The 57,671-nt window shown below is 67.3% G+C and carries 36 protein-coding genes (1 of these 36 running past the window's edge); 22 read left to right on the top strand and 14 right to left on the bottom strand.

Going from position 1 to position 57,671, the window contains the following annotated elements:
- Positions 1-156 carry the end of a hypothetical protein gene (locus tag RN901_RS06865; RefSeq protein WP_310757302.1) on the top strand. The gene continues 870 nt to the left of window position 1, outside the view, so only the last 156 of its 1,026 coding nucleotides appear in the window; its start codon lies beyond the left edge, outside the window; it ends in the stop codon at positions 154-156.
- A gap of 36 nt (positions 157-192) precedes the next feature.
- Here RN901_RS06865 and RN901_RS06860 read toward each other — a convergent pair whose 3' ends face one another.
- The 5 genes from RN901_RS06860 to RN901_RS06840 all read right to left on the bottom strand — a co-directional run bounded on the left by RN901_RS06860 (position 193) and on the right by RN901_RS06840 (position 4,911).
- Positions 193-444: a hypothetical protein gene (locus tag RN901_RS06860; protein ID WP_310757300.1), complete on the bottom strand. Its 252-nt coding sequence runs from the start codon at positions 442-444 to the stop codon at positions 193-195.
- A 279-nt stretch (positions 445-723) separates the two neighbouring features.
- The gene (gene dapB / locus RN901_RS06855) at positions 724-1,527 is read right to left on the bottom strand and encodes a 4-hydroxy-tetrahydrodipicolinate reductase (RefSeq protein ID WP_310757298.1); all 804 of its coding nucleotides are present in this window, start codon (positions 1,525-1,527) and stop codon (positions 724-726) included.
- A 165-nt stretch (positions 1,528-1,692) separates the two neighbouring features.
- Positions 1,693-2,856, bottom strand: coding sequence for a tyrosine-type recombinase/integrase (locus RN901_RS06850; RefSeq protein ID WP_310757295.1), 1,164 nt, complete (start codon positions 2,854-2,856; stop codon positions 1,693-1,695).
- Between the two features lie 244 nt (positions 2,857-3,100).
- Positions 3,101-3,715 (bottom strand): DUF4276 family protein, encoded by a 615-nt coding sequence (locus RN901_RS06845; RefSeq protein ID WP_310757293.1) that lies wholly within the window; start codon positions 3,713-3,715, stop codon positions 3,101-3,103.
- On the bottom strand, positions 3,712-4,911 hold the full coding sequence (locus RN901_RS06840) for an AAA family ATPase (protein WP_310757291.1): 1,200 nt from the start codon (positions 4,909-4,911) through the stop codon (positions 3,712-3,714). The genes RN901_RS06845 and RN901_RS06840 overlap by 4 nt, the downstream gene beginning before the upstream one ends.
- A 591-nt stretch (positions 4,912-5,502) precedes the next feature.
- Between RN901_RS06840 and mobC the strand changes: the two genes are divergently transcribed.
- From mobC to RN901_RS06810, 6 genes are all read left to right on the top strand, one after another.
- Positions 5,503-5,847, top strand: a complete 345-nt coding sequence (mobC, locus tag RN901_RS06835; RefSeq protein ID WP_310757289.1) for a plasmid mobilization relaxosome protein MobC — start codon at positions 5,503-5,505, stop codon at positions 5,845-5,847.
- The gene (locus RN901_RS06830; RefSeq protein ID WP_310757287.1) at positions 5,844-7,034 is read left to right on the top strand and encodes a relaxase/mobilization nuclease domain-containing protein; all 1,191 of its coding nucleotides are present in this window, start codon (positions 5,844-5,846) and stop codon (positions 7,032-7,034) included. The genes mobC and RN901_RS06830 overlap by 4 nt, the downstream gene beginning before the upstream one ends.
- A 105-nt stretch (positions 7,035-7,139) precedes the next feature.
- Positions 7,140-8,009: a hypothetical protein gene (locus RN901_RS06825; protein ID WP_310757286.1), complete on the top strand. Its 870-nt coding sequence runs from the start codon at positions 7,140-7,142 to the stop codon at positions 8,007-8,009.
- A 505-nt stretch (positions 8,010-8,514) separates the two neighbouring features.
- Positions 8,515-10,029, top strand: coding sequence for an FAD-binding protein (locus RN901_RS06820; protein ID WP_310757284.1), 1,515 nt, complete (start codon positions 8,515-8,517; stop codon positions 10,027-10,029).
- 258 nt (positions 10,030-10,287) lie between these two features.
- On the top strand, positions 10,288-14,448 hold the full coding sequence (locus tag RN901_RS06815; protein WP_310757282.1) for an Ig-like domain-containing protein: 4,161 nt from the start codon (positions 10,288-10,290) through the stop codon (positions 14,446-14,448).
- Positions 14,449-15,210: 762 nt separating this feature from the next.
- Positions 15,211-16,356 carry a N(4)-(beta-N-acetylglucosaminyl)-L-asparaginase gene (locus RN901_RS06810; RefSeq protein ID WP_310757280.1) on the top strand — a complete coding sequence of 382 codons (1,146 nt, stop codon included), beginning with the start codon at positions 15,211-15,213 and terminating at the stop codon, positions 16,354-16,356.
- A gap of 36 nt (positions 16,357-16,392) precedes the next feature.
- On the opposite strand, the gene RN901_RS06805 is transcribed toward RN901_RS06810, so the two are convergent.
- The gene (locus tag RN901_RS06805) at positions 16,393-17,361 is read right to left on the bottom strand and encodes an aldo/keto reductase (RefSeq protein ID WP_310757278.1); all 969 of its coding nucleotides are present in this window, start codon (positions 17,359-17,361) and stop codon (positions 16,393-16,395) included.
- Between the two features lie 109 nt (positions 17,362-17,470).
- Here RN901_RS06805 and RN901_RS06800 point away from each other — a divergent pair, with 109 nt between their 5' ends.
- On the top strand, positions 17,471-18,796 hold the full coding sequence (locus tag RN901_RS06800; RefSeq protein ID WP_310757276.1) for an aminotransferase class III-fold pyridoxal phosphate-dependent enzyme: 1,326 nt from the start codon (positions 17,471-17,473) through the stop codon (positions 18,794-18,796).
- A gap of 28 nt (positions 18,797-18,824) precedes the next feature.
- Positions 18,825-19,898 carry a carboxypeptidase-like regulatory domain-containing protein gene (locus RN901_RS06795; RefSeq protein WP_310757273.1) on the top strand — a complete coding sequence of 358 codons (1,074 nt, stop codon included), beginning with the start codon at positions 18,825-18,827 and terminating at the stop codon, positions 19,896-19,898.
- Between the two features lie 24 nt (positions 19,899-19,922).
- Here RN901_RS06795 and RN901_RS06790 read toward each other — a convergent pair whose 3' ends face one another.
- The 3 genes from RN901_RS06790 to RN901_RS06780 are packed head-to-tail and all read right to left on the bottom strand — an operon-like array spanning position 19,923 to position 23,661.
- Positions 19,923-20,972, bottom strand: a complete 1,050-nt coding sequence (locus RN901_RS06790) for a peptidyl-alpha-hydroxyglycine alpha-amidating lyase family protein (RefSeq protein WP_310757271.1) — start codon at positions 20,970-20,972, stop codon at positions 19,923-19,925.
- On the bottom strand, positions 20,969-21,898 hold the full coding sequence (gene tesB, locus RN901_RS06785; RefSeq protein ID WP_310757269.1) for an acyl-CoA thioesterase II: 930 nt from the start codon (positions 21,896-21,898) through the stop codon (positions 20,969-20,971). Before tesB ends, RN901_RS06790 begins: the two co-directional genes overlap by 4 nt.
- The gene (locus tag RN901_RS06780; protein WP_310757267.1) at positions 21,895-23,661 is read right to left on the bottom strand and encodes an amidase family protein; all 1,767 of its coding nucleotides are present in this window, start codon (positions 23,659-23,661) and stop codon (positions 21,895-21,897) included. Before RN901_RS06780 ends, tesB begins: the two co-directional genes overlap by 4 nt.
- 113 nt (positions 23,662-23,774) lie before the next feature.
- On the opposite strand from RN901_RS06780, the gene RN901_RS06775 reads away from it, so the two are divergent.
- Complete coding sequence (locus RN901_RS06775; RefSeq protein ID WP_310757265.1) at positions 23,775-24,674, top strand: creatininase family protein; 900 nt, start codon at positions 23,775-23,777, stop codon at positions 24,672-24,674.
- Positions 24,675-24,692: 18 nt separating this feature from the next.
- Here the strand turns inward: RN901_RS06775 and RN901_RS06770 are convergent, their stop codons facing one another.
- From RN901_RS06770 to RN901_RS06760, 3 genes are all read right to left on the bottom strand, one after another.
- A complete protein-coding gene (locus tag RN901_RS06770) occupies positions 24,693-25,004 on the bottom strand; it encodes a hypothetical protein (RefSeq protein ID WP_310757263.1) in 312 nt (103 codons plus the stop codon).
- A 129-nt stretch (positions 25,005-25,133) separates the two neighbouring features.
- Entirely contained in the window at positions 25,134-28,550 is a 3,417-nt protein-coding gene (locus RN901_RS06765; protein ID WP_310757261.1) for an amidohydrolase family protein, read from the bottom strand.
- 12 nt (positions 28,551-28,562) lie between these two features.
- Positions 28,563-29,399 (bottom strand): pyruvate, water dikinase regulatory protein, encoded by an 837-nt coding sequence (locus RN901_RS06760; RefSeq protein ID WP_310757259.1) that lies wholly within the window; start codon positions 29,397-29,399, stop codon positions 28,563-28,565.
- A gap of 53 nt (positions 29,400-29,452) precedes the next feature.
- Between RN901_RS06760 and ppsA the strand changes: the two genes are divergently transcribed.
- The 10 genes from ppsA to RN901_RS06710 all read left to right on the top strand — a co-directional run bounded on the left by ppsA (position 29,453) and on the right by RN901_RS06710 (position 47,200).
- Complete coding sequence (gene ppsA / locus RN901_RS06755) at positions 29,453-31,876, top strand: phosphoenolpyruvate synthase (protein ID WP_310757257.1); 2,424 nt, start codon at positions 29,453-29,455, stop codon at positions 31,874-31,876.
- Complete coding sequence (locus RN901_RS06750; RefSeq protein WP_310757255.1) at positions 31,846-33,396, top strand: APC family permease; 1,551 nt, start codon at positions 31,846-31,848, stop codon at positions 33,394-33,396. The genes ppsA and RN901_RS06750 overlap by 31 nt, the downstream gene beginning before the upstream one ends.
- Positions 33,397-33,439: 43 nt before the next feature.
- On the top strand, positions 33,440-34,852 hold the full coding sequence (locus RN901_RS06745; RefSeq protein ID WP_345782360.1) for an aldo/keto reductase: 1,413 nt from the start codon (positions 33,440-33,442) through the stop codon (positions 34,850-34,852).
- A 10-nt stretch (positions 34,853-34,862) separates the two neighbouring features.
- Positions 34,863-36,308 carry an alpha-hydroxy acid oxidase gene (locus RN901_RS06740; protein ID WP_310757251.1) on the top strand — a complete coding sequence of 482 codons (1,446 nt, stop codon included), beginning with the start codon at positions 34,863-34,865 and terminating at the stop codon, positions 36,306-36,308.
- Between the two features lie 103 nt (positions 36,309-36,411).
- Positions 36,412-38,952, top strand: a complete 2,541-nt coding sequence (locus RN901_RS06735) for a DUF1592 domain-containing protein (RefSeq protein WP_310757249.1) — start codon at positions 36,412-36,414, stop codon at positions 38,950-38,952.
- A 47-nt stretch (positions 38,953-38,999) separates the two neighbouring features.
- Complete coding sequence (locus RN901_RS06730; protein ID WP_310757247.1) at positions 39,000-40,436, top strand: DUF1552 domain-containing protein; 1,437 nt, start codon at positions 39,000-39,002, stop codon at positions 40,434-40,436.
- A 2-nt stretch (positions 40,437-40,438) separates the two neighbouring features.
- Entirely contained in the window at positions 40,439-42,448 is a 2,010-nt protein-coding gene (locus tag RN901_RS06725) for an ankyrin repeat domain-containing protein (RefSeq protein WP_310757245.1), read from the top strand.
- 46 nt (positions 42,449-42,494) lie between these two features.
- Positions 42,495-42,815, top strand: coding sequence for a GYD domain-containing protein (locus RN901_RS06720; RefSeq protein ID WP_310757243.1), 321 nt, complete (start codon positions 42,495-42,497; stop codon positions 42,813-42,815).
- Between the two features lie 129 nt (positions 42,816-42,944).
- On the top strand, positions 42,945-45,581 hold the full coding sequence (locus RN901_RS06715; RefSeq protein ID WP_310757241.1) for a CehA/McbA family metallohydrolase: 2,637 nt from the start codon (positions 42,945-42,947) through the stop codon (positions 45,579-45,581).
- Complete coding sequence (locus tag RN901_RS06710) at positions 45,578-47,200, top strand: acyl--CoA ligase family protein (RefSeq protein WP_310757239.1); 1,623 nt, start codon at positions 45,578-45,580, stop codon at positions 47,198-47,200. The genes RN901_RS06715 and RN901_RS06710 overlap by 4 nt, the downstream gene beginning before the upstream one ends.
- A 771-nt stretch (positions 47,201-47,971) precedes the next feature.
- Here the strand turns inward: RN901_RS06710 and RN901_RS06705 are convergent.
- Positions 47,972-48,673: a hypothetical protein gene (locus RN901_RS06705; protein ID WP_310757238.1), complete on the bottom strand. Its 702-nt coding sequence runs from the start codon at positions 48,671-48,673 to the stop codon at positions 47,972-47,974.
- Between the two features lie 233 nt (positions 48,674-48,906).
- Positions 48,907-51,927 (bottom strand): CARDB domain-containing protein, encoded by a 3,021-nt coding sequence (locus tag RN901_RS06700; protein WP_310757236.1) that lies wholly within the window; start codon positions 51,925-51,927, stop codon positions 48,907-48,909.
- 1,158 nt (positions 51,928-53,085) lie between these two features.
- Between RN901_RS06700 and RN901_RS06695 the strand changes: the two genes are divergently transcribed.
- A complete protein-coding gene (locus tag RN901_RS06695) occupies positions 53,086-53,367 on the top strand; it encodes a hypothetical protein (protein ID WP_310757234.1) in 282 nt (93 codons plus the stop codon).
- A gap of 319 nt (positions 53,368-53,686) precedes the next feature.
- Positions 53,687-56,818: an Ig-like domain-containing protein gene (locus RN901_RS06690; protein WP_310757232.1), complete on the top strand. Its 3,132-nt coding sequence runs from the start codon at positions 53,687-53,689 to the stop codon at positions 56,816-56,818.
- Positions 56,819-57,671 lie beyond the last annotated feature (853 nt).

Here is a 57,671-nt window from a genome sequence, read left to right as displayed (position 1 = left end):
ATGGGTGACGACTCGCGCCTGTTCGCCTGGTCGGAGGGTTCGGACTGGACGGAGGTCGCCGACTTCTCGGACCTCGGCGTCGAGGGCATCTCCCGTCTCGCCGTGAGCCCCGACGGCTCCCGAATCGCGATCGTCGCCAACCGCCCGGCGGGCTGACGACAGTCACGAGCCGACGCCGGGTCGCCGGCGGGACTATCCGATATCGTCGTGGACGGCCACCTCGCGTGACAGAGTGCGGAGATAGTCGGCGATGGCCTCCTCGCTCATCGACTGGCGAGCCCGGCATTCGCTCGTCCACTTGAACCCCCGGTACGAGGACAAGCCGAGCGCACCACCCAGAACCAGCGACGCCCCTACCGCGTACGGACGGGCATCCTGGGCATCCTCGTCCTCGAAATCCGTCAGGGCGATATCGAGAGCGCTGACCCCGAACAGGACAGCCATGGTCCCATCCACGAAAGGCGCAAAGGCCGACGTTGTGCAGGTTCCGGTTGGTAACGGCCCATCGCCCAGCGGTGGCTTGCTCACAAAAAGAGTGGAACAACCGCTCAGGAGAAGCACGGAGCCGAGCACGAGACAAGTACGCCTCATCGAACCTCCATTGCCGGGATCGCGTCTTCGACAGGACTCGGGCAGATGTCCCGCTACGACTACTGAGACGACCCGTACACGGCAACGGTCACACGACTCCGGCGGTCCGTTGTGGAACTTTCGCCGGGGCGCCTACTCGAACAGCAGGCGGTCGAGTCCCTGCGTGAGGCCCACGCGCTCCGGCGCCAGGCTCGCGGCGAGCAGGGTGCCGCCCACGTAGGGTTCGGCGCTGGACCCCGCGTCGTGCCGGATCGAGAGCCGTTCTCCGGGAAGGCCGAAGATGGATTCCACGGAGATGACATAGCTCGGGAGCCGCAGCGAATGGACCTGCGCGCCCCCGATCGTGGCCCCGCGCGCCTCCCGTGAGCCCAGCGTGTCCTCGACCGGCCGGGCGTATTCGTTCGTCGCGACCGTCCCCAGGAACTCGGCCAGTTCCTGGGCGGTGCCGCTCGGCGCGTCGGGCTTTCCGGCCGACGCCATGTCGACGATCTCCCAGTGCGGTACGTGGCGCGCCGCGATCCCGGAGAAGTGCTTCAGCAGCGCGGCCGTGATGGAGAAGTTGCCCGCGGCGATCACTCCGACGCCCGCCGCGCGCGCCGCCTCGTCGATCTCCCCGTATTCCCGGCCCGTGAGCCCCGAGGTCCCGACCACCGCGGCGACCCCCGCTTCGATCGCGCACATGATGTTCGCGTAGACGGCGCTCGGGTGCGTGTAGTCGATGTAGACGTCGGCCGGCTCGCCGAGCGCCTCCGCCACGTCGGCGGACATCCGCACGCGGGAACCATCCGCCTCTCCCCGCACGTCCCCTACTGTCTGTCCCGCGGCCCGCCGCGCCACGGCGCCCGTCAGTTCGAACTCGTCCGATTCGAGGATGGCGGCCACGACGCTCTCGCCCGTCCACCCCGTCGCCCCTCCCACGCAGACCCGAATGCTCATCTTCGCTCCGTCCAATTGCGAGTCCATGGCCGCCGCATAGCGGCTCCACGGCGGTTGTCCCGACGTTCCCGCGGGAGCGCTGGGTTCCGGATGTGGTTGTGGCCGCTTCGTTTAGGGGTTCGACGGGCCCAGATTCCCGCCGATTGACTCCCGCTAATCGGGATCTCAGGTGCGAACCCTCCGCCGACTCTCCAGCGCCTTCCTGAGCTGTCCCTCATCGGCCCTCTGATAGCACCTGAGCACCGTTTGCGCGTTCTTCCAGCCTCCGAGTTCGCACAAGACCTTGAGCGGCAGGTCCATGAGGTCGGTTGCGAACTTGCGCCTGAGCGAGTGCCAACCACGACCCCGCTTGGGCTCCAGTCCGGCGGCCACCTCGGCCCGCTCCCACCAGATGCGCGCCATAGAGCGGCTTACGCTCACCGACGGGTCCCTCGACGCGGGGATCAGCGGGGCGTCCCCGATCCCCCGGCTCATCCGCCGTGCCTCTTCCAAGGCAGCCAGCGCCTCGGCGGTCAGCGGCGTGGTGTGTTCGTAGCCCGTCTTCTCGTGCCTCGCGCGCCACCGCACCACCCCGGCTTCGATGTCGATATCCGACCACCTGAGCTGGCGGATCGCGCCGATCCGGTGTCCGGTCTCGTGCGCGAGCACGAGCGCGACGCGGAACCGCCAGTTGACTCCTCGGGCCACGCCCAGCAGCGCCTGGTACTCGGCCTCGGAGAGAACGACCCGGGTGGGGTTCTTCTCCCTGGGCTTCCTGAGGCCCTTGAGCGGGTTCCTGTCCAGCAGCAGGTCGCCTCGCTCGTCCCTGGACCTTTCGGCCCAGTTGAGGACCGCGATCAGGAACGTGAGGTCCCATTCGATCGTCCGGTCGCCCACGGGCTTCCCGCTCGGTCCGATCCTGCCGGCCCGCCGCTCCCGAATGAACCGGTCCCAGTCGCGCTGCGATAGCGTGGCCGGGTCGCGGTCCCCGCCGAAGAACTGGAAGAACATCCTCGTCGCGACCTTGTCGCTCCGGCGGGCCCGTTCGCCCTTGGTGGGCGTCACCTCCTCACCGTAGATGTCAAAGAGCGTCCCCAGCGTGAGCGGCTCGGGTTCGGTTGTTACCCTGTTCCCGATCTCCGGGCCGACAAACCCGCCGGCGAACTGGTCCGCCTGCCTCTTCGCCCGTACCCATTCGCGGTGCCCCAGCGACCGGGTGAGCCTGCGCCCGTTCTCGCGCCACTCGATCTGGAGGATGCCGGTCTTTGGATCGGGGAAAACCCTAACCCGGTTCCGGCCCCATTCGCCGGCGCCGTAGCTCCGGCGGCTTCGTTTCGTGCGTGCCATCATTCGATTCCTCTCGTGATGGACTGCACGATCTGCGCGTTTGAAACTTCATGCCAACGGGCGTCGCCGCCAGCCGGAGGTATGGGGACGCATGGCATCCTCCCCGAAACCGGATCGGAAACACACCGTCTACCGGCTGCGTCCGAGCTTCACGGCCCTTTGGGCGGGATGCGGTGACCCTTGACGCGGTTTCGTGGCAGCCTCGCTGCCGATCAAGAGGCGCACATGTGAGGGGGGTCGTCTCGTCTCACGCAGCCTCGATCAGTCGGGCAAGCTCGTTGAAGAGTCGATCACAATGCCGACAGCGGTGGCGGACCGCGTCGGGATCGATTGCCTCCAATAGATCGCTTGCGTGTCGAATCTTGTGATAGACCCCCTTCGTCGTATGCGCGGTCGCCTCCCTCAAGCTCGCCGCAACTTGTCTCTTAGGTTCCGCCTCAAGATCAGTCCGTTGCGGCAAGCTGTTCGGTCGGAACCCTTGGCCGTAGTACGCTGCCAGGCACGCTGGGTCCGCGATGATCCAAGTCTCCATCGTCTGAACCATGAGATGCAGCCGGGACTCCGGCGTGCCACTCACATCCCACCTATCGCGTGCCCGCAAGTGTTGGCGCGGTCCATTCGCGACGGGTTGCTCGGAATCGACTAGGAGCAGGTTTACCGATTGGGGGTCGGTCTCAACAGCATTTCTAAAGCCACGATAAGCATCGTCGCGCGAACCGCAGGCGACAAGCTTCCATTTCAGACTCTTGTCCCTCGCCGCCTGTTTGAGTGTCGCGAGAAACGTGTCCATCCCTCGCCGAATGGCGTCCCGGCCTCGTGAGCGATCGCCGCCGCCTTCCATGTAGATGGCGATGCGCGTCATGGGTTCGCTCCGAGTTCGCCCATTCGCCACAAATCCCCAAGGAGATAGTCGTCAAGCCAAATCGCCAACTTCTCGGGGTCAAGGCGGTGAAGTTCCGTGCCTGCGCCGGGGCGTTCGCAGGCTACTACGGCATCGGGCTGGCCGCTGAGCGCTGACACCAAGGCGTCGGAGTGCGTGGTAACGATGAGTTGCGTTCGCTGTGACGCCTCCGCCAGCACATCCGCCAGCAGCGCCACCGAGTCGGGATGGAGACCGAGTTCGGGCTCCTCGATGCACAGCAACGGTGGTGGCGAGGCCGAATAGAGGGCGGCCAGCAGTGCCACGAATCGAAGCGTACCATCGGAGAGCCGCGTAGCTGGAATCGGAGTATCGAAGTCCGCTTCGTGCAGGTAAAACTGCACCGTGCCCCCTGATACGCGCGTGGATAACCGCCTGAAGCGAGGAAAGAACCGCTTGAGAAGATCGTTCACGCGGGCATCACCGGCGTGTTCGATCTGGTTCAGAACTAGAGCGAGATTGCTGCTGTCCGGCAGAAGTTGGTCCTCCGGAAGGTCGGCCGGCTGTGGCTGCCGAAGCGGCGTATGGCGGCCGAAGGTCCAGGAGCGGAACGTTCGGAACGCGCCAAAAGTTTGCCCGGTCTTCGTGACCTCGGGGTAGAGATCCGGATCTTTGCGTTGCGCGAGGACAGATTGGTCCGAAAGCAAGCTCTCGCGCTGGAGATAACGCTTACTTCCTTCGCCGTTCTCCGTGCGAACATTGATGGCAGGGGAGCCGCCTTGGAACCGATAAAAGAAGAACACATCGTCATGTCCTGCGGTCGGCTCCAGCTCCTCAATCGCTTCGTCGACCAGTTCCAGTCGATTGCGAGCGTGGGAAAAACTCAAGCGGTATCGCAACGGATGGCCCCACGGGGTCCCGTTACCGAGCACGGCCTCGATCTCGGCAGCCTTGGCCGCCGGCTGGCCTTTCCAAAGCCACGCCTCCGCGCCTCCTCCCCTTCTCACGACGGATGCCAAGTCGCTTGGTGTCGCCGAGAGCAGCGATAACGCCTCAAGGAGATTGGACTTGCCCGATCCGTTGGGGCCAATGAGGACGTTCAGCCTCTCTAGCCGAAAGGGATCCGATCCCGGCGCGAACGACAGCAATCCAGCAAGCCGGAGTTCACGTATCGCAAGATCCATCATGTCTCGGATCACCTTTCTTCGCTGTGCGATCACCGGTCCGTTGCGAACCGCGTCCGTGAGCTTGCGTTCGTGTTCCTCGACCCACTTCTGGACCGCGGCTTCATCATCGAGTGTGCCGCGACGCAGGGTGACGAGGGGCAGGAGCGCCGGCTTCGTTCCGTGCGTGCCATCATTCGATTCCTCTCGTGATGGACCGCACGATCTGCGCGAACGAAAGATCGCCGTGGAGAGGGTGATTCCGCCAGCCGCCTGCGCCGCCGGCGGAGGCCGATTTGGCCTTGGGACGGCTCTGGAACCCGGCGGACACCGCCGTTTCGGCGGTTGTTGACACCGCCCGAAACGGTCGCCTGACTCTACGTCACGGCGATTCCGACGACCCGGGATTCCACGCGTCGGCTCGCGCGCCGAGGGCGCGATCATGGCTCCCGGGGCAGCTGGCGTCACCGCCCCGGTTGGTGAGCGACGGGTCGCCGCTCGTTGGCCCGCAGTTTGCGGGTCTCCGGGGAGCGAGATGTGTTTTCGCTTCACGAAAACCTCTGGCCGGGGGACACCCCCCGAACCCCCGCAACGACATCTTCGCGCGCCGCAAGGAGGCCGCCCGATTTGGTCCGTCCCCGGAAGCCCGAGGCCGAACTTCGCAGCCGCACGATCGGCGTGCGCGTCAACACCGCGGAGGCCGCGGAGATCGCCGAGCGGGCCGGAGCGGCCCGCATGACGACGGGCGGCTACATGCGCCGCAGGGCGCTGGGGCAGCCGGTCCGCGAGGCGGTCGTTCTCCGTCTCGGCGCGGCGGAGCGGGTCGAACTCCACCGGATCGGCGTCAATCTAAACCAGATCGCCCGCGCCCTGAACTCCGGGGCTTCCGCTCCTTCCGGTACGCTGGAGGCGGTCGAGCGGGTGGGCGAGCTCGCGGCGGGTCTCCTGAGCGGGGAGGCGCTGGACCGGTGATCCCGAAGATCAACGGATTGGGACGCTCGTTCGCCGGGGTCGCGGCGTACTGCCTCCACGACGCGCCGGAGCCGGACGACCGCCGCCCGAGGACATCGGAGCGGGTCGGGTGGGCCGACACCCGGAACCTCGCGACGTTCCGGCCGGAGCGGGCCGCGCGGCTGATGGCCGCGACCGCCAGGGCGGCCCCCGACCTCAAGCGGCTGGCGGGCGGATCGCCGGGAGGCCGGAAGCTGGCGAAGCCGGTCCTGCACTACTCGCTCAGCTGGGCTCGGGACGAGACGCCCGGCAAGGGGGAGATGAGCCGGGCGGTGGACGAGAGTCTGGAGGCGCTGGGGCTGGAGGGCCACGAGGCGCTGATCGTCGCGCACGAGGACACGCGGCACCCGCATGTCCACGTGATCGCCAACCGCGTCGATCCTGAGACCGGGAAGGCGGCGAAGCTGGGCAACAGCAAGCTCCGACTGTCGCGCTGGGCCGAAGGCTACGAGCGGGAACAGGGCCGAATCCGGGTCGAGAGGCGGGTCAAGAACAACGAGCGGCGGCGGGCGGGCCAAGAGGTGCTTCGCCCCATATGGGACCGGCCGCTTCACTGGGCGCGCTTTCGGAGGGAGGGAATGCTGCCCGTAAGGGCGAGGCGGTCGAGGGGGCCGGCCGACGAGGAGCGGGTCGACATGGAGGCTTGGCGGCGTGCCGAGGCGCAGGCTTGGGAGAAGGTCGAGGACGGGCGCTGGCTGGGGTTCTGGCGGCTCGAGAGCCGGGCGCGGAGGGAGTGGGCCGACCTGCACAAGCGGCAGGAGGAGATGCGGCTGAGGCTCGACCGGGAGAGCCGCACCCTGCGCGGTCGGCTCCGGATTTGGCGGATCGAGCGCTCGTTGCGGGAGCTGGTCGGGGCGGTCCGGGGCCGGGAGGACCTGGTCGAGGGATGGCGCGAGGACTTGGACCGATACCACAAGGGCGAGCGGGCCGCGCTGGGCAAGGCACACGGCGAGAGCGCACGGGAGATCGAGCGTAAGGTGCGAGAGAACTACCGAAGGGGGCTGCGGGACGCGGAGCGGTGGGCGCGGGAGACCAAGGAGCGCGAAGGGACGTGGGGGCGGGCCCGCAGCCCGAGCATCACCCGCATTGTGCCGCATCCGTCCTGGCCCCGAGGCCCGGACCGGGGCGGGAGAGCGGTCGAGCGGTAACCCCCGGATGTTGGCGTCACCACGCAACCTGTGCTTGACACGCCAGTGCGTCGGCGACTCATGTTGGAGGTAGTCCGGCCCGCCGTCCCCTTGCGGAGGCGAGCGTTGACCCTGACGGAGGAATGGAACGTGGACCACGAAACGAGGATCCTCATAGGTATGATCGTGGTTTTCACCGCGGGCGCGGCCGTGACGGTGGCGCTCAATCAGCCGCCGGTGATCACGGCGGTTTGCGTGTGTCTGGTTGTCACGGCCTGTCTTTATCGCTTCCTGGGTGGCGTCGAGGGCAGCCGCTTCGTCGTCGCGTCGTTCCGGGCCGGGGGGAGCGTCGCCGTGTTCGCGGCTGGGATGTGGTACATCAACGGCCAGCTTGTCGCCCGTAATCCACCGATACAGCCGGCGCTCGGGGAGTGGATCGCGATCGACCGGAGCGGTGTTCCGGTGGACCTCAGAATCGGCGGTGAGCCGGGGCGAAGCCCGGACCCGTCGATGTTCCTGCGGGATGCGGTGTGGGGGATACGACACGACGCCGGCACGGTTCGAGTCACGGCGGGAGGGCGCGATTTGGCAAGGATCGGTTTCCCGTCCTTCGGCTCGCTGGGGTTCTTTGACGGGATCGGAATGTTGGAGGGGCGAGGGCTGCGGTATACTGACGACCTACAAACAGGCATGGAGGCCGAACTGTATCCTCCGTACCCGTACCGGATTCGCGCTGACAATTTCGGCGACAGCTACAACGCCTTCTCCGTCCTGAGCGCCGATGGCGCTGCCGTCGTCAACGAGGGCTCGCTTCGGAGCAAGAGCTTCCAAGTCTTCGAGCATGAGGGCGACCACTTCCTCGTCTTCGTGTCCCGGGCGGTCCACAACGAGCCGGACAGCCCACCGCAAGCGGCTTTCGGGTTCGCGCAGGTGTATCTGACGCTGGACGGAGCGGGCCTGTGGACATCGAACTCCAGAGGTGACGGGCCAAGGTGAGCGTCGCAGGCACACCCCTACCTCGAAAGGACGGTGGGAAGATGAACACGAACGAGTACTTCTCCGGCAATTCGGTCGCACCATCTACCGCCCGGGCCCTCTTGAGAGGATCCGCCTTTCGTCGCTTCGCCGTGATCGTTTTGGTTCTGCTTACCGGGGCTTGCTACAACTATCGATCGACCGCAGCTCAACCCTCCGGTCCGGAGGCTGTGGGCGGCAGCCGTGGCGCTGCGACGGATCCGCAACGCGAGGTGGTGTGGGCAAAGTGGTGGGGGATCGTGCAGGAATCGCCACAGATAGACAACTGCAACGGACAGCCCCTTCACGAGGTGACGGTGCGGCGAAACTTCGTTCACGCGTTGGTTACCGTGATCTCGCTCGGGAGCTTCTCGCCCGCTGTAGTCGAATGGACGTGCGCCAAACCCGGAGGTTCAGGTGTGATCCCCGGAGGAAACGACCGGATGCATACGCTTGACGCAGGCTCGCCGTGGTTGGAGCCCTCGTCATGAGAGCGCCCCGCGCCCACGACACCGGTCTAAACAAGTTCCGGAACTGGCACGGTAACGTTAGCCAGGAAGTCCGACGGATCGTTGATGTCTGGAACGCCCAGCCTGATCGTCACACGCTGCCGGGGTACAATCGCACGACGCGGACGCTTCAATTGCTGATCGGCGAGTCCGTCGACGCGGGCGAAGAGATCCGAGCCCTCGGCGGTGCGTGGTCGTTTTCGCCTGTTGCCGCGACCAATGGCACGTTGCTTAACACCAAACCGCTCAACTACAAGTTCTCGATCCCTGAGAGCGCGGTGATGGCCGGCTATGAGGGGAAGCGGGACAACCTCTACTTCGTGCAGGCGGGCAACTCGATCGCCGAACTTAACTGGTATCTGTTTGACCGGGGGAAGTCACTCCCGACCAGTGGGGCCAGCAACGGTCAGACGATCGCGGGGGCGCTCTCGACCGGCACGCACGGATCGGCCATCGATTTTGGTGCGATCCCCGAGTTCGTGAAGGCGATCCACCTCGTCGTGAGTCCAGCGCGACACGTGTGGCTGGAGCCGGCTTCGAACCCTGTGGTGCGCAACAGCCGACTCCCGAACCGACTCGAAGCGGAGGTGATCCGCGACGACGACCTCTTCCACGCCGCGCTGGTGAGCTTCGGGAGTTGCGGCATCATTCACGGCGTTGTCATCCAGGCCGACGACCGGTTTTTTCTGAATATGTTCCGCACGAAGCTCAAGCGAACGCCCGGTCTTCGGCGGTTCATGGAGGATCTCGATTTCACCGCCTTCAAAGCGCCGGGGGCCGAGCCGGGCGTTCGGCCCCATCACCTGAGCGCGGTCATCAACCCGTTCGACCCCGATCAGGTATACATGACGGCGATGTATCGCCACCGAACGATGCCACCGGGCTCCCGTCTCCCGGATCCGCCGTCCGGAGTCACGCCGGGTGACGACGCGCTCGGCTTGATCGCCGTCCTTACGGATCGCTTCGATGTCGCACCCTTCCTCATGCGGCGCATCCTCGACTCGGAGCTGCACAACATCGAGAACGTGGCGGGCACTCCCGGTCAGATCTTCCGCGACACGACGACGCGAGGGCGCGCCGCCTCAAGCGCAGTCGGGATTCCCCTGTCAGAGGTCAATAAGGTGATCGATCTGTTTCTCGAAACCCACGGAGCCACCGAGGCGCCGGCGCTCATCGGGATCCGATATGTCAAATCCACCCTCGCGACTCTTGGATTCACCAGCTTCGACGACCGCACAGCAATCGTGGAGATTGATGGACCCGATAGCGAGCGCGTGCGCGACATGCACAAACAAGCATGGAATGCCCTGAGATCGAAGGAGATCCCGCACAGGTTCCACTGGGGAAAACAGCACGAGCTCACCGCCGATCAATTCCGGATCGCTTACGGCGACGCCCGTGTGGAATCCTGGATCTCGTCCCGGCAGGAGCTGCTTGAAAGCGAGGGGCGCAACGCATTCCTAAACGACACAGTTCGGCACATTTTGGTGTAACGCAGGCCACGGAAGGGCCGTGTCCTCCCATCCGGCCCCTGACGGAGGCTAGTCCGTACCGGAGACTGACATCCCTGAAGCAGAATAGACATGCGAATCATGGCGGCCTCTTCTCCCCGTAGCGGCGGCTCACGGCCGGCGTGGCTCGGCCGTTTGGGTGTTCTGGCCTTCGCCGCGACGCTGTCCTGCGGGGACGGCTCCACCGAGCCGGCCCGCCCACCTCCCCGGCCTGATCCACCCCGAGCGACCACACTCACGGTGACGCCCGCGACCGCCTCGCTGGTAGCGTTTGGGGACACGCTGCGGCTCACCGCCGCGGTGCTGGACCAGAACGGCCGGCCGATGGCGGGCGCGGCGGTCGCATGGTCGAGCGGGAACGGGGCGGTCGCGACGGTGGACGCGTCGGGGCTGGTCACCGGAGTGGCGGCCGGGGAGGTCGAGATCACCGCCACGTCGTCCGGGGTGACTGGGAGCGCGGCGCTCACGGTCGTGGATCCGGCCCCGACGACCGTCGCGGTCGCCCCCGACACGGCGGCGCTGACCGCGCTGGGACAGACCGCGCAACTTTCAGCGGAGGTGCGCGATCAGGCCGGTCGTGCAATGGACGGCGTGCCGGTCTCCTGGTCGAGCGCGGACACGGTCGTCGCGGCGGTGGATTCGGTCGGATTGGTGACGGCGGTGGGCGGAGGGACGACGACGGTCGCCGCGACGGCTGGCGACGCATCGGGCGAAGCGGCGGTGACGGTGATGCAGTCGGCGAGCTCGGTGGCGGTTACGCCGTCCGCGGCCACGGTCGGGCCCGGCGACACGCTGCGGCTGGTGGCGGAAGCGTTCGACGAGAACGGGCATGCGGTTGCCGGTGCAGTGTTCGACTGGATGTCGAGCGACGGTTCCGTGGCGACGGTGACGGACTGGGGGCTTGTGCGCGGCGTCTCGGAGGGCACGGCCACGATCAACGCGACCTCGGGCGATGCCTTGGGAACCGCCGAAGTCACCGTGGAGAACCCCGACCGGGCGGCACTAGTGGCGCTCTACGACGCGACGGGGGGCGAGGGCTGGACGCACGACGACAACTGGCTGACCGGGCGGCCGCTCGACACGTGGTACGGCGTGGGCGTGGATGCGGAGGGGCGGGTGACGGACCTCCGCCTCGACTTCAACGGGCTCCGGGGACCGTTGCCCCCGGAACTCGGCGATCTCGACCGGCTCCAGTCGCTCGTGCTGTCGCTAAACGAACTTACCGGGGCCGTCCCACCGGAACTGGGCCGGCTGCCGATCGTTGTGCACCTGGATCTTAGCAACAATCGCTTCGAGGGTGAAATCCCGCCGCTGATCGGCGACTTCGGCTATCTGGACGTGCTGGATCTCGCCCGCAACGAATTCGAGGGGCCGATCCCGGTCGCGCTGGGCAAACTCGGCGCGCTGCGGTGGCTGGACCTGAGCGACAACCATCTGACGGGACCGGTCCCGTCCGAACTCGGCGGCTTGGTCAACCTTTGGCATCTTAGTCTGAGTTGGAACAAGTTGGAAGGTGCGATCCCGCAGAGCTTTCTGCAACTCGACAATCTTCAGCACTTCTACAATCGTGAGAACGAAGGTCTTTGCGTGCCCGGCACTTCCGCATTTGTCGCATGGCTGGAGGGCATCGAAAACCAGGATGGGTCGGGCACTCTCTGCAACGAGTCCGATTGGAGGGTGCTGGAGTCATTGTTCGAGCGAGCGGGCGGTTCCGGCTGGACGAATGCCGATCGGTGGGTCAGCGGCCCGGCCTTGGACGAGTGGCACGGGGTCCGGGCCGATTCGCTCGGTCGGGTGATGATACTCGACCTGACCGGCAACGGGCTGGCTGGGCAGCTGCCACTAACTCTGGGCAACTTGGCCCACATGACTGAACTGCGGATCTCCGACAACCCCGACCTTTCTGGGCGGCTACCGCTGTCCCTAGCTGGCCTTTCGCTCACAACGCTTCACTACGCGGCAACGGGTCTCTGTTCCCCGGCGGGGACATCCTTCCGCGACTGGCTGAACACCGTTTCCTCCCACGAAGGCACGGGCACGGAGTGCGGGTTGTTATCCGACCGTGAAGTCCTCGAGGCATTGTACGAGGCGACCGGCGGACCGGACTGGGCCAATAGGCGAAACTGGCTATCGGACGCACCGCTCGGAGAATGGCACGGCGTCGAAGTTGACGGCCAAGACAGGGTTGTCTACGTGAGCCTCTCTGCGAACGGCTTGAGAGGTCGGATCCCGGCGGAACTGGGCGAACTCGCCAGTCTGGAGACGCTGGATCTCTACCGGAACGGCCTGACGGGTCCGATCCCTCCGACAGTCGCCGACCTCGCGGAACTTCACACGCTGGATCTCGGGGAGAACGACCTGACGGGGGCCATTCCCCCCGAACTCGGCAGCCTCGCCAATCTGCGGTGGTTGTGGCTCAACGAAAACGGCTTGACGGGACGCATTCCGTCGGAGCTCGGCAACCTCGCCGACCTTCGGATTCTGGACCTTGGCGCGAACAGCCTTACGGGCGTCATTCCGCCCGAACTGGCCGAGCTCGCCAGTTTGCTCTCGCTGGATTTCTCTCGGAACGGCCTGTCGGGTCCGGTGCCGCCTGAACTAGGCAACCTCGCGAACCTCCGGTATCTGACCCTCGCGGCGAATCGTCTGACGGATTCCATCCCGTCCCGCCTCGGCGAGCTCGGCAACCTTATGGGTTTGTACCTCGGCGACAATGACCTGACGGGCCCTGTGCCCGCAACGTTCGGCGGCCTGACGGACCTTCGGGATCTTGCCGTGCAGACCAATGCCGGAATGGTCGGACCCCTTCCGGCCAGCCTGACGAACCTCGCGACCCTCGAGACGTTGCAGACCGGAGGCACCGATCTGTGCGCCCCGCCCGACGCGGACTTCCGTCAATGGCTGGAAGGTGTGCCGAATCGGCGGGTAGCTCTCTGCGATGGCGAACCTGGGGTGGCGTACCTCGTCCAAGCCGTCCAGTCGCGGGAGTTCCCCGTGCCGCTGATCGCCGGCGAGGAGGCGCTTCTGCGCGTATTCCCGACGGCCAACCAGGCCAGCGGCGAGGGCATTCCGGCAGTGCGCGCCCGCTTCTTCGTCGATGGTGAGGAGACGCATGTGGAGAGCATCCCCAGCAAGTCCGATCCGATCCCGACCGGAATCGACGAAAGCAGTCTCTCGGCGTCGGTGAACGCGGTGATCCCCGCGACGGTGATTCGCCCGGGGCTCGAGATGGTGATCGACGTGGATCCGGAAGGGACGGTCGATCCAGATTTGGGTGTCGCGAAACGCATTCCCGATACGGGCCGCCTAGCTGTAGATGTCCGCGATATGCCCCTTTTCGACGTGACGGTGATTCCGTTTCTGTGGACCGAAGAACCGGATTCGTCAATCATCGAAATCGCAGCCGACCTTGAGGCGGACCCGGAGGGCCACGAGTCGCTCGCGCCGACCCGCAGGTTGCTCCCCGTGGGCGGGCTGGCAGTGAGGGCGCACGAGCCCGTGTGGACCTCGAGCAACCACGCGTACGAACTCTTCGCGCAGACTTCCGTGATCCAGGTCATGGAGGGCGGGACCGGATACTACTGGGGCACATTGTCAGGTGGTTGGAACGGCCCCGCTATTGGGGGGAATCATCAAATTGTTTCGCCCGCTGATCCGCGCTACGCCTACGTTATCGCGCACGAATTCGGTCACGCGATGAGCCTGCCGCACGCGCCGTGCGGCGGGGCGGGCAACCCGGACCCCGCGTATCCCACGCCCGACGGCACCATCGGGGTCTGGGGGTACGACTTCGCGACAGGCCGATTGGTGCCGCCCACCGCCGAAGACATCATGGGCTACTGCGACAACGAAGGGATTGCGGACTATTTCTTCGCCAAGGCGCTCCACTTCCGTCTCGCCAACAACGGCGCGGCGGCGATGGGCGCGCGCCCGTCCCGTGCGCTCCTGCTGTGGGGCGGCAGCAACACCGATGGCGAACCTCACCTGAGCCCCGCGTTCGTCGTGGACGCCCCGCCGGCACTGCCGGACTCCGCCGGCGAATACACGATCACCGGACACTCCGCCGCGGGCGTCCAACTCTTCTCGCTGAGCTTCGCAATGCCCGAGACGGCAGACGGCGATGGGAGTTCCGGCTTCGTTTTCGCGCTCCCGGTCCGGCCCGGTTGGGCTGGGGACCTTGCCTCGATCAGGCTCGCCGGCCCCGGCGGCTCGTTCACCCTGGACGGCGACAGTGATCTGCCCATGACGATCCTCCGCGATGTCCGGACCGGACGAATCCGGGGCTTCCTGCGAGAAGAGCCTGCCGCCGCCATGGCCGCGGCGGCGAGTGCCGACGGGCAACCGGGCGTCGAGACGCTATTCAGTCGCGGAATCCCGTCCGCCGCCGCTTGGCGCCGGTAAGTCCTCCGAGCGGGAACCGGCGTGTCTTTCGGCGCCCTAGGAGAACGTCCGGGGTCGGGGGGGACTCCCGCCAATCCATTCCGGTCTTCCCGTTCTCGCGGTACTGTATGTAGTTGGGCGATTTCCTGCCGTGATTCGACCCCTTGGCAATCCGCCGACGCCACGTTGGACGTGGCGGGCCGGCAGGGGGATGCTCCGCCTCCCTGCTACCGCCGGGGTTTCCTTCGCCGCATTGGTGCGGCGTAGGACGAGGACCGCCGCCGGGACCTCGTCGCCGGTCGCCCCGCCGACGGTCCGGCAGCGGTCGGCGAACGGACGACCGGGCATCGCGGCGAACGCGTCGTCCGCGATCATCGCGAGGCTTTTCTTGGGGTCGCAGGGGTGGAGCCCTCGCCAGCCGCGGGGTGTTCAGCACACGACTCGGGGAATCGTGGACCGCCTTGGCCTCCATACGCGAGTTGCAGTCCACGACCGGATGATCCGGCTTCTTGGTGTGAGGGTGAGGTCGGCTTCCGGGACCATCGGTGAGGAGGTGGGATCGGCGCGGGAGTCCCGCCATTCAGGTCCGTTTCTCCCGCTATCGCGGCACGGTCCAGCAAGGTCCAGTGCAACAGCAGGAAACGCAGATCGTGCAGCCCTGTAATCAGTTAGCCGATTTCCTGTCGGGATTCAGGCCCTTACCATTCCGCCGTTCCCGCGGGAACGTAACCTGCGAGGATGGTATGTTGCCGGTCCACGAACCCCGGCCCGAGGAAAACGACCATGAGCATGGATCGGAGAGACTTCGTTCGAACTTCCGCCGCCGGCCTGGCCGCGGCCGCCACGCCCGGCGCCCTGGCCGCCGATCGTCGCACGTCGCGAGCCTCCGATCGTCCGGGGGCTCCCGCTGTTCGCCGCTCACGGGACGCCCGGCCCATCGTCGTCTCCGACCTCAGCGGGATCCGCTTCAACAACGGCGGACCCGAAAGCTCGGTGGAACGCGCCTTCCGCGGCATCGTCGAGGGCGAGGACGTGCTCGACGCCCTCATGGCGGGCGTGAACATCCCGGAGAACGACCCGACGGAGATGGGGATCGGCTACGGCGGGCTGCCCAACGCGGACGGCGTCGTCCAGCTCGATGCCTGCTGCATGCACGGACCCCGGCGCTGGGCCGGCGGCGTCGCGGCGCTGGAGGGCGTCCGCACGCCGTCGCTCGTCGCGAAGGCGGTGGCCGAACTCACCGACCACCACCTGCTGGTCGGGGCCGGCGCGCAGGCGTTCGCCCGCCAGCTCGGGTTCGAGATCGAGGACGACCTCAACACGGAGGCATCGCGCGCCCTGTGGCTCGAATGGCGCCGGCGAATCGACCCCGGCCACTGGCTCGACCCCCGCAAGCGGCTCGAAGCCGGGCTCTCGATGGTCGACGACGGCCTGATCCCCGCCCATTCCTTCTGGGGGACGACGAACTGCAACGCGGTGAACGCGGACGGGGACATCTGCGGCGTCACCACGACGAGCGGCCTCTCGTGGAAGATCCCCGGCCGCACCGGAGACTCCCCGATCCTCGGCGCCGGCCTGTACGTGGACAACGATGTGGGCGCTGTCGGCTCGACGGGCCGGGGCGAGGCGAACCTCTACAACCTCTCGTCCTTCCTCGCCGTCGAGTTCATGCGCCAGGGGATGAGCCCGCTCGACGCGGGCATGGCCACGCTGGAGCGGATCCAGTCGAACACCGTCGAGTCGAGACTCCTCAACGCGCGCGGCCTGCCGAGCTTCGATGTCCGCTTCTTCCTGCTCAACAAGCAGGGGGAGACGGCCGGCGTCGCCCTGTACGGTTCCGCGGAAACGCACTACGCCGTCTGCACCGAAAACGGCGCCGAGGAGCGCCCGTTCGAGGGCTTGCTGGAGGGTTCGCCCCGCGACGCTTAACGGCGCCCCGAGGGTGGTTCGCGCCGCACTCGGGACTCAGCGGTTGTAGGCGGGCGTCGGTCCGCGCAGCCGCGCCCACACGCCGTCGCAGGCGGCCAGCACGTCGCCGTCGAGCGACGGTGTGTCGAAGGCGCCGAGGTTCTCCTCGAGGTGCTCGATGCGGGAGGCGCCGACGATGATGCAGTCCGCGCCCTCCTGCGCCCGTAGCCACCCCAGCGCGAGCTGCACCGGCGTCAGGTTCGCCTCCCCGGCGATGGTCTCGACCTCGGCCACGGCGCGGAAGTACTCGTCGTGCCAGAAGCGGTCCAGGTACATGCGGTTGCCATCGAAGCGCGTCCCCGGCAGCGGCGCTTCCGGCCGCTGCTTCCCGGTCAGCAGTCCTCCGGCGAGCGGATTGTAGACGACGTTCGAGATCCCGCAGCGATCCGTGAAGGCGAGGTACTCCTGCTCGATCCCGCGCGCCGCGAGATTGTACATGGGCTGCGCGATCCACGGCTTCGCCCACCCCTCGCGCTCGCAGATGGAGAGCATCTCGCACATCTGCCACGCGCTGTAGTTGGACGTCGCCGGATAGTGGATGAGTCCCTCGACGCGAAGCTCCTCCAGCGTGGCGAGACTCTCCTCTATGGGCGTCTCATAGTCCGGCAGATGCAGATAATAGATGTCGAGATAGTCCGTCCGGAGCCGCCGCAGCGAATCCTCGATTCCGCGGCGGATCGCGTCGCGCGAAAGGCCTCGGTACTCGACGGGGTCCCCCATGGGGTTGCAGACCTTGCTCGCAAGGATGATCGCCGTGCGCCGGTCCCCGAGGACCTCTCCCAGGATCTCCTCCGACAGGCCCTGGTTGTAGACGTTTGCGGTGTCGAAGAAGTCGATGCCGCGCTCGAAGCACATGTCCACCATCGCCGCGGCCGTATCGACATCGGTCTGCGACCCGAACGTCATCGTGCCCATGCAGGCGCGGGACACTTCGAGGTCGGTATGGGCGAGTTTTCGTCTCTCCACGATCTTTCGTATCCTTCCGTAAGGAGCCAGTCGTCCGCGAACGCCCTCCCACCCGGGGGCACCGGGCGGCGCCGGCAACGTAGCAGAACCTCAGCGCGGGATGGAACCGATGACGACGGGCCCGGTCCGGACGCGAACGCTGGAGGAACTCGCCGCGGACGCGGCGGCCCGCTACGCGGCGGCGAATCCCCTGAGCCAGGCGAGCTTCGAGCGCTCGACGAACTACCTGCCGGGGGCGGATACGCGAACGGTCAACCACTACGACCCCTTCCCCGTCACCATCGTCCGCGGCGAAGGGTCGCGGCTCCACGACCTCGACGGGCACGTCTACGTCGATTTCCTCAACGACTATACCGCCGGGCTCTACGGCCACTCGAACCCCGCCATCCAGGCCGCGATCGTGGAGGCGGCGGGGAGGGGACTGACCCTGGGCGGGCCGAGCCCGAAGCAGCAGGAGTTCGCCGAACTCATCTGCCGCCGCTTTCCGTCCGTCGAGCGTCTGCGCTTCACGAACTCGGGGACGGAGGCGAACCTCATGGCCGTCAGCCTGGCGCGGGCGGTGACGTATCGTGAGGGCGTGCTCGTGTTCGACGGCGCGTATCACGGCGGGCCCCTGAATTTCACGGGCCCGGACCGTCGTCTCAACGTGCCTTTCCCGTGGACGGTCGCGGACTACAACGACGCCGAATCGGCGCGATCCCTCATCGCGGAACGCGCGACCGAACTCGCCTGCGTGCTCGTCGAGCCGATGCTCGCGGGCGGCGGCTGCATCCCCGGGACACGGGTCTTCCTGAACGCGCTCCGGGATGCGACCAGCCGGGCGGGCGTCCTGCTGATCTTCGACGAGGTCCAGACTTCGCGGCTCGCGCCGGGCGGCCTGCAGGAGGCGCTCGACATCCACGCCGACCTCACGACCTTCGGAAAGTACCTCGGGGGCGGCGCCTCCTTCGGCGCCTTCGGGGGACGCGCCGATCTCATGGACCGCTTCGATCCCCGCCGGGAGCATCACCTCAGCCACCCCGGCACGCACAACAACAACTCGCTGACCATGGCGGCGGGCCTCGCGGGGCTGCGCGACGTGTTCACGCCCGACGCGGTGCGCCGGCTGACGGTGCGGGGAGACGCGCTGCGGGCCGCCCTCAACGGGGTCGCGGCGGCGAGGGACGCGCCCGTGCAGGTGACGGGCCGCGGTTCGATCATGACGGTCCACTTCCAGCGCACGCCGATCCGCCGCCGCGCCGACGTCGCCCACACGCCGATGGCGGCCCGCGACCTCTTCCAACTCGAGATGCTGCTGGCGGGGTTCTACGTTGCCCGCCGGGGGTTCGTCACGGTCTCGCTCGCGCATGATGATGAGGACTGCGACGCGCTGGTCGCGGAATTCGACGCCTTCCTCGGAAGACACGCCGTGGCGATCGACGCCGCGCTCGGCTGACGGGCTTCGCACGGTGGTCTGCCGGCTGATGGCCCGGACGGGATCGAAGGCGACGTCGGTACGAGCAACGGCCGTCGCGGCGCTGGTATCGGTGGCCACGGCCGGTGCGGCCGCGGGCCAGGAGACGGCGGAGTGCGGGGAGCGGGCGTCGCTTCACGTCCTCGTCACGGAGGAGTCCGGGGCGCTCAACCTTCCCGGAGCCACGGTCGTCCTCCGCTGGACCGGCGACCAGGTGCTCAGGCCCGTGCGCGACCCCGCCGGGCCGGACGGGCGCTTCTCGATGTGCGTTCCCGCCGCCGCGCGGGCGGCGACGATATGGGCGGAGTTCGGAGATGATTCCAGCGAGGAGGCGATGGTCGCCTTCGAACCCGGCACGCCGGTCGAAGTCCACCTGCGCGTCCTGTTCGGAGACACCGAGCCGGGAAGGGTCGTGGGCCGCGTGCTCGATGCGTCCACGGAGGAGCCCGTGGCCACGGCCACGGTGTCGCTGGTCGGGCGGCCGGCCGAGGTCCAGAGCGACCGCCAGGGCCGCTTCGCCCTCACCGGTGTGCCCGGCGGGGAGCACCTGCTGGAGGTCGAGAGGATCGGCTACGCTTCCCTCCGCTATCAGGTGACGGTGGTCCGCGGGCTGAGCACGGAACTCCAGGTCGGCCTTGTGCCCGCACCGGTGGAAATGGAACCGCTCGTGGTGACCGCGACGCGACCGCGACGGCTGGAAATCAACGGATTCTACGACCGCAAGTACTTCGGCGAACTGGTCGGCGGGGGCACGTACTTCACGCTCGAGGACATCGACCGGCGGCGCCCGCTCCGCGTCTCGCACATGCTCGCCGACGCGCCCGGCATCCGCCTTCGCTGCCCCGGCTCCGGGTTCCGCGACTGCTGGGTCGAGAGCCGGAGGGCGTCCGGAGGATTCACGCCCGGCGGCTGTGAACTCAGCGCGTATCTCGATGGTTCTCCGATTCCGGTCCGGGAGCTGGACACGCTCGTGTTGCCGGTCGAGGTCGCCGGCATCGAGGTGTACCAGGGGGCCGGCGAGCTGCCGCCGGAGTTCGGCGGATACGACGCGCGCTGCGGGGCCGTGGTGATCTGGACGAAGTAGCCCGGGGTCGGGCCCTACAGTCCTCTACCTCACGCGCACATGCTTCTCGAGCATGCGGCGGCGCACGACGCCGCCGTAGACGTTGCCCTCCGAATCCACGCCCACGGCTTCGGCCCCGCTGTGCTCGATCGTCGTGGACTCGATGTCCTCGATGAAGTACGAGACCGACCCGTCCCGCGCGCTCCCGACCCGGATCCCCTTCTTCCAGCCGGGGTTGTTCGGCCCCCAGCTCTCGGAATCCGCGACGTAGATGGTGTCGTCCTCGTCGATGAAGATCCCGCTGGGACGGCTGAACTGCTTCCATTCCTCCAGGAACGTTCCGTCTTCGAGGAAGATCTGGATGCGGTTGTTCGCGCGGTCCCCGATGAAGATCCGTCCCTGCGAATCCCGGGCGATGGCGTGCGGCGTGCTGAACTGGCCGGGCCCCGAGCCCGGTCCTCCCCATGCATCCAGGAAATCCCCCTCGGGATTGAAGCGCACGACGCGATCGTTGCCTTCGCCGTGACCCTCGATGACGAGGAAGTCGCCGCCGGGAAGGACGAGGACGTCCGTCGGCTGGTTGAATACGTCGGGACCGAGACCCGCGACGCCGGCCTGGCCGAGCGTGAGCAGGAGTTCGCCATCGGAGCTGAACTTGAACACCTGGTGCCCGAGTTCGCCGTTTCCGCGGGCGTCCGTCGCCCAGACGTTTCCCTCATGGTCGACGTGGAACCCGTGCGGATAGTTGAACAGTCCCGCCCCCCAGGAAGCGAGCGCCCGTCCGGACATGTCGTACTTGACGATCGGGTCCTCGGGCCGGTCGGCGCAGCTGTTCTCGAAGCAGCGATGCATAACGTAGAGATGGCCGTCGGGTCCCTGCTCGACGCCCGTGACCTGCCCCCACTGCACCGCGCCCGGGGGCAGTTCCGCCCAGGGTTCCAGGCGCTCGTAGGGGTTGGGCAGGTCGTTGACGGGCTCCGGCTCCGGCGCCGCACCGTCCGCGTTCGCGGCGCCGCCGCCGTCGCCGGAGCCCCCGCACGCCGCGACCGCGATGAGACAGAAGAGGATGCCGAGTCGTGTGGTTCGCCGTGTCATGTGTCGTCTCCCTCATCGGTTGCGGGCTTTTCGGCCGTGGCGGACGTCCCGGCCGAAGCGGGCCGGCCGCCGGTTCGGATCACCCCCTCCTGGGCGACCGACGCCACGAGCGCCCCTTCCCGCGTGAAGAAGCTACCGCGCGTAAATGCCCGCGCGCCGCTCGCGACGGTGCTCTCGGTCACGTACAGGAGCCACTCGTCGACCCGGAAGGGGCGGTGGAACCAGATCGCGTGGTCGAGCGAGGCGCCCATCAAGTCGCGGTCGAAGAAGGTGCGCCCGTGCGGAACGAGAGCCGCTCGCAGGAGCCCGTAGTCCGAGGCATAGGCGAGTACGGCCTGGTGGTCGAGCGGGTCATCGCCCAGCTCTCCCACCGTGCGAATCCAGGCGCGTCGGACGGGCCGGTCGGGCTTCGGCCGAAACGGGTCCAGCGGGGCAACGGGGCGGCGGTCGAGCGGCCGGTCCTGCGTGAGCAGGGAGCGGAGCGGCTCGGGGACGCGGTCGGCCTGCCGCCGTATGATGTCGATCTCCGACTCGAGCGCTTCCGGCGGCAGCACATCCGGCATCGTATCCTGGTGCTCGATGCCGTCCTCCGTCTTGTGGAAGGAGGCGGACATGTTGAAGATCGCGCGGCCGTGCTGGATCGCCGTCACGCGCCGCGTGGTGAAGCTCCGTCCGTCGCGCAGGCGGTCCACGAAGTAGACGACCGGGATCTCCAGGTCGCCGGCGAGGATGAAGTACCCGTGCAGCGAGTGTGCGGAGCGGTCCTCGTTGTCGACCGTCCGGCGCGCCGCCACGAGAGACTGGGCGAGTACCTGTCCGCCGAAGATCCGGCCCGAGCCGATGTCCCGGTTCTGCCCGCGATAGATGTTCCGCTCGACCGGCTCGAGGTCGAACAGATCGACCAGATCCTGTGCGGTGTAGGTCACGGGAAGCTCTGGGGCGGCACGCGACGCAGAGAGGCCTGCTCGAACGCGTACGCGAGTTCGATGAGCCGTGGCTCGCTGCAGGCGGCCCCCGTGAACCCGATCCCGAACGGCGCGGGCCGGGCGTCGAAACCCTCGGGGAAGGCCGGCGTCGGCGCGTTGGGCACGAAGCCGAAGGGCACGACGATGTGCGGGTACTGTGCCCTCGCCGCGAGCGCGGCCCCCCGGCTCCCCGGCGTGAAAATGGCGTCGAGGTCGTATTCCTCGAGCACCGCGTCGATCCCCCGCTCCTGGCTCAGGAGCGAGTCCTTCGCCATGTCCGCCGCGTTCCTGGCCCGGTCCGTCTCCACGTCCATCTCATCGGAGATGTCGTAGCGCGACTGCTCGTACTTCATCGACCCGGCAGCGCGGTGGGCGAGGTTCCACTCCCGAAGCTCGGTCAGCGTCCCGACCGGCGCCGAGGGCCCGAGTGACGCGAGCCACGCGTCGAAATCGCGCTTCATCCCGTACTTGAAGTTAACCGAACACCCCTCGTCCGACCCCTTCGCCTGGTGCCCGCCGATGCAGAGCGGCCACGTGTTGAAGTTCGCATCGGGGTCCGGATCGACGAAGCTGGGGATCTCGGCCGGATCCACGACGACCGCGCCCGCCGCCTCGAGGATCGCGATGGCCTCGGCCATGAGCGCCGCCGCTTCGCCGCGCAGGCCGCCGATCGTCTCGCCTCCGACCTCCACCGGCTCGTAATAGAAGGCGCGCGGGATCCCGATCCGGGCGCCCTCCAGTCCGCCGGCGTTCAGGAACGGCGTGTAGTCGCGGCCGGCCGCCGCCTCGCAGCGCGCGGTGGCCGCGTCGTTCGGGTCGGGCGCGGCCCCCTCCATCGCCCCGAGCATGATCGCCGCGTCGGTCACCGTGCGGGCCATCGGCCCCGCCATGTCGTGGTCCAGCGTCACCGGCGCCACGCCCCAGCGGCTGACGCGCGCGATGGTCGGCCGGATGCCGACGAGCATGTTCGCGTTCGAAGGACTGATGATCGACCCGCCCGTGTCCGTCCCCACGTTCGCGGACCAGAAGCTCGCCGCCGTTCCGATCCCCGAACTGGAGCCGCCCGTGGTGAGCGCCGGACGCCCGTCGTTGCGGCCTTCGCGCGGGTCGCGGCGCGGATCGTAGGGGTTGAGGCCGTAACCCGTGAGGGCGTTGTAGTTGCCCGGCATCTGGTTCGGTGGCCCGGCCATGAAGTTCGCGAACTCCGTGAGCCCGGCTTTCGCGATGATGATGGCGCCCGCCTCCCGCAGGTTCGTCGTCAGCGTCGCCTCGTACGGCGGGAAATAGCCTTCGAAGGCAAGCGACCCGCCCGTCGTCGGGATGTGCGTCGTGTGAATGTTGTCCTTGAGCGCGACGGGGATGCCGTGCAGCGGCCCGCGCACGCTGCCCGCCGCCCGCTCCGCGTCGAGCGCCTCGGCCTCCGCGAGGGCATTCGGATTGACCGAGACCGCCGCGTTGAGTTGCCACTCGTAGCGGGCGATCCGCGCCAGGTGCTCCATGACGATCTGTCGCGACGTGACCCGCCCGCTCTCCATCGCGGCCTGCATCTCCGGGATCGTCGCCTCCACCACGTCGAACGGCTCCGCCTCGGACGCCGGGCCGCCGCATGCCACCAGAACGGCGGCCAGCACGACGCTCGCCGGCAGGAAGCGTCCCGACCGGACGCGCCCCGGCCGGAATTCGGCCCCCTGGGCGCGGGTGTGGACGTTTGGAACTGACCTCATGGGACCCTCCGAATTCCCGGGACTCCGACGCGGACCTCGAATCTCGCCCCGTCGTCGCCGTATAGTAAGGGATGACCCGCTGCCCGCCGTAGCCTCGATCCCGGGAGACCGCCGTGTTCAGCCAAGCCCCGCCTCGCACGCCGCCCTCGCGCCGCACCCGCCAACTCGCCGTGTGGGTGCTGTTCGCCCTCGCCGTTGGCGGCGGGACTCCGGCCGTCGGCCAGGATCTCGACGCTCCACGCCCGATCGACCGGCTCGAGACCGTGTGGATCGAGGAGATGACGTGGATGGAGGTGCGCGACGCCCTCGCCGAGGGGATGACGACGGCCATCATCGGCACCGGAGGCATCGAGCAGAACGGCCCGTACCTGGCGAGCGGCAAGCACAACTTCGTGCTGCAGGCCACGGCGGAGGCGATCGCGCGCGAACTCGGTGACGCGCTCGTCGCCCCCGTCATCAAGCTGGTCCCGGAGGGGAGCATCGATCCCCCGAGCGGACACATGCGCTACCACGCCACGATCAGCGTCCGGCAGGAGACGTTCGAGGCCATGCTCACGGATGTCTTGGGCAGCCTCGCCGCGCACGGGTTCGAGAACCTCGTCCTCATCGGAGACAGTGGCGGAAACGTGAGCGGGATGGAGAACGTGGCCGCCGCCCTCAACCGCGCCTGGGCGGACCGGCCGGCCCGCGTCCATTTCATCCCGGAGTACTATACGGAAGACATCTATAGCTGCGACTATCTGAAGGAAGAACTGGGAATATTCCAGCAGCCGGACGAGTGCGTGGCGACCCGCAATGAGTACCACGACGACTATCACTACTCGTCCATAATGGCGACCGTCGATCCGAGCACGATCCGGGCGGATCAGCGGCTCGAGGCCGGCCTCTTCTCCATCAACGGCGTCGACCTCTCGCCCCTGGCGTCGACGGTGGCGAACGGGCGGCGCCTCGTCGACTATCGCGCCGAGATCACCGCCCGCGCCATCCGCCGGGCCATCGCCGAAAACGACTGAACGGACCGGCGTCCGTGCTCAGGCCGCGTTGCCCGGTCCGGCCGCCGCGCCGTTGAACACCTTCGCCTCGATCCGGGCCACCCGATCCGTGATCTCCACGCGGAACCCGTGTACTTCCCCGCGGAGGTCGATCACCTCGCTCCGCACGCCCTGAATCTCCTCTCGAAGCTCCGCGCGCATCCCCTGCATCTCTCCGCGAAGCCCGTGGATCTCGCCGCGCATCTCGCCGCGCATTCCCTTCATGTCGTCGCGGAGCCTGTGCGAAACGCCGAGGATGAGCGCGGCCAGCGCCGCGCCCACGCTCAGAATCCCGATGAGTTCCGCTCCCATTTCGCCTGCCTCCCCCGGAACCGAATCACGTGCCGCGGTCTCGTCGTCCCGCGGTCTTCCGAGTTCAAGTTCCCGGTACCCCTCAACCTGGGATCAACGGGTGTCCTCGTCTAGCTCCCTGTCACAATGTCAGTTCCGGGGATCGGGACCGCCGCCGCCGTCCCGCCTTCGGTCCCAGTAGTCGGTGGGGCGGTCGTCGCTCATCAGGGCGTCCTCGTCCACCCAGTAGTGGTCGCCGAACGGCTTCGGGTCGGGCCACACCTCGTCGAGCGTGTCCGCGTCGTACACGATCCCGTCCTTGACGACGAGCCGGATGTCCGCCGTGTTCCGGATGTCGTCGAGCGGGTTCGAGTTGAGGACGATGAAGTCCGCCAGCTTGCCCTCGGCGAGCGATCCGGTCTCGTGCGCCAGGCCCAGGAAATGGGCCCCGTGGATCGTGCCGATCTCGATCCCCGTCATCTCGTCCGTCCCCGCTGCGGCCATCCACACCTCGTAGTGCGAGCCGAGCCCGTGCAGCTGGCCGTGCGAGCCGATGGCCCCCCAGCCGCCCTCCTCGATGATGTCGCCCAGGCCGCGCGCGATGAGGGGGAAGCTGTAGTCCGTCTCCGGGCGCATCATGCGGCGCCGGGTGGCGGGGATGAGCATCCGCCACGGGAGCCAGCGGCGCATCTTCTCGTCCCTCCACACGTCGTCCGTCTGGTAGAAGTACTCCTCGTTCCAGGCGCTCGGGCCGCCGACGATGAAAGTCGGGGAGTACACGGCATCGGACTGGCCGAAGAACTTCGCCACGTCATCGTACAGCGGCACGTAGCTCATCGGGTGCTCCCACCCGGTGTGGCCGTCCATGATCATGCCCATGTTGTACTCGATGTCGCCGCCCTCGGCGGTCACGCGCAGCCCGCGTACCCGCGCCGCGTCCGTGACCCACTGCCGCTGGTCGCGGCGCGGCTGCAGGTACTCCTTGATCATCACCGCGCCCCACGAGGCGAGGCGCGCGACGTTCTGGTCCGCCAACTCGTAGCTCGAGATCTCGTTCTGGCGCGCCCCGTCGCCGGAATAGACGGGATCCCCCGTGCTGTAGGTGCGCGGGCCGATCATGGCGCCGGCCTCGACGAGTTCGGCGGCGGGGAAGACGTTCGACGACCACTGCGAGTTGTCGAGCGTCGTCGTGATCCCGTACGCCATGTAGATCGCGGACTCCCAGTTGCGCTGCGGGATCACGCCCACGTGGTCGCGGTGATGGTGCGCGTGCATGTCGATGAGGCCGGGCATGATCGTCGTGCCCGCCGCGTCGATCACGTGGTCCGCGCCGGCGGTGTCGCAGTCGCCGATGCAGGCGAGGCGGCCGTCCCGCACGAGAATGTCGCCGCTCGCGATGACCTCGTCGTTCTCGGCCGTGATGATGCGGGCGCCGGTGAAGGCGACGCTCCCGCGGGCGATGTGGCGCGGCAGTTCGAGGTCGATCGGCGTCTCGACCGTCTCCCCGCTGTTCGGGTCGTGCGTGTAGTAGCGCGGGCCGCTCACGAACTCGAGCGTGCTCGCGTCGCGCCAGCGCGGATGGATGCCGCCCTCGAAGCTGACCTGCGTGACCGGCAACTGGCCGCTGCGCTTGGCGATGCGGACGATGTTCGACCCCGTCCCGCCGTACGGGAAGGGCATCCGGTACACGTTGTCGCCCTCCTGGAAGGCGAGCCACGCCCCGTCCGGCGACACCGCCGCCTCGTCCGCGTCCGGGAGGGTGAAGTGGACGCGGCGGTCGCTCCCGTCGAGGCGGATGGAGGCGATCTCCGTCCCCGCGGGTTCGCCGTCGTCGGGTCCCAGGGCCTCCGGATAGAAGAGTCGCCCGTCGGGTCCGAACGACGCCTGCGCGACGGGCCGCCGCGGCATCAGCGGACGCCCGCCCGCGTACGGCCGCGCCACCTTCGTGATCAGCGTCGCGTCGCCGCCTTCCGCCGGCACGCGCACGAAGTCGAAGAACTGGTTGCTCGCCACGGTCCGGCCGTGGGACGTCGCGCCTGACCCCCTGGTGACGACGATGTCCCGGCCGTCCGGACTCCACACGGTGTTGAGGTATTCTCCCGCCTGCGTCGTGAGCTGCTGCGGCGCGCCTCCGTCCGCCGACACCCGCCACACCTGCCCCTGGTCCGCGTCCGCCCAGCTCGTGAACGCGATGGAGCGCCCGTCCGGCGACCACGCGGGCGCCATCTCGAACGGCGCGAACGAGTCCGGCGTGAGCCGCCGCGGCGTCCCATCCGGCAGGTCCATGAGCCACACCCGTCCCACCGCCTGGAAGGCGAGCCGGCTCCCGTCCGGCGAGGAGGCGGTCCAGCGCGGGAACTTCACCTTGAACGTCTCGCCCAGCGCCATCTGCGGACGCCCCGCCATCTCCGAGATCGTGCGCTGCACGCGGGCGGTGAAGGGGATTGTCGTCACGGCGCCGTCGAGGTCGACGCGGCGGATCTTCCCGCCCGCCGAGACCACGATGGAGCGCGAGTCCGACGCCCAGCTGTACCCCGGCAGGTCGCGGGACACCTTCATCCCCTCCGCCATGTCCACCTCGATCGGGTCCATGAGGACGCGCTCGGCCCCCGTTTCCAGCTCCCGCAGCCAGAGCGCGGTGCGGGGCCCGAAGCGGTGCCCGTCGTGAGAGATCGTCCCGTCCGGGATGCGGCGCGCGAAGGCGAGCCAGCGCCCGTCCGGCGACGGCTCCGGCGCGATCGCCCCGCCGCTCGAGGTCTGCCCCTGCTGCACCATGATGCCGGACGTGATCTCGTCGACCCGCCCCGTTTCGAGGTCGAGCCGCCGGATCTGCTTGTGCCCCTGTGTCATGTCCAGCCGGCCGGACCACAGCCCCGGCGGCGCGGCCCGGAAGTGGAAGTAGAGGGACCCGCCGTCGGGTGAGAACGACGGCCACTGGGCGCCGGAATAGTCCGAGCCGACGAGTTGCACGCCTTCGCCCCCGTCCCTCGAGTACATCCACAGCCCCGGCGCCGGGCCGCCCCCGCCGCGCCGCGTCGAGGCGCGCCGCACGACGATGAAGCGCCCGTCCGGACTCCACGCCGGCTCCCACGCGCGCAGCCCCTGATCCTCGAACACCGGGCGCGGGTTCGAGCCGTCCGCATCCATCAGCCACAGGTTGCTCTGCCCCCCGCGGTCGGAGATGAAGGCGATCGTCGACCCGTCCGGCGACAGGCTCGGGTGGTAGTTGACGGCCACGCCGGTGTTCTGCGTGAGGACCTCGGCCTCGCCGCCCTCCACGGGAAGCCGGTAGATGTGCCCGAGGAGGTCGAACACGAGCCACTCTCCCCCCGGCTCGAGGTCGAGCGACATCCACGTCCCCTCGTCCGTCGTGAAGTCGATCTCCCGGGTTTCGCCGGTCGGCGCCGTCACGTCCCATGTCTCGGCCGCGTCACCTTCCTGCGGGAGCGCGGCGGCGCCGGGCGCGGCAATCGCGAGGCAGAGAAGCGCCAGAATGCCGACGGGAGTCGAACTGACGCCGGGAGCCGCATGGGCCCCGGGAGCCGAGTCGGTGCGGGAATCACACATGGTGGTACCTCCTTACGATGTCGTGCGCCGCTCGAGGCGCGTCGCGTCGAGGATCCGGCTCGCCAGTTCCTCGATCGAGCAGCGCGTTGCGTCGATGAACGGGATGTCGAGGCGCTCGAACAGCGACTGCGCCTGACGGATTTCGAAACTCACCTGGCGGGGCGAGGCGTAGCGGCGGCCGATGCCGCGCGCGCTCCGCAGTTCCCCCAGGCGGTGGGGCTCGATCGTGAGCCCGTAGATCTTGTCCCGGTGGTCGAAGAGAGGGGGTGGAATCCGCCGCTCCTCCAGATCGCTTCCCGTGAGAGGGTAGTTCGCGGCGAACACGCCGTACTGGAGCGCGAGATAGAGGCAGGTCGGGGTCTTGCCGGATCTCGACACGCCGACCAGTACGAGGTCGGCCCGGTCGTATCCCTCCGGGTTCGAGCCGTCATCGTGAGACAGCGCGAAGTTCATCGCCTCGATGCGGCGGTCGTATTCCCGGTAGTTCTGGATGCCGTGGGACACGCCCATGGCGTGCTGCGACTTGTGGCCGAATTCCTTCTCGAGCGGGTCGAGAAAGGAGTCGAAGAAGTCAAGGAAGAGGGCATCGGTCTCCTCAACGATTTCCCGGACGGTGTCGCGCACGTCCTCCTTCACGAGGGTGCTGAAGACGATGGGGGGCGAGCCCTGCACGCGCGCCGTGGTGTTGATGTTCCTGGCGGCCCGTTTCGCCTTGTCGACGGTGGAGACGAATGGTACGGTGATTTTCGTGAAGTCGAGGGCGTCGAACTGCGCGATCAGGCTGTGGCCGAGGGTCTCGGCCGTGACGCCCGAGTGGTCCGAAACGAAGAAAACCGTTCGCTGGGTCATCGTACGCTGATTCTCCCGCTTCGATTGGCTTGAGACAACCGCCCGGAGCCGCCTTGCCCGCGCATTCAGCCTCGTATATCGCGCCATTCGAGTCGATCGGACTCGCCGATCTCGAATCGGTAGGGGGGAAGAACGCATCGCTCGGCGAGATGATCTCTCACCTCTCCGCGGCGGGCGTTGATGTCCCGGGCGGCTTCGCGATCACGGCCCTGGCGTACCGCGACTTCCTCTCCGGCGAACTCGGAGAACGCATCCACGCTTCGCTCGATACCCTGGACGTCGAGGATCTGGGGGCGCTTGCCGGTGCGGGTCGCGAGATCCGGGGCTGGATCGCCGATACGCCGCTCCCGCCGGGACTCGCCGCCCGGATCGAGTCGGCCTACCGCGAACTCGGCGCCGACGGCGGCGCGTCCGGCGGCGACATCTCCGTCGCGGTGCGCTCCTCGGCCACGGCCGAAGATCTTCCCGAAGCCTCCTTCGCCGGGCAGCAGGACACGCTGCTCAACGTCCGCGGGGTCGACGCGGTGCTGCGGGCGGTACATCACGTCTATGGCTCGCTGTTCAGCGACCGGGCGATCGCCTACCGGGTGCACCAGGGGTTCGCGCACCGCGACGTGGCCCTCTCCGTCGGCGTCCAGCGCATGGCGCGCGCGGACAAGGGCTCGAGCGGGGTGATGTTCACGCTGGATACCGAGTCGGGGTTCCGGGACGTCGTGTTCATCACGAGCGCGTACGGTCTCGGAGAAACGGTCGTGCAGGGGGGCGTGAACCCGGACGAGTTCTACGTCTACAAGCCGGCCCTGCGCGCCGGCCGCCATGCGATCCTGCGCCGAAACCTCGGGGGCAAGGCGATCAAGCTCGTCTACGCCGGATCGGAGGCCGGCTCCGAGGCCGGATCGGGAGCGGCGGCCGGGGACGAAGCCGAGTCCGTCCGGACGGTCGAGGTCCCGGAGGAGGACCGGCTCCGCTTCTCGCTCACGGACGACGAGGTGCACGAACTGGCTCGCCAGGCGCTCCTGATCGAGGACCACTACGGCCGTCCCATGGACATCGAGTGGGCCCGGGATGGCATCGACGGCGCGCTGAGGATCCTGCAGGCGCGTCCGGAAACCGTGCAGAGTCGCGCGGGCGGAGTCATCTCCCGCTTCACGCTCAAGGAGCGGGGCCGGGTGCTCGCCGAGGGGCGCAGCATCGGCGGCCGGATCGGGGGCGGTCCGGCGTGCGTCATCGAGTCCGCCTCGGAGATCGCGCGCTTCCGGCGCGGCGACGTGCTCGTCACGGACATGACGGACCCGGACTGGGAACCGATGATGAAGCAGTCCGCCGCCATCGTCACGAATCGCGGCGGCCGCACCTGCCACGCGGCGATCATCGCGCGGGAACTCGGCATCCCCGCGGTCGTCGGCTGCGGCGACGCGACGGCGCAGCTCGCGGAGGCCGGGGACGTGACGGTGTCCTGCGCCGAAGGCGACGCGGGCTACGTGTACGAAGGATTGCTCGACTTCGAGGAGGGAGAGATCCGCCTCGGCGCCATGCCGGAGATCCCGGTCAAGATCATGCTCAACGTGGGGAACCCGGACCGGGCGTTCGACTTCGCCTCGATCCCCAACCACGGGGTGGGCCTCGCCCGGCTCGAGTTCATCATCAACCGCATGATCGGCGTCCATCCGCAGGCCCTGCTCGACTTCGAAAACCTGCCGGACGAACTCCAGGGGGACATCCGGGTCCAGCACGCCGGCTACGCGGATCCGGTCGAATTCTACGTCGAGAAACTCACGGAAGGGGTCGCCACGATCGCCGCGGCCTTCGCCCCCGAGCCCGTCATCGTGCGGCTGTCCGACTTCAAGTCGAACGAATACGCGGATCTCATCGGCGGCCGGCGCTACGAGCCGTACGAGGAGAACCCGATGCTCGGCTTCCGCGGCGCGTCCCGCTACGTGTCGGAGAGCTTCGGGCCCGCCTTCGAACTCGAGTGCCGGGCACTGCGCCGGGTCCGCCGGAGGATCGGACTCGACAACGTGTGGCTGATGGTCCCCTTCGTCCGCACGGTTGCGGAGGCGCGGGGGGTCGTCGACCTCCTGGCGGAGAACGGCCTCGCCCGCGGGGAGGACGGCCTGCAGCTCATCATGATGTGCGAGCTTCCCTCGAACGCCCTGCTCGCGGACGAGTTCCTCGAGCACTTCGACGGGATGTCGATCGGGTCGAACGACATGACGCAGCTCACCCTCGGCCTCGACCGCGACTCCGGGCTCATCGCCGACATCTTCGATGAGCGCGACGCGGCCGTGAAGGCGACGCTCTCGATGGCGATCCGCGCCTGCGCGAAGGCGGGCAAGTACATCGGGATCTGCGGGCAGGGACCGTCGGACCACCCCGATCTCGCACGCTGGCTCGTGGAGGAGGGGATCGAGAGCATGTCGCTCAATCCGGACACCGCCGTCGAGACGTGGATGTTCCTCGCGGGGGAGGAAGTCTGACGACGGCGAACGGAGACACGGCGGGCACGGGGACCGCGGGAGCCGGCGGAACGGGACTCGCGCGCCAACTCGGACTGTGGGGGCTGGCGGCGACGGGGATCTGCTCGATGCTGGGCGCCGGGATCAACGTGGTTCCCGTCATGATCCAGCGGAACGTGCCCGGGATCGCGGAGAACGTGCTCCCGGCGTTCGCGTTCGGCGCCTTGCCGGCCGTCCTCGCGGGGCTCGCCTACGCGATCCTCGCTTCGGCCATGCCGCGGGCCGGAGGGAGCTACGTCTTCGCGAGCCGGGCGCTCGGTCCGTACTGGGGCTTCGTGGCGAGCTTCTCGCAGTGGTTCGGCCTCTCCATCGTCATCGGGGTCGTCTCCTATCTCATCGTCCCGTTCCTGCGCGACATCGCGGGCGCACTGGGGATGGCGGGGCTGGCCGGCGCGCTGGACACGGGTGCGGTCCGTGTGGCTCTGGCGCTCGCGATGCTGTGGGCGTTCGCGTGGGTGAACCTGCGCGGGCTCCGGGCCTACGAACGCACCGTGGTGCCGCTCATGGTCGTCATGTTCGCGCTCGGCGCGATCGTCATCGTGGCCGGGTTCTCGTTCGACCAGGGCGACTTCGCGGCGGCGCTGCTCGCAAGCGAAGGCGTGGAGGTGCCGGCGGCCACGCCACCGCCGCTCGGCCCGGCCGGCTTTCTCGCCGCCTCCGGCCTCCTCTTCGCCAGCTTCGTCGGCTTCGACGCGATCGCGCAGGCGGGCGGCGAGGCACGGAATCCGAACCGGGCGCTCCCCCTCGCGATCGGCCTCGCGGTCTTCATCGTGGGCGCCTACTACCTGCTCTTCACGGCCGCCGTCTATCACACGGTCCCGTGGGAGTTCGTGTGGGCGCGGGCGCAGGAACAGGACCTCACTGCTCCCGGACTCCTAGGGTACGTGCTCCCGCCGTGGTGGACGGTGCTCATCGTGGCGGGGGCCGCGATCGCCCTGATCAACGACCTGCCGGCGATGATCCTCTCCGTCTCGCGTCTCGTCTTCGCGTGGGCCGAGGACGGGATCTTTCCCTCGGGCCTCGCCCGGGTGCACCCGACACACCGCACGCCGCACGCCGCGATCCTCCTCTCGACCGCGCTGGCCTCCGTCGCGATCGTCGGCAGCGAATTCGCGGGGGACTTCTTCCTCGGCGTCGACATCATGGTCACGTCGATGCTCGTCAACTTCCTCCTCATGTGCGTCTCCGTGCTCGTCCTCCCGTGGCGGAGCCCGGAGATCGCCGCGAACTTCCGCGTGCTCCGCGGCCCGGCGGCGCGCACGTGCGTGTGCGTGGCGGGAATCGTGCTGCTGGGGACGTTTCTTGTGACCCACCTGCGGAAGGACCTCACGGCGGACGTCGCGGCGTGGTATTTCCACTCCACGCCGCTCTGGATCGGCGTCATGGCGCTGGGATCGCTCATCTACATCCGGAAGATGCGAACGCTGCGGGCCTCCGGGACGGACGTCGACCGCCTCTTCCGCGAGCTGCCGCCTGAGTAGGCCGGAGCGCCGGGAACTGGCTCCCGGCCTGGAGATCTCGCGGGTGTTGACCGGACTGTGGCAGGTCGCCGACCTGGAACGCGAGGGCCCGATCGACGTCGGGGTCGCCGCGGGCGCGATGGACGCGTACAGCCAGGCGGGCTTCACGACGTTCGACATGGCGGACCACTACGGTTCGGCCGAGGAGATCGCCGGGGCGTGCGCGTCCCGCGCCCCGCATCGGGACGGAGACCTGCAGCTCCTCACCAAGTGGACGCCCGCTCCGGGCGCGCACACGCCGGCGACGGTGCGCGAGGCCGTGGAGCGGTCTCTCGACCGGCTGCGCGCGGATGCGATCGACCTCCTTCAGTTCCACGCCTGGCGCTACGCGGATCCGAGCTGGCTCGACTGCCTGTTCGCCCTCCAGGAACTGAAGGACGAAGGACTGATCCGGCACCTCGGACTCACGAACTTCGACGCCGTCCACCTCGACATGGTCCTCCATACCGGCATCGAAGTGGTCTCGAACCAGGTTTCGTTCTCCCTCCTCGACGGACGCGCCGCGGACGCCATGACGGAGGTCTGTCTCGCGCACGGGGTCCAGCTCCTCGCCTACGGAACGCTGGCGGGCGGCCTCCTGACCGAGCGCTGGTTCGACGTGGAAGACCCGGGGCCGGACGGGGTGAAGACGTGGTCCGAGATGAAGTACCGCCGCTTCGTCGAGGCGGCGGGCGGCTGGGGCCGGCTGCAGACGCTGCTCGCGGCGGTCCGGGCGGTGGCGCAGAAGCACGGCGTCTCGATGGCGAACGTCGCGGCGCGCGCCATCCTCGACCGGCCCGCGGTGGCGGGCGTGATCATCGGCGCGCGGCTGGGGCGTCGCGCGCACATCGCCGACAACCTGCGCCTCTCGTCGCTGAAGCTCGACGCGGCAGACCGAAAAACGCTGGCGGTGGCGAGCGGGGCGCTGGATCCGATTCCGGGAGACTGCGGGGATGAGTATCGGCGACCGCCCTACCTGACGGCGGCGGGCGACCTCAGCCATCACGTGGACGAGTTTCCGCCGCCGTATCCCGTCCGCACCGGGAGCGGCGGCCGGACGCGCGTGGACTCCGGCACGGTGTGGGAGGATCTCGCCGGCTACAGCCGGGCCGTGCGGACGGGCGACCACATCGCGGTCTCCGGGACGACGGCCACGCACGGGGACCGGCTGGTCGGCGGCGACGACCCAGCCTCGCAGACGCACTTCGTCATCGACAAGATCGAGGGGGCGATCGAGGCGCTGGGCGGACGCCTCGAGAACGTGACCCGGACCCGGATCTTCGTGCCGGAACTGGCGGACTGGGAGCCCGTGGCCCGCGCGCACGGCCGGCGTTTCGGCCATATCCGGCCCGCCAACACGCTGGTCCAGGCCGGTCTCATCGGGTCAGGATACCGGGTCGAGATCGAAGCCGACGCCCAGGTCGGGAGGCAGACATGACGAAGCGAACATGACGAAGCGGCGCAGGCACATCCGCGGGATCGCCCGGGTGGCCCTGCTGTGGGCCCTCGCCGGAGCGTTCGTCGGGGCGGTCATCGAGATCCTCGCCGACACGCTGCCGGGGGGACTTCCCATGGCATCCCTCGTCGACATTTGGCCGCCGGTGCTCGCCATCCTCGGCCTTGCCGGCGGGACGCTTTTTGCCGCGGTGTTCGGAGTCTCGGAGGTCTCGATGCTGAGGACGCTGCGCTCCGTCGTCCGCTTCAGAAAGTTCGAGCTGAGTCCCGTCGCACGCCGGCTCGGCCGCTGCGCGAGCGTCGAGGACCTGCGGGACGTCGCCCGGCGCCGGCTCCCGCGCGGCGTATTCGGCTACATCGACGGCGCGGCGGAGGACGAGCGGACCCAGGCGCGGAACTGTAACGCGTTCCACCGGCTCGAGTTCCGGCCGCGCGTCCTGCGGGATGTGACGAACGTGGATCCCGGCGTGACGGTGCTGGGCCGACGCCAGCCGCTGCCGCTCATCCTGGCCCCCACCGGGTTCAGCCGCATCGCGGATTCACAGGGCGAACTCGCCGTGGCCCGGGCAGCGGCGCGCGCGGGGATCACCTACAGCCTTTCGACGCTCGGCACCCGCTCGATCGAGGAGGTGGCCGCCGTCAGCTCCGGCCCCAGGTGGTTCCAGGTCTACGTGTGGAAGGACCGCGGTCTCGTCGCGGAACTCGTCGAGCGGGCCCGTGAGTCCGGCTACGAGGCGCTCCTCCTCACCGTCGACGTCGCGGTGCTCGGGCGGCGGGAGCGCGACGTCCGGCTCGGCTTCACGCTCCCGCCGCAACTCGGCCTCGACACCTTCTTCGACGGGATCCGGAAACCCGACTGGACGTGGGACTTCCTCACCTCCGAGCCGATCATCTTCTCGAGCGCCGTGAGCCGGGACGCGGCGGGCGGGGCGGCGGGCGTCGACGCCATGGGTCTCGCGCAGTACGTGAACGAGCAGTTCGATCCGAAGCTGGCCTGGGATGACGTGGACTGGCTGCGCTCGATCTGGGACGGTCCCATCGTCATCAAGGGCATCCAGACGGTCGAGGATGCCGTCCTCGCGGCGGACGCCGGCGTCGAAGGGATCGTGATCTCGAACCACGGCGGACGGCAACTCGATGACGCGCCCCCGACGCTTGAGTTGCTGCAACCGGTCGCGGAAGCGGTCGGGGACCGGCTCGATGTCCTCATCGATGGCGGGGTCCGCCGCGGAAGCGACATCGCGAAGGCCGTCGCGCTCGGGGCGAAGGCCTGTCTGACGGGCCGGGCCTACTTCTACGCGCTGGGGGCCGGCGGAGAGCGGGGCGTGGATCTCGTCCTCAAGTGGTTCGACGAGGGGTTCCGGCGCACGATGGCGCTGCTCGGGGCCCGAACCGTGGACGAGATCACCCCCGAATCCGTGCGCTGGCGCGGCCGCTGAACGGGTTCCCGCCGCTTGCCATACAGCGGGTTCCGAGTTTAGCGTGTTACGCGGATACATCTTTTAATGCACCGATAGCGAACTGGCCGAAAAAGCGGTCCCGATGCCCGGACAAGACGCGTACAAAACGATGGTGATCCGCACGGTCGTTGCGGCCCTGACGCTGGTTCTCGCGGCCCCCGCGAGCCTCCCCGCACAGGAAGGCCAGGCTTCGTCCGCCTCGTCCGTTGCGGCCGTGGCCGGAGCCGCTGGCCAGCCCGGCGTCGGTTCGGCCGCGGAGTTCGTCCACGCGCCCGCCCCGTCCCCGGCGACCGTCACGCCCGTCGCGGCGGACCCGAACGACATCGTCCAGGGCGTCTGCACGAACTGCCACAACAGCCGGCGTCTGGCGGGAAACCTCACGCTCGAATCCTTCGATGTGGACGCCGCGGACGAGGAGGCCGAGACCGCCGAAAAGATGATCCGCAAGCTGCGCGCCGGCATGATGCCGCCGCCCGGCGTGCGCCGTCCGCCGGAGGACGAACTCCTCGAACTCGTGGAGACGCTCGAGACCCTCGTCGACGACGCGGCGGCGCTCGACCCGAACCCCGGCGGCCGCACCTTCCAGCGGCTCAACCGGCCCGAGTACGAGCGGGCGATCCGGGACCTGCTGGGGCTCGAGGTCGACGCGGGGAAGTGGCTCCCCAACGACCAGATGAGCGCCAACTTCGACAACATCGCGGACGTGCAGGCGCTCTCGCCGACGCTGCTCGACGCCTACCTGAACGGGGCGGCCGAGATCAGCCGCATGGCGGTGGGCGACCGCAACGCTCCCGCGGTCAACACGACATACAAGAACTCCCAGTACGTCTCGCAGCACCCGTGGGACCACGTGGAGGGGGCCCCGTTCGGGACGCGCGGCGGGATGGTCGTGGAGCACACCTTCCCGGCCGATGGCGAATACACCTTCTCGCTCGTCTTCACCTCCGGCGCGAACTCCCGCATGGAGGACATCGACATCTCGATCGACGGCGAGCGGGTCGCGCTCCTCCACTACACGCGGCGCGGCGGCGGAGCGGATGACCGCGGCTTCACGCCCGTCGGCACGGAACCGGTCTTCGTCCGCGCCGGGCAGCACCGCGTCTCCGCGGCCTTCATTCGGAAGCAGGAAGGGCCGTACGAGGACCTGATCCGGCCGCACGTGTGGTCCAACGCCGGCGGCGGCTCGGGAGGCGGCGGAATCACGACGCTGCCCCACCTGCAGGACGTGATCATCGGCGGGCCGCACAACCCGACCGGCGTGTCGGAGTCGCCGGTCCGCCAGCGCATCTTCACCTGCCGTCCCACGTCGTCCGACGAGGAGCGGCCCTGCGCCCGCGGCATCCTGACGAATCTCGCGCGCAGCGCGTACCGCCGTCCGCTCGAACCGAGCGAGGTGGACGGCCTGATGACGTTCTACGACATGGGCGTCGAGCAGGGCGGGTTCGAAATCGGCGTGCGCATGGCCCTCGAGGCGATCCTCGCGAGCCCCTTCTTCGTCCTCCGGCTCGAGCGCGAGCCCGAGGGCGTCGGGAGCGGCGAGGCCTACGCGCTGGAGGACATCGACCTCGCCACGCGGCTCTCGTTCTTCCTCTGGGGCCTTCCGCCCGACGAGGAACTGCGCGCCGCGGCGGTCGATGGACGGCTGTCCGACGCCGCCGAACTGGAGCGGCAGGCGCGGCGCATGCTCGCGGATCCCCGCTCCGAGGCGCTGAGTTCGCGCTTCGTGTCGCAGTGGCTGCGGCTGCAGGATCTCTACAAGGTCCGCCCCGACCCCAACTTCTTCCCGAACTTCGACGAGAACCTCGCGGACGCCATGAAGCGGGAGACCGAACTCCTCTTCCAGAGCCTCATCCGCGAGGACCGGAGCCTGCTCGATTTCTTCCGGGCGGACTACACGTTCGTGAACGAGCGCCTGGCCCATCACTACGGGTTCGAGGGCGTGGCGGGACGCGACTTCCAGCGCGTGGGCTATCCCGGCGACGAGCGCGTCGGGATCCTCGGCCACGGCAGCGTCCTCGTCCTCACCTCGCTCGCGAACCGCACGTCGCCGGTGCTGCGGGGCAAGTGGGTCATGGAGGTGCTGCTCGGGACGCCGCCCCCGCCGCCCCCGCCGGGGGTGCCGGACCTGGATGAGACGGAAGAGTCGATGGACGGGCGGCTGCTCACGACGCGCGAGCGGATGGAGATGCACCGGGCGAGTCCGGCGTGCCGGTCCTGCCACCGGTTCATGGACCCGATCGGCCTCGCGCTGGACAACTTCGACGTCACCGGGAAGTGGCGCCTGCGCGAGAACGGGATGCCGCTCGACACGCGCGGCGATTTCTACGACGGGACGCCGGTCCAGACGCCGCCCGAACTCGTCGACGCGCTCCTCAAGCGCCCGCTGCCGCTGCTCCGGAACTTCACGGAGAACCTGGCCGCGTACGCGCTCGGCCGCCGCGTCGAGTACTACGACCAGCCCTGGATCCGGTCGATCGTGGAGGGCGCGGAAGAGGACGACTACAGGCTTTCGTCGCTGATCATGGGCGTCGTGAACGGCGATGCGTTCAGAATGAAGCGGGCCATGCCCGTGACTGCGGTAGAAGAGGAAGTTTCCGAGGAGGTTTCCGAAGACCGTCGCTAGGCGGCCTGAGCGGCCGGGCGGCGGTCCGACGTTGCGAGAGGGAGAACATGGAATTCATCACCGGACAGCACCTGCCTCGCAGGACCTTCATTCGGGGAGTCGGGGCGACGCTCGCCCTGCCGCTCCTCGACGCGATGGTGCCGGCGGGCCGTCTGTGGGGATCGACGAGCGCGAAGAGCCTGACGGAGGGGAAGGGAACCCGGCTCATCGCGATCGAGGAGGTGCACGGCCTTGCGGGGTGCAACCGCGAGCACGGCGCGACGAAGTTCCTCTTCGCGCCGGAAAAGGCGGGACGCGAATTCGAGATCATCGATGACAGCGCGCTCGTCTCGCTGCGGCAGTACCGCGAGCACCTGACGATCATCAGCAACACGGACGTGCGGAACGCCGAGGCGTTCACGCCGCCCGAGATCGGTGGGGACCACTTCCGCTCGAGCGCCGTGTTCCTTACGCAGGCCCACCCGAAGCAGACGCAGGGGTCCGACATCTTCTGCGGGACCTCGATGGACCAGATCTACGCGCAGCGTTTCGGACAGGACACGCCGATGCCGTCGATGCAGTTCTGCATCGAGAACCTCGATCAGGCGGGCGGCTGCACGTACAACTATTCGTGCGCGTACACCGACTCGCTGAGTTGGGCGTCGCCGACCGAGCCGCTGCCCATGATCCGCGATCCGCGGGTCGCCTTCGACCTCCTGTTCGGTGCCGGCGGCACCGAGGCCGAGCGGGCGGCGCGGCGGGCCACGCGGCGCAGCATCCTCGACTGGATTTCGGGCGAGATCTCCTCCGTGCAGCGTACCCTCGGCGCGGAGGACGCGCGCCGCATGGACCAGTACCTGACGAACGTCCGCGAACTCGAGCGCCGGATTCAGATGGTCGAGGGGCGGAACTCGAGCGGCGAGGAGCGCGCCCTGCCCGAGGCGCCGGCCGGCGTTCCCGATTCGTTCACCGAGCACATGCAGATGCTGTTCGACATCCAGGTGCTCGCCCTCGAGACCGACATGACGCGCGTGATCTCGTTCAAGACGGGGCGCGACGCGCAGAACCGGGTCTTCCCCGACAGCGAGTCGGACCGGCCCTTCCACCCGGCCTCCCACCACGGGAACCGGGAGGAGGCGGTGCTGGAGTTCAACAAGATCAACCAGTTCCGCGTGGGGCAGCTCCCGTACCTGATCGACAAGCTCAAGAACACGATGCACGGCGAGTCGAGCCTGCTCGACCAGAGCGTGGTCCTGTGGGGGTCGCCGATGGCGGACGCGAACCTGCACAACCACCGGCGGGCGCCGCTCTTCCTACTGGGACACGGCAACGGGATGCTGGAGGGCAACCTGCACATCAAGGCGCCGGACGGAACGCCGATGGCGAACGCCATGCTCTCCGTCCTGCACGGCCTCGGCGTGGAGGACATGGATACCTTCGGCGACAGCACGGGACCGATGGGTCTCAACCAGGCCGCCACGGTCACGACGGACGCGGGGACCTGATCGTGCGGGCGGGCAGGCTCCGGCGCGGGTTCGCAGTCCTCTGCGCGGCCGTCCTCGTTTCGGCGGGGACGCCGCCTCATTCGCCGCCCGATTCGCCCGTCGCCGACGCCGCCATGCGCGGCGAAGTCGAGACGGTCCGCGAACTCCTGCGGCAGGGGCTCGACGTCAACGCGGCGCAGGGAGACGGAATGACCGCGCTGCACTGGGCCGCGGACCGGGGCGACGCGGAACTCGCCGACATGCTCATCTACGCCGGCGCCGACGTGGCGGCCGTCACGCGGATCGGGCAGTACACGCCGCTCCACCTCGCCGCGCGCAGGGGCTCGGCCGCGATCCTCGGCAACCTGATCGCCGCCGGATCGGACGTGATGGCGCCGACCGCGAACAGCGGCGCCACGGCGCTTCACCTCGCCGCGGCGGCGGGAGACCCCGACGCGGTCGCCGTGCTGCTCAACGCGGGCGCGGATCCCGATGCGACCGAGGCGGAGTGGGGCCAGACGCCGCTCACTTTCGCCGCCGCCGGTAACCGGTTCGACGCGATCCGCGCGCTCCTGGAGGGCGGCGCGGACCCCGACGTCACGTCGCTGGTCATCGACATCATCGAGCAGGAAAAGCTGGACCGCCTGGCGCGGCAGCGTGAGACGGAGGTGCTCGAGGCCTTCGCCGGACAGGGAGATGAGGCGCGCACGCCAACGCCCGACGAACTCCAGGCTGCCGTGCGCGCAGGACGCGAAATCTATGCGGAGGGCCTTCCCGAGGAAGACGAGGAGGAAGAAGAGAACGAGAGCGACTTCAGTCGTCTCTTCCTGCCCCCGGTCGAGAAGATCGGCGGCCTGACGCCGCTCCTGCACGCGGTCCGCCAGGGATACGTGGAGTCGACCGTCGCCCTCCTCGACGGTGGAGCGGACATCGACCTTGTGAGCGCGGCGGACGACACGAGTCCGCTCGTGATGGCCGCGATCAACGGCCAGTTCGATCTCGTGCTCATGCTCCTCGAGCGGGGCGCGGACCCGAACATCGCCGCCGAACTCAACGGCGTCTCGCCGCTGTGGGCCGTGATCAACGCCCGCTGGCAGCCGCGCACGCGGTTCCCGCAACCGCAGGAGCGCCCACTCCAGAGCGCGAACTACATCGAGGTGGCGCGCGCGCTGCTCGACGCGGGCGCGGATCCCAACCATCGAATCACGCGGCACCCGTGGTACATGGTCTACACGGGCTGCGGCAACCGGAACTGCGGCCTCGTCGACACCAACGGCGCCACCGCCTTCTGGCGCGCCGCCTACGCGACGGACGTCGAGGCAATGAAGCTCCTCGTCGAGTACGGAGCCGACCCGAACATTCCGACCAAGGCGCCCCCCCGGCGCCAGCGTCTCTCCCCGGACGAGTTCCTGCGCCAACAGGCTCTGAACGCGCTGCGCGACTCCTCCTATGCCGACCTCCCGCAGGAGGAGCGCCTCAAGCTGCTCCAGGACATTCGGGACCAGTTGCCGGAGGAGGAGCAGAAGGAGTTCCCCGACAACGATCTCGACAATCTCACGGAAGACGTGAGGGCCAAGCTGATCGAGGCCGCCGAAGCGGCGGATCGGGCGCGGGCGAACGCGCCCGATGCCTCGGGGTTGCCGCCCGTGCCCCCGGGCGGGCCGGGCGTGATGCCGATCCACGCGGCCTCCGGCGTCGGCTACGGCGAGGGGTTCGCGGGCAACGCGCACCGCCACACGCCCGAGGGCTGGATACCGGCCGTGAAGTACCTCGTCGAGGAACTCGGCGCGGATGTGAACGTCCGCGACCACAACGGTTACACGGCGCTGCACAACGCGGCGTCGCGCGGCGACAACGAGATGATCCTCTATCTTGTGGAAGTCGGGGGTGACGTCACCGTCGTCAGCCGCCGCGGCCAGACGACGGCCGACATGGCGAACGGCCCCGTACAGCGTGTCTCGCCCTTCCCGGAGACCGTCGCGCTCCTCGAGAGCCTCGGCTCGCACAACAACGACAACTGCCTCACCTGCTGACCGGCAGAGAACCCTCCAAACCCAACCGAAACCGAGACGGAGAACCATGGCCAAGTACATGTTCCGCACGAGTTACACACAATCCGGCCTCACGGGCCTGATCGCCGAGGGCGGCACCGGACGCCGCGAAGCGCTGCGCCAGACCGTCGAGAGCGTAGGCGGCACGCTGGAAGGCTTCTACTACGCGTTCGGCGACGACGATCTCATTCTGATCACCGATCTTCCCGACTCGACCGCCGCCACGACGCTCTCGCTGAACATCGCCGCGGCCGGGGCCCTGACCGTCTCCGTGACCGTGCTCATCGACCCGGAGACCGTCGACGCGGCCGTCGCCCAAGGCGTCTCCTACCGCCTCCCCGGAGCCTGACGCTCCGCTTCGAAGACGGGGCCTGATCTCGGGCCCCGTCCACTAGCCGCTCCGTCGCGTTGCGCGGGGCCGTTGGCGCGGAGCAAGTTGGGGGCCCCTGTCCACCGGTCCCCGAGCCTGCGAGCTGCGATGCGTATCGGCCCCGTTCTCGTTCTTTCCGTCGGCGTCATCCTCGGCTGCGAACCCGGCGACGGCGCGCCCGGCGTGGCCGGCGAACCGGGGCTGCTCGAGTCCGCCTCGGCCCGGCCCGTAGCGCCCGTGCTCGCCGAGGAACCGCCGCCCCCGTTCGGCGGATATCCCGGCGTGCGGCATGGCGGCAACTACATGCACAACTACTACCTGCCGCCGGCGCCGGGGACGACACCCTGGTTCCCCGCCTGGTCGCCCGACGGCGCATCGATTGCGGTGGGGATGGCCGGTTCCGTCTGGGAAGTGGACGTGGAGACGGGCGATGCGACCGAACTCACCCGCGGGGGCACGTACCACTCGTCCCCTTCCTACTCGCCCGACGGCCGCTGGATCGCGTACACCGCCGACTACGGGGGCGAGCGGATCCAGCTCGAAGTCCTCGACACGGAGACGGGCGAGACCCGGGCGCTCACGGACGACAGTTTCGTGTACGCCGACCCCGTGTTCTCTCCCGACGGCACGCGCCTCGCCTACGTGTCGAGCGCGCCCAACGGGTTCTTCAACGTCTACATCCGGGAGGTGGCGGACGGCGACTGGGCGGGGCCCGAGATCGCGGTCACGAGCGACAACTCCTACGGGAACAACCGGCTCTATTTCGGGCCCATGGACATGTATATCTCGCCCGCGTGGATGCCGGACGGCGAGGAACTCCTCCTCGTCTCGAACCGCGACGTCCCGCTGGGCTCCGGCAACGTGATCCGGGTCCCGGCGCGCGCGGACGGGATCTTGGAGGCGCGGACGGTGCTGCGGGAGCAGACGTTGTACCGCACGCGGCCGGACGTGTCGCTGCACGGCCGGCGCTTCGTCTACTCGTCGACGGCGGGGGCGGCGGACCAGTTCAACAACCTGTACGTGCAGCCGACGACGGGCGGGGAGCCGTACAAGCTCACCTTCTTCGAGCACGACGCCTTCCACCCGCGCTGGTCGCCCGATGGGGAGACGATCGCGTACATCACGAACGAGGGCGGCCTCCCGCAACTCGAACTCATCGAGACGTACGGCGGCGGCCGGCGGCGGATCGAGATCGGGGAGCGCACCTACGCGGGGCCGACGGGCATGCTCTCGGTCACGGTGCGCACGGACGCGAGCGGGCGGGACCCCGTGCCGGCGCGCGTCACCCTTCTGGGGCCGGACGGCAAGTACCACGCCCCGCCCGACGAATACGCCCGCATCGGCCAGCGCGGGCGCTATCCGGCCTTCCACACGGACGGGACGTTCACCGTCGCGCTCCCGCCGGGCGAAGCGGACCTCACCATCGTGAAGGGCTTCGAGGTCGAGCCGCAGCGCATGAAGGTGGCGATCGAGGCGGACGCCACGGTGGAGCTTGAGGTCACGCTGCACCGGTTCGCGGATCTCTCGGCGGACGGCTGGCACAACGGCTCCACGCACGTCCACATGAACTACGCCGGCAACCTCCACAACTCGCTCGAGAACCTGATGTTCATGTCCGCGGCGGAGGACCAGGACATCGTGAACGAGCAGGTGGCGAACAAGGACAACCGGATCCTGGACCACCAGTTCTTCGTGCCCGGGGGCGGCGAGCACCCGGTGTCGGCGGAGACGGAGGACATGGTCGTCATCGTGGGGCAGGAGTACCGGCCGCCGTTCTATGGCCACGTGTTCATGTTCGGGATGCGCGACCACCTCATCTCCCCCTTCACGACGGGATACGAGGGGACCGCGATCGAGAGTCTGTATCCGTCGAACACGGACATGATGCGGAAGGCGAAGGACCAGGGCGCGACGACGGGCTACGTCCACCCCTACTTCGGCGATGTGGACCCGCTCACGTTCGGGCTGATGGGCGGGAAGGGGTTCATGGTCGACGCGGTGCTGGGGACGAGCGACGCGCTCGAGTGGTCCACGGCCGAGCGGGCGGGGTTCTTCCCGCTCTACGCGCTGTGGAGCAACGACGTGCGGGTCTGCGCGACCGGGGGGGAGGACTCGATCAGCAACCTGCACGCCACGCCGCTCGTGGGCGCCATGCGGACGTACGTGCGGACGCCCGACGGGAGCCTGACGGCCGATGGATGGTTCGAGGGCCTGCGCGGCGCCGCGGCGTTCGTGACCAACGGGCCGCTCGTCGAACTGACCGTGAACGGGGAGATCCCGGGTTCCGTGCTGAATCTCGGAGCCGACGCCGCGAGCGTAAGCGTCGAGGCGAGCGTTCGATCGATCGTGCCGCTGACCCGCGCCTGGCTCGTGCGCGACGGCGAGGACGTCCTCGAACTCGAACTCTCCGAGGACCGCATGTCGGCGTCCTACTCGGGCGACGTCGAGATCGACGGGAGCGGCTGGGTCCACCTGCGGGCCGAGGGAGAGCCCGAGGAACGGTTCCCGCTCGACGCGGCCTATCCGCAGGGGTTCACGAACCCGGTCTGGTTCACCGTCGGAGGCGAGGCGATCCGCGACGCGGCGGGCGCGCAGTACGGCCTCGACTGGATCGACGAACTGGAACGCCAGGCGCGGGAGTGGCCCGGCTGGCGGTCGCAGTCGGAGCAGGACCACGTCTACGCCCAGTTCGAGGAGGCCCGGGATGTGTACCGGCGCCTGCTGGCCGAAGCCGGCGGCGGGTGAGCGAGAGGAGCCCGTACCGCACCGACCTCACGCCGCTCGAATTCCTGCGGCGGAGTGCGTTCGTGTACCCGGACAAAGCGGCGGTCGTGCACGGCGGCCGGAGCTACTCCTACCGCGAGTTCGAGCTTCGCGTGCGGCGGCTGGCGGCGGGGCTGCTCCGGGCCGGGCTCGAACCGGGCGACCGGGTGGCGTTCCTGTCGCCGAATACGCCGCCCCTGCTCGAAGCGCACTACGGGGTGCCCGCCGCGGGCGGGGTGCTGGTCGCGATCAACACGCGGCTCGGGGCGGGCGAGATCGCCTACATCCTGGAGCACGGCGGCGCGCGGTACCTGTTCGTCGACCACGCCCTCGAGGACCTGATCGACGGGGACGCGCTGCGCGGCCGCGGCGTGACGGTCGTGCGGATCGACGATACCGGGGCGCCGAACGACCCCTACGAGGCGTTCCTCGCCGATGGCCTCGATTCCGGCTCGGAGTCCGCTTCCGGTTCGGCCGAGCTGCCGCCGCTGCCGGCCGGCCCCGCGGACGAGGAAGCCCCGATCTCGATGAACTACACGTCGGGGACGACGGGGCGCCCCAAGGGCGTCGTCTACACGCACCGCGGCGCCTACCTGAACGCGATCGGGGAGCTCATCGAGATGGAGATGACGCCGGGCGCCGTCTATCTCTGGACCCTCCCCATGTTCCACTGCAACGGGTGGTGCTTCACGTGGGCCGTGACCGCCGTCGGCGGCACGCACGTGTGCCTGAGGGAGGTCGATCCCGGTCGCATCTGGGCGCTCATCGAGTCGGAGGGCGTCACGCACTACTGCGGGGCGCCGACCGTGCAGATCATGCTCGTCAACGATCCGGCGGCCCGGCCGCTGGAGCACGCGGTGCGGACGATGATCGCGGGTGCGCCGCCCTCGCCGACCCTGCTGGAGCAGTTGAAGGCGCTGAACTTCCACCCGATCCACGCCTACGGCCTCACGGAGACGTACGGCCCCACCGCCACCTGCGCGTGGCACGCGGACTGGGACGGGCGCCCGCCCGCCGAGCAGGCCCGGCTGCTCGCCCGCCAGGGACAGGGGTTCGTCACCTCCGACCTCATGCGCGTCGTCGACGAGGAGGGCGGGGACGTGCCGCGCGACGGCGCGACGATGGGCGAAGTCGTGATGCGCGGGAACATCGTCATGAAGGGCTACTACGCGCAGCCCGAGGCGACCGACGAGGCCTTCCGCGGCGGCTGGTTCCACTCGGGGGACCTCGCCGTGTGGCACCCCGACGGCTACGTGGAACTCCGGGACCGGGCCAAGGACATCATCATCTCCGGCGGCGAGAACATCTCCACCATCGAGGTCGAGCAGACCGTCGCCCGCCACCCCGCGGTGCTCGAGTGCGCCGTCATCGCCATCCCCCACGACGAATGGGGCGAGCGCCCCAAGGCCTTCGTCACGCTGAAGCCGGAAGCCGACGCCACCGAGGGCGAGATCATTGAGTTCTGCCGCGACCGCATCGCCCACTTCAAGTGCCCCGACGCGATCGAGTTCGGCCCCCTCCCCAAGACCTCCACCGGCAAGGTCCAGAAGTACATCCTCCGCGACCGCGAATGGACCGGCCGCGAAAAGCGCATCAACTGACCGCCACCTGAGGGCTCGTCGAGGACCCGAGACGTTCCCGCGGACTGTTCAGGCTGTAATCGTAACTCGTTGTTGTATATGTATTTTATGGACATGAGATGTGCTTTTGTTTCACAAAAACTCTGGCCGGGGGAGCTATCCCCCGGACCCCCAGCACGACATCCGCGCCCGAAAGGGGGACCGCCCGACTTCGTTCGTCCTCGGTAGCCCGATGGCGCCGCTACCGGTGGGCGTCGGCCGTGTCTCGGCCTCGCGCGGAAATGCTCGACCGCCAGCCGGTCGGTGAGCAGTTGCTCTGCCGTCTCGGCGCGGCGCTCAACCCCTTCCCGGAGGGATCGTTGGTACGGGAGCGACCCGGCGGGGCGGGCGGCATGAGCTTGCACATGCCGAACAGCCCCTATGCCGCACCGGGCATACCGAAGGGCCGGGTCGCTCCCGTCCACGGCCCGCAGACCCGGATCGGCACCGGCGATCCGCGGGCCGTGGCCCAACCCGAAGCCGTCCGGCGACTTGCGGAACCCACGTCCCGCACGCCCAAGCGCAATTTTCCTGCACAAGCACCCCGATGTCGAATTCACACCTCCGGATCGGCAACGGGCTCTGCCCCCGGCGCTCCAATTCGGACTCCGTCAAGATGGCTCGAACGCCATGTCGAATGGCCGTCGATCACTTCCCCAATCGACACCTCCGCACCGTCTTCATGCGTCCAGGACGCGAGGATCGGAGCAGCCCCTTCATCTCGCCGAGGCGGCGACCCGATTGCCAACAGGCCTACACCAACGCTCCTCGATCACCCCACCGGTGCACGAACCCACGCACGCGCCGACGGACTTCCTCCTCCGCATTGATGATGAAGAAGGTCCGGTTGCTTACCCGGCGCCAATAGTAAGCCATTGTCCCTTCGGGGAGCTGTGTCTTGAGCCACCGGATCTCTTCGAGATGGCCACCTGAGCGTCGGCTGTTGTGGTGGTAGATCACGGCGGCCCTTCCTTCGGCCAGCGCCTTCGCCTCGGCAATTGACATGCCCTTCGCGCTCCCCCTGGTCGTAGGCCTGAAGCGGCCGTCCGGCACGAGGCCGTTGTCAGGGTCGGCGAAGACGAGATCGCAAGCGACAAGTTGATGACGAATCCGATCGAACCACTGGCGCCGCCAGCGCTCGCGGTCGCGAACCTTGACGTTGGCGACCGCGAGGACATCGGCAGCAAAGACAGCATCGCCGAGAATGCCCGTCCGCTGAATGTTCGCTACGGATCGCCGGTCGGGGACCAGTTCTTCCAGCGCGTCGAACAGGTCAGCGTCAAGGTGCCGCCACTCGCTGGGATGTTGGAGATAGGTGGTGTGCCTCCCGTCACCGGCAGGGCCAGCGTCGGGATGCAGATACCAAGCGACACCGAGGCGCTTAGTGCCCCGGATCGCCCTCAGTAGTCCGTACTTGACAAAATCTCCTAGATCCCCGACGTAACGGTCTTGCATGCGACTTCCTCAGCCGTCAATCCGTCGGCGGCTATGGAGGGTTCTCGTGCCGTGTTGGCCGTTTGCGACCGCTTCACCATCGCAGTCTCGCCGTCCATATCCTCCTGTTCGCTGAACGCGGCCAAACCCGGTCGGGCCGAAAGCGTCCGGCAACGTGACCGCCGTCGCCGTAGACGCCCTGTCCATGGTCGGAACATCGACAGGGCCAACGTCGTCACCGTCCCACCTGACATTCAGAATTCGCGAGCACACGCTCGAACGGGCGAGGGGTAAAGACCCGTACTCAAACCTTCCTGACCCGCATCAGGCTGAACTCTTGAACGGCAGGACACAACGACAGGCGGGGCCTCCCAGCCCGACTCGTCCGCTCCGAGAGCTGCTGAGGCAGCTGCGCTCAGGAGCGCAAAGGGATTGGCGTAGCTTAGGTCCACCGTGTAGCTGAGGTCGGCAAGCGCCTGTAGCGTCACCGCGCTCGTCGGGACGTGGCCGCTCCGACTCCAAGCCGCTGACATGATTTCAGATCCGAACACGCTGCTCCGCCACTGGCCATTGGAACCGTCCTGCTGCAATGGTATTTTCGGCCCCGTGTAGCTCGTACCCCCCGCGGCATCAAAGGCTTCCTCAGCGCGCGGCGAGACGACGTGGGTGTCCGGTGCCTGTTCCGATGTGCTCGGGTCCATTAGTTGGCCGCGGGGACCCCAGAGCGCCTCCCCGAATCCGAGAGCGTGCCCGAGCAGGCGGCGTGCGATGATGTCGAGCCAATGCGGATCACGAGTTACCGCCGGATCGAAATCCGCATAGCCTTGGTAAGGGATGCGATGCGGAAACATGTCGGTCAGGCCGCAGACCCCACCGCTGGTTATTTCCCCTTCGCCGTATTCGATGGTCACGAGGACATCGTCGATGATGGGAGACGGCAAGGTCCACGGCCGAACCCCGTAGCACAACGGTTTTTCAAATCCAAACAGGTCGGGTGCCTCCGTGTCACGCAGTATCTCCATCCAGTATTCGGCTTGCGATTCCATCGCGTCGCGGATGTCGTCGGGAGTCTCCGGGGAGAACAGCAACTGGATCTGAAAGCCCGGTTCCGTTTCGCCGCAGGCGTTGCCCATCCAGTTTTCCCTTGAGATGTACGACTCGAAATCCCCGCCGCGAGGTACACACAGGCTCGTTGCCCACGACCAAAAGTGATGCATGTTCAACGCCAGAACTTCGGGCGGGATTTCTCCCCGGAGCCCGGGGTTGACGGCAACGTTGAGTTCCTCAAGATCCTTGAGCTTACCCAACTCCACGGGGATAGGACCGGAGAGGTTGTTGTTGTTTAGGCGTAGGATCTTCAGGCTGGTGTCGCCTAGTCCAGAGGGGATCGGGCCGCTGAGATCGTTTTCGTCCAGCATTAGCCAAATTAGATCATCGAGGCCACCGAGTTCGGGCGGAATCGGACCCGTCAAAAAATTGCTCGACAAATCAAGAGTTCTCAGATCGCGCAATCCCGCAACTCCAACCGGAATCTCACCAGACAGCCGATTACCGTAGAGAATCAGTTCCTGCAGATTTTTCGCCTTGCCTAAGCCATCAGGTATTTCACCATCAAGGTTGTTGCTGTTCAGTTGAAGGCTTTCAAGATTACGCATTCCAACGACAGGAGTGAGACCACCCGTCAACTCATTCCCAAAAGCCCAAAAGACCTTTAGCTTTTTCAGTTTGGAAAAGGAACCCGGAATCTCCCCCGTCAGTCCGTTATCCCTGATGAAAAGCTTCTCCAGATTCGACAACGTACCCAATTCATCCGGGATTCTACCCGTCAAACCTGTGGCATCTAGATCGAGATGGACGAGATTTGGGAAATTCGTTCCATTGATCCAACTGGGGATGACTCCGCCAATGCGATCATTACCCCAGAAAACCATTTTTTCCAACATTTCCAGTTGCGCCAGATTTCCCGGCAACCCTGAGCTACCACAGTTTAGATGATTCCCGCCCACATCTCCCAGATTCAACTCAGTAACGCGACCATCATTGGTGGTCTTCACTCCCGCCCACCGGCGAAGGGGGAGCTTACTCGTCCAGTTTCTCTGCTTGAGCCAGCCCGACCCATTGCAAGTAGCATAGAGTTGAGTCAACACCGCACGATCACCCGTCACCTGATTTGGATCCGAGATCTCAATCTTGCGGGGTGCCGTGCAGTCGTTGCTTTTGTCGGCATCTCTGCCATCAGTGGCAATACAGGCGTAGAACCAGTAAGCCCCTACCGCATCAACCCTGACTTCAAGAGATACGGTTTGTTCAGCATCTCCTGCCAATTCCGCTAGATTCTCGCTACCCAGATCAGTATCACTCGCATCCTTGACGTTGTCAGTGGATCTCGTGAATGTCACCTTGGTAGGAGTCGATGTGCCGGTACCCTTATTCTCCACAGTTACAGAAAGCTGAAACGGAACACCTTGATCTGTCGGTGTAGAATGATTGAATTTTGCAGCCGCCAGATCATACGGCCCTAAGCAATCAGGGAGCAGGCCTTTCGCCTCATCAAGATTCGGTAGCCAAGTTTTTACTGCCGCATCATCAGGCGTACAAATCTTTGTCCCCGTCACATCTAGATAAGTCAGAGCTTCAAGATTTACCACCGTTGAAGGCAACGGACCCTGAAGTTTGCCTTCACCATTGAAATCTAGCGTCGTCAGGCTGGTCAAATTCCCAAGCTCGGAAGGCAAAGTTCCATCGAGCCAAAACCTATGCGTGGCGGCATACGAGCCTGTGGTAATGTTTGTGACTCGCTGCACGGCTGAGCTATCTGTCCACTCTAATCCTGGCCAGTTTAGCGGTCCCCCAGAGGGTGAAGAATTCTGCCACCCCGGTTCCCAGAACGTACCAACTCTGAACTTTTCATTCCATTCGGGATAATTCGTACTCGAACGAAATGCTAACAGAGCTTCATGATCCCCACACGCCGCCATGGGATCAACGCCGTCACCGGAAGCCTTACCATAAAGTTCGTTGAGCCATGATTCAAGTGTCGCAGGTACGCATAGGTTGGTTCCAGGATCTGTGTTGAATACCTGCAGGTCACTCAGATTCTTGATAGATTCCGGCAACGCACCTGTCAGACCCGGGTTACCACCTATCACAATCACATCGAGCTTTGATAAATCACCAATCTCACTGGGGAGCTCGCCCTTCAGACCATATCCGTTCCGATAGCCAGAGCCGTCAAAGTAGAGTTCTATTACTCTACCTTCCGCATTGACAGACACCCCCGCCCACGTACTCAGACTCAGGGTATCCGAGCCCAACCATCCATCGTTATCAACCCAGTTCGGACCATCTAACGCATTGTAGATGGCTGTGAGTGCAACCCTATCCGCTGCCACATCCTTTGATGTTTGATTTGGCAGCAAGCTCTCAAATGGCGTGCTAGATATCGCGCTAGGTGGTGGTCCGATGGCACTGTCATCGCATCCCCAGAACAGAGGTAAAAGCAGGATGCTCGCACCTGTGATGAGATTTTCTTAGAAGGGATCGCATGTTACAACTCCTTCGTCCTGTAGAGACCAAGAATTTCGGCGTGGTCTCGTCGCCTGCCAGTTGAGTTTTATGGTCGCCGGACAAGGTGGGCTTCGCCCACTTCCGGTTCCCGTGGGGGCCGCCGCTACCTGCTTGTGGTCGTGCTCGGCTACGCGCGGCTGCTGTGGCTCCGGTCTACGGTCGGCGGGACCATGGCGACGCTGTTCGAGGGTCGGGATGCGGCCCTCGGCTTCTTCGGCGGCGTCCCGCGTGAGCAGTTCGGCGATCTTCTGCATGGCCAACCAAACCCTAAACCCGTTCACAAGCGGAGTCGGCCCGACTACTTGGATGAGGGTCGGGCCGTTGTGAACTGCCACGCAGGAGACGCGGGTAACCCTGCCTTTTCGCCCGGTTGAGGGAGCTACCCTCGTAAATCTAACTGCTTGGGCTCTTGTATCCGGCAGGCGACCCGACACCAGAATCGGCGTCGTGGTCCTGCTGGCAATTCACGCTGATAACATATGGGGTGAGCCGTGGCGCTGGCAAGCGGTGAGCGACTGACCTTGCTGTATCAAGGGGTCGTTCATAGCTTTCAGGGTGTTGCCTGAGACCGCAAGGAGGGTGGCGGCCCCGGCAGGGATTTAGAATCCCCCCAGCCACTCGGGTGCGCTCTCTAGATTGCCACGGGGCCGTCATCTCTTGCTAACTTAATGCTAAAAGGAGCGGCGCGTCGGTATGCGACCTCAACACCGTTCCGACGGGCCGCCAGCGGAGAGTCAACCGCCCCGCGAGGGGGATTCGTCGCCCCAGCCGCCCGGCTTGGGGGCCGACGCCCGGACGCCGCGATCCCCGACGCGCTATTGACTCGGCTTGCTCACGGACGCCTTCTTGAACGCGGGGTGCAGCCGATGAACGAGTTCGACGAAGGCGTCATTCTGCGGGCCCATCGGTTCCGGGCCGAGTTGGCCGGATACCGGATCGAGCGCGGCCACTACATGGACGGCGAGGACGATCGCGCGGACCGGTGGTACGTGGTGCCCTCCTCCCGGGAGGTCTCGACGGACGCCGACCGGTCGGGAGCGGGGTTCCGCACGGTCGCCGAAGCGGCGGACGAGGCCGTGGGGCTGGCCGGCGAGAGGCGGGGTCCGACGCACGGGGGTACCGATTCGGGCTCGCCCGGACGCTCGTGACGGACGACGAGAAGCGGGTCAGATACGGACCGGCGGAGCTTCTCCCAGGAGTGGGGACTTCGTGTCGGACGACGATCTGAACGCTCGGGTGCTGGGTTGGCTCGAAAACGGTGGCCAACGCCCGCATCCACGGGTCCGCTGAAGAAGCGCCCCGTGGACCGGTTTCGAGGTTGATCGGCCGCACCTGAAGCCCTTGGCCCGCTGGCCCTACCGGCTCGTGTCGCCGCTTCGCCCCGAGCCCTCGGAGGGACGGGACGAGGCGGCGGCGTAGGAAACACTTCCGGCTGTCCATGGGCGCCGGAGCAAGCGAGGTCGGACCATGGCATTGAAGGGTTCCGGAACGGCAGCGCTCATGACCATTCTGCTAGTCGCGTGCGGGGACTCCGCGACACCGCCCGACTCTTCGCCTCCGCCTCCGCCGATGATACCGCCCCTGACGGTTTCGGTAAGTCCAACCGAGGCGACGATTGTTGCGCTGGACGATACGGTTCGGCTCACGGCGGAGGTGCGCGACCATACCGGCGGGGTGATCCCCGCCGCATCCGTCAGTTGGTCGAGCACCGATGCGTCGGTCGCGCGCGTGGACGATTCGGGGCTGGTCACGGCGCAGGCCAATGGGACGACGACGATCAGGGCCCGTACGGGGCGGGGTTTGGGCGATGCGCTCATCACCGTGATGCAGATCCCGACCAGCATGGCGGTGGCTCCGGCGCGGCTGAATTTCAGGAAGATCGGCGAGACAGCCCACCTGACCGCCTCGGGCGTGGACGCCAACGGCCACGCCATCGTGGGCGACACCATCGCCGCCACCTGGTCGAGCGACGACGCGTCGGTTGCAAGCGTGGACTCGACAGGCCTGGTGACGGCAGTCCGTAATGGATCTGCGGTAGTGAGAGCGACGTGGCGCTCCTACGCCTTTACGGTTGCCGTCACGGTCACGGATGCATCCGAGGATCGGGAAGCTCTCGAAAGTCTTTACCGTGCCGCCGGCGGCGATGCTTGGCACAGCAATCGGAGTTGGTTGAGCGGTGCGCCTCTTTCCGAGTGGCATGGGGTGCGGGTCGCTCCGAACGGCCGCGTCGATGGCCTCGACCTTACGGGCAACGGCTTGACCGGGTCCATCCCGGCCGAACTGGGAAACATGGCGAACCTGCGATTCCTTCGGCTCGGCGACAATGAGTTGACCGGGCCGATTCCCCCGGAGCTGGGCAAGCTCAACCTGCTGGAGTCGCTAGAGCTGCTGCGGAGTGGAGTGAACGGTCCCGTTCCCCCGGAACTCGGAGGCCTGATCTCCTTGACGCAGCTGTTCCTCGGCCAGAATGACTTGTCAGGACCGTTGCCGGTCGAGATCGGCGATCTCACGAGGCTGAGGAATCTCCAACTCCTGCATAACCCGCGTCTTACGGGAATTCTCCCTATCAGCCTCGCGAATCTGAGGGAGTTGTCCAGTTTTATCGCGTACGGAACGGGTCTATGCGCTCCGTTAGGTGACGCGTTTCGCGAGTGGCTGAACGGCATCGAAGATCATCTGTTGGACGAATGTGCCGAGGACGATGTTCAGCGGCTCTTGTTGAGGGAGTTTTTCGACAGTACGGGTGGCGAGTCTTGGATCAACGGAGAAGGCTGGAATTCCGACGCGGACGTGGGGCACTGGTACGGGCTTGCATCGGAGGATGGGTTGGTACGGTCCATCTCGCTGGCGGGCAACGGTCTGACGGGTCAAATACCTTCCTCGGTCGTGACGATCCCGAAACTGCGAGACCTGGATCTTCGCGACAACGGTCTCGTTGGGCAGATTCCGGCGGGAATCGGCTATTCCAACGCGCTCACCGACCTGCGGCTTGGCGGGAATGCGGGGTTGGAGGGGGCGTTCCCGTTCAGCATCACGGACCTGGAGCTGGAGGTTCTCGAATACGGGGGGACTGGGCTCTGCATGCCCCCGACTCGGGGTTTTCTCGACTGGCGTGAACGTGTCGACGTGGTGGAAGGACCCCTGTGCGAGAATGTCGAGGATGTGCGGGTGGGGCTTGGGGGCTACGTCACGCAGGCCATTCAGCGACCTGAAGGGGACGTTCCGCTCGTCGCGGGCCGTGACGCTCTGCTGCGAGTGTTTCTCACCAGCGGCACGTCGAATTCCTTCTGGGCACCCAAGGTCGTGGTCGTGCTTGGGATAAGCGGGAGAGAAGTGTTGCGAGATACGATTCCCGCAAGGCACCCCGTAATGGCTACCTTTGCCGACGAGGGCGATATACTTCGATCCTACAACGTTCCGGTCCCGGGCGAATTGGTCCGGCCGGGACTCGAATTCGTGATCGAAGCGGATCCGGATGGGTTGCTGCCGCTGGCCGACGGTAGCCAGGTCCGGTATCCGGCCGCCGGTGCTGCCTCGGTGGGTGTGGTCGAGACGCCTCCAATGGAACTTGTGGTGGTTCCGGTGGTCGAGGCGGCGGCCCCCGACTCCTCAATCTTCGAGTGGACGAACAACGTTGCCGACGACAGTCGGGAAGTGGGCCTTCTGCGCTACGCCTTTCCGTTCTCCGAGTTTCACGCGAGGAGTCGCGAGACGTACGTGACTTCCAGTGCGCTGCATACCATGGACGGGCAGCGGAGATTGGTTCTCGAAATCGAAGGGCTTCGTGCCATTTCGGGAGGTTCCGGCTACTGGTATGGGGCGGCGGCAACCGTGAATGGTTTTGTTCGCGGCGCCGGACTGCTCGCCGGGCGCGCGAGCATGGGGAAGCCGTCGATTGCGGAACTTGCCCATGAAGTGGGGCACAATCTGAATCTGCGACATGCTCCCTGCGGGAACCCTCTTTGGACAGAGCCCGATTTTCCCCACCCGGACGGGGGCATCGGCGCGTGGGGTTATGATTTCCGCGACGGTACGGCGGTTTCTCCCGAGACGCGCCGGGACGTCATGGGATATTGCTACGGGCAGGCCTGGCTGAGCGATTACTTTTGGGAGAAGGTGCTCGTCCACCGGGACAGCGTCGGAACCGATGCCCGGGTTGCCGCGTTGCGGTCCCCCAAATCCGAGTTGCTCGTGCTGTGGGGCGGTGTCGCCGATGGGGAGCTTCGGATCGAGCCCGCCTACCGGATAACGTCTGCGGAACGTCTTCCGCACGGGCCCGGCCCGTACCGTCTCGAAGGGTTCGCGGATGGTGTTCCGGAATTCTCCTTCTCGTTCACGCCGGGAGAAGACAAGTTCGGCAACAAGTACTTTTTCTTCATGATCTCGGCGAGGCCTTTGGACCGGATCACGCTCACGGGACCGGAAGGGACGGTGACGATCGGCGAAGACGATGAACGTACGATCACGGTCGTTCGTGATGGGTCGGGAAGTATCCGGGGTATCCTGCGCGACTGGAGCGGCGATCTTCCGGCTGCTCTGGAACCCGTCGCCGGTCTCGATGTCGCGACGTATCGTGCGCTCGGCGGCGAGAGAAGATAACCCCTGCGAAACTTGGTTGGACACCGCGGTTGAGCGGACGTGGGAACTTCGTGTAGCGACGGCGGGCGGTACACCCACAACCGACCGCAACTCTGGTCTCCCGATCCCCGCAGGCGGTTGCCAAGTCTGCTCGTTTCGGGTTTTTTCTGACGAGCCCGGGGGACCGATGCGACGAGCAGGTGCCGAGCGGTGACGATGCGCCGACAGCTCTCAGCGCGGGTTTCGGTACCGCACTCTAGAAGGTTCCGAGGCGGGCGAGTTGTTCGAGCAGGTAGCGACCGAATCCAGGGATGAGGCCACGCTGGGAGAATACGGACGTCATCTCCTGCGCACGGATAGACCGGCGGAGGCCCTCGACGTCGCCCGCCACGACGCGCTTCGTCCATAACGCCGCGGGAAACCCGTGCAAATCACAAGGCCGCCTTCGCCGCATCGTCGGGATGAAGGATCTGCCGTGATCGGGCTTCCCTGGAGGACTGATCCGACGGCTATTCGGCAATGGCGGTCGAGCCGCCTCGCGGCGTCCGGATTCGGCGTAGCCCGCTGCCGATCCGGAGCAGCGCATTGGACATCGGGGCGCGTGTGCAGGGAAATCGCGAGCGGGCGTGCGGAACGCGGATTCCGCAAGTCGCCGGGCGGCTTGGGGTTGAGTCACGGTCCGCGGATCGACGCTGCCGATCCGCCTCTCCGGGCCGTGGCCGGGAGGCCCCGCCCTTCTGGATGTCCGGTGCGGCATAGGGGGAGGGCGGCATGTGCAGGCTCATGCCGTCCTCCGGGCGGATCGCTCCCGACCAGCAATCCCTCGCGGGAAGGCCGTCTCGGCGTGCGTTTCGAGGCGGCGGTGCACTTGGTC

Source organism: Candidatus Palauibacter soopunensis, from assembly GCF_947581735.1.
GTDB lineage: Bacteria > Gemmatimonadota > Gemmatimonadetes > Palauibacterales > Palauibacteraceae > Palauibacter > Palauibacter soopunensis.
This window is presented reverse-complemented; position numbering and strand designations above follow the sequence as displayed.

What these genes read in the sequence shown, in the direction of transcription:
- RN901_RS06760 (WP_310757259.1), bottom strand. Translation starts at nt 29,399, where the DNA reads ATGACCCAGCGAACGGTTTTCTTCGTTTCGGACCACTCGGGCGTCACG.
- RN901_RS06800 (WP_310757276.1), top strand. Translation starts at nt 17,471, where the DNA reads ATGACGACGGGCCCGGTCCGGACGCGAACGCTGGAGGAACTCGCCGCG.
- RN901_RS06690 (WP_310757232.1), top strand. Translation starts at nt 53,687, where the DNA reads ATGGCATTGAAGGGTTCCGGAACGGCAGCGCTCATGACCATTCTGCTA.
- dapB (WP_310757298.1), bottom strand. Translation starts at nt 1,527, where the DNA reads ATGAGCATTCGGGTCTGCGTGGGAGGGGCGACGGGGTGGACGGGCGAG.
- RN901_RS06780 (WP_310757267.1), bottom strand. Translation starts at nt 23,661, where the DNA reads ATGAGGTCAGTTCCAAACGTCCACACCCGCGCCCAGGGGGCCGAATTC.
- RN901_RS06850 (WP_310757295.1), bottom strand. Translation starts at nt 2,856, where the DNA reads ATGATGGCACGCACGAAACGAAGCCGCCGGAGCTACGGCGCCGGCGAA.
- RN901_RS06810 (WP_310757280.1), top strand. Translation starts at nt 15,211, where the DNA reads ATGAGCATGGATCGGAGAGACTTCGTTCGAACTTCCGCCGCCGGCCTG.
- RN901_RS06735 (WP_310757249.1), top strand. Translation starts at nt 36,412, where the DNA reads ATGCCCGGACAAGACGCGTACAAAACGATGGTGATCCGCACGGTCGTT.
- RN901_RS06790 (WP_310757271.1), bottom strand. Translation starts at nt 20,972, where the DNA reads ATGACACGGCGAACCACACGACTCGGCATCCTCTTCTGTCTCATCGCG.
- RN901_RS06720 (WP_310757243.1), top strand. Translation starts at nt 42,495, where the DNA reads ATGGCCAAGTACATGTTCCGCACGAGTTACACACAATCCGGCCTCACG.
- RN901_RS06770 (WP_310757263.1), bottom strand. Translation starts at nt 25,004, where the DNA reads ATGGGAGCGGAACTCATCGGGATTCTGAGCGTGGGCGCGGCGCTGGCC.
- RN901_RS06795 (WP_310757273.1), top strand. Translation starts at nt 18,825, where the DNA reads ATGGCCCGGACGGGATCGAAGGCGACGTCGGTACGAGCAACGGCCGTC.
- RN901_RS06820 (WP_310757284.1), top strand. Translation starts at nt 8,515, where the DNA reads ATGAGAGCGCCCCGCGCCCACGACACCGGTCTAAACAAGTTCCGGAAC.
- RN901_RS06730 (WP_310757247.1), top strand. Translation starts at nt 39,000, where the DNA reads ATGGAATTCATCACCGGACAGCACCTGCCTCGCAGGACCTTCATTCGG.
- RN901_RS06845 (WP_310757293.1), bottom strand. Translation starts at nt 3,715, where the DNA reads ATGACGCGCATCGCCATCTACATGGAAGGCGGCGGCGATCGCTCACGA.
- RN901_RS06695 (WP_310757234.1), top strand. Translation starts at nt 53,086, where the DNA reads ATGAACGAGTTCGACGAAGGCGTCATTCTGCGGGCCCATCGGTTCCGG.
- RN901_RS06740 (WP_310757251.1), top strand. Translation starts at nt 34,863, where the DNA reads ATGACGAAGCGGCGCAGGCACATCCGCGGGATCGCCCGGGTGGCCCTG.
- RN901_RS06860 (WP_310757300.1), bottom strand. Translation starts at nt 444, where the DNA reads ATGGCTGTCCTGTTCGGGGTCAGCGCTCTCGATATCGCCCTGACGGAT.
- RN901_RS06715 (WP_310757241.1), top strand. Translation starts at nt 42,945, where the DNA reads ATGCGTATCGGCCCCGTTCTCGTTCTTTCCGTCGGCGTCATCCTCGGC.
- RN901_RS06705 (WP_310757238.1), bottom strand. Translation starts at nt 48,673, where the DNA reads ATGCAAGACCGTTACGTCGGGGATCTAGGAGATTTTGTCAAGTACGGA.
- RN901_RS06765 (WP_310757261.1), bottom strand. Translation starts at nt 28,550, where the DNA reads ATGTGTGATTCCCGCACCGACTCGGCTCCCGGGGCCCATGCGGCTCCC.